General features: G+C 67.2%; 41 protein-coding genes, 1 tRNA gene and 1 pseudogene. 20 read left to right on the top strand and 23 right to left on the bottom strand.

All coding sequences use genetic code 11. The annotated features are described in order from the left end of the window. Positions 1-601 precede the first annotated feature (601 nt). The 6 genes from FXO19_RS18085 to FXO19_RS18060 form a co-directional block, all read right to left on the bottom strand. Complete coding sequence (locus FXO19_RS18085) at positions 602-3,298, bottom strand: DEAD/DEAH box helicase (RefSeq protein WP_149196515.1); 2,697 nt, start codon at positions 3,296-3,298, stop codon at positions 602-604. Between the two features lie 1,245 nt (positions 3,299-4,543). Beyond that, positions 4,544-5,635, bottom strand: coding sequence for a hypothetical protein (locus FXO19_RS18080; RefSeq protein ID WP_149196514.1), 1,092 nt, complete (start codon positions 5,633-5,635; stop codon positions 4,544-4,546). A 1,075-nt stretch (positions 5,636-6,710) separates the two neighbouring features. Continuing rightward, positions 6,711-7,022, bottom strand: a complete 312-nt coding sequence (locus tag FXO19_RS18075) for a hypothetical protein (RefSeq protein ID WP_149196513.1) — start codon at positions 7,020-7,022, stop codon at positions 6,711-6,713. 102 nt (positions 7,023-7,124) lie between these two features. After that, positions 7,125-7,328 (bottom strand): hypothetical protein, encoded by a 204-nt coding sequence (locus FXO19_RS18070; protein ID WP_149196512.1) that lies wholly within the window; start codon positions 7,326-7,328, stop codon positions 7,125-7,127. Further along, positions 7,291-7,830, bottom strand: coding sequence for a nucleotidyltransferase family protein (locus tag FXO19_RS18065; RefSeq protein WP_149196511.1), 540 nt, complete (start codon positions 7,828-7,830; stop codon positions 7,291-7,293). The genes FXO19_RS18070 and FXO19_RS18065 overlap by 38 nt, the downstream gene beginning before the upstream one ends. A gap of 104 nt (positions 7,831-7,934) precedes the next feature. After that, positions 7,935-11,870 carry a methylmalonyl-CoA mutase family protein gene (locus FXO19_RS18060; protein WP_149196510.1) on the bottom strand — a complete coding sequence of 1,312 codons (3,936 nt, stop codon included), beginning with the start codon at positions 11,868-11,870 and terminating at the stop codon, positions 7,935-7,937. A gap of 585 nt (positions 11,871-12,455) precedes the next feature. Here FXO19_RS18060 and FXO19_RS18055 point away from each other — a divergent pair. The 11 genes from FXO19_RS18055 to pcp all read left to right on the top strand — a co-directional run bounded on the left by FXO19_RS18055 (position 12,456) and on the right by pcp (position 23,663). Next, positions 12,456-14,015, top strand: coding sequence for a phospholipase D family protein (locus tag FXO19_RS18055; RefSeq protein WP_149196509.1), 1,560 nt, complete (start codon positions 12,456-12,458; stop codon positions 14,013-14,015). A gap of 405 nt (positions 14,016-14,420) precedes the next feature. Next, positions 14,421-15,521 (top strand): Glu/Leu/Phe/Val dehydrogenase dimerization domain-containing protein, encoded by a 1,101-nt coding sequence (locus tag FXO19_RS18050; protein ID WP_149196508.1) that lies wholly within the window; start codon positions 14,421-14,423, stop codon positions 15,519-15,521. A 132-nt stretch (positions 15,522-15,653) separates the two neighbouring features. Continuing rightward, positions 15,654-16,811 (top strand): isovaleryl-CoA dehydrogenase, encoded by a 1,158-nt coding sequence (locus FXO19_RS18045; RefSeq protein WP_149196507.1) that lies wholly within the window; start codon positions 15,654-15,656, stop codon positions 16,809-16,811. Positions 16,812-17,227: 416 nt separating this feature from the next. Continuing rightward, positions 17,228-17,902, top strand: a complete 675-nt coding sequence (locus FXO19_RS18040) for a dienelactone hydrolase family protein (protein ID WP_149196506.1) — start codon at positions 17,228-17,230, stop codon at positions 17,900-17,902. A 456-nt stretch (positions 17,903-18,358) separates the two neighbouring features. After that, positions 18,359-18,787 (top strand): HIT domain-containing protein, encoded by a 429-nt coding sequence (locus tag FXO19_RS18030; protein ID WP_149196505.1) that lies wholly within the window; start codon positions 18,359-18,361, stop codon positions 18,785-18,787. Further along, positions 18,784-19,470: a 5-oxoprolinase subunit PxpB gene (gene pxpB / locus FXO19_RS18025; RefSeq protein ID WP_149196504.1), complete on the top strand. Its 687-nt coding sequence runs from the start codon at positions 18,784-18,786 to the stop codon at positions 19,468-19,470. The genes FXO19_RS18030 and pxpB overlap by 4 nt, the downstream gene beginning before the upstream one ends. Then, positions 19,467-20,432, top strand: a complete 966-nt coding sequence (locus FXO19_RS18020) for a 5-oxoprolinase subunit C family protein (RefSeq protein WP_149196503.1) — start codon at positions 19,467-19,469, stop codon at positions 20,430-20,432. Before pxpB ends, FXO19_RS18020 begins: the two co-directional genes overlap by 4 nt. Further along, positions 20,425-21,210, top strand: a complete 786-nt coding sequence (locus FXO19_RS18015) for a LamB/YcsF family protein (RefSeq protein WP_149196502.1) — start codon at positions 20,425-20,427, stop codon at positions 21,208-21,210. The genes FXO19_RS18020 and FXO19_RS18015 overlap by 8 nt, the downstream gene beginning before the upstream one ends. 133 nt (positions 21,211-21,343) lie before the next feature. Then, on the top strand, positions 21,344-22,048 hold the full coding sequence (locus FXO19_RS18010; RefSeq protein ID WP_149196501.1) for a DUF969 domain-containing protein: 705 nt from the start codon (positions 21,344-21,346) through the stop codon (positions 22,046-22,048). After that, positions 22,045-22,998, top strand: a complete 954-nt coding sequence (locus FXO19_RS18005) for a DUF979 domain-containing protein (RefSeq protein ID WP_255516494.1) — start codon at positions 22,045-22,047, stop codon at positions 22,996-22,998. Before FXO19_RS18010 ends, FXO19_RS18005 begins: the two co-directional genes overlap by 4 nt. Continuing rightward, positions 22,995-23,663, top strand: coding sequence for a pyroglutamyl-peptidase I (pcp, locus tag FXO19_RS18000; RefSeq protein ID WP_149196500.1), 669 nt, complete (start codon positions 22,995-22,997; stop codon positions 23,661-23,663). Before FXO19_RS18005 ends, pcp begins: the two co-directional genes overlap by 4 nt. A 278-nt stretch (positions 23,664-23,941) precedes the next feature. Here pcp and dcd read toward each other — a convergent pair whose 3' ends face one another. Next, positions 23,942-24,517 carry a dCTP deaminase gene (dcd, locus tag FXO19_RS17995; protein ID WP_149196499.1) on the bottom strand — a complete coding sequence of 192 codons (576 nt, stop codon included), beginning with the start codon at positions 24,515-24,517 and terminating at the stop codon, positions 23,942-23,944. Between the two features lie 234 nt (positions 24,518-24,751). Continuing rightward, positions 24,752-25,621 carry an iron-sulfur cluster carrier protein ApbC gene (gene apbC, locus FXO19_RS17990; RefSeq protein WP_149196498.1) on the bottom strand — a complete coding sequence of 290 codons (870 nt, stop codon included), beginning with the start codon at positions 25,619-25,621 and terminating at the stop codon, positions 24,752-24,754. Positions 25,622-25,780: 159 nt separating this feature from the next. On the opposite strand from apbC, the gene FXO19_RS17985 reads away from it, so the two are divergent. The 3 genes from FXO19_RS17985 to rnfB all read left to right on the top strand — a co-directional run bounded on the left by FXO19_RS17985 (position 25,781) and on the right by rnfB (position 29,105). Further along, positions 25,781-26,209, top strand: coding sequence for a DUF2147 domain-containing protein (locus tag FXO19_RS17985; RefSeq protein WP_149196497.1), 429 nt, complete (start codon positions 25,781-25,783; stop codon positions 26,207-26,209). A gap of 150 nt (positions 26,210-26,359) precedes the next feature. Beyond that, on the top strand, positions 26,360-28,444 hold the full coding sequence (gene metG / locus FXO19_RS17980; RefSeq protein WP_149196496.1) for a methionine--tRNA ligase: 2,085 nt from the start codon (positions 26,360-26,362) through the stop codon (positions 28,442-28,444). A 205-nt stretch (positions 28,445-28,649) separates the two neighbouring features. Then, positions 28,650-29,105, top strand: coding sequence for an Rnf electron transport complex subunit RnfB (gene rnfB / locus FXO19_RS17975; protein ID WP_149196495.1), 456 nt, complete (start codon positions 28,650-28,652; stop codon positions 29,103-29,105). Between the two features lie 193 nt (positions 29,106-29,298). Here rnfB and FXO19_RS17970 read toward each other — a convergent pair whose 3' ends face one another. The 6 genes from FXO19_RS17970 to FXO19_RS17945 all read right to left on the bottom strand — a co-directional run bounded on the left by FXO19_RS17970 (position 29,299) and on the right by FXO19_RS17945 (position 37,432). Continuing rightward, positions 29,299-30,297 carry a TraB/GumN family protein gene (locus FXO19_RS17970; RefSeq protein ID WP_149196494.1) on the bottom strand — a complete coding sequence of 333 codons (999 nt, stop codon included), beginning with the start codon at positions 30,295-30,297 and terminating at the stop codon, positions 29,299-29,301. A 26-nt stretch (positions 30,298-30,323) separates the two neighbouring features. Then, entirely contained in the window at positions 30,324-31,286 is a 963-nt protein-coding gene (locus tag FXO19_RS17965) for a DUF1684 domain-containing protein (RefSeq protein ID WP_149196493.1), read from the bottom strand. A 1-nt stretch (position 31,287) separates the two neighbouring features. Next, positions 31,288-33,102, bottom strand: coding sequence for a DNA mismatch repair endonuclease MutL (mutL, locus tag FXO19_RS17960; RefSeq protein WP_149196492.1), 1,815 nt, complete (start codon positions 33,100-33,102; stop codon positions 31,288-31,290). Positions 33,103-33,875: 773 nt separating this feature from the next. Then, positions 33,876-35,360, bottom strand: a complete 1,485-nt coding sequence (locus FXO19_RS17955; RefSeq protein WP_149196491.1) for an N-acetylmuramoyl-L-alanine amidase — start codon at positions 35,358-35,360, stop codon at positions 33,876-33,878. An 81-nt stretch (positions 35,361-35,441) separates the two neighbouring features. Then, entirely contained in the window at positions 35,442-35,942 is a 501-nt protein-coding gene (gene tsaE, locus FXO19_RS17950) for a tRNA (adenosine(37)-N6)-threonylcarbamoyltransferase complex ATPase subunit type 1 TsaE (protein WP_149196490.1), read from the bottom strand. Then, positions 35,939-37,432: an NAD(P)H-hydrate dehydratase gene (locus FXO19_RS17945; protein ID WP_149196489.1), complete on the bottom strand. Its 1,494-nt coding sequence runs from the start codon at positions 37,430-37,432 to the stop codon at positions 35,939-35,941. Before FXO19_RS17945 ends, tsaE begins: the two co-directional genes overlap by 4 nt. A 281-nt stretch (positions 37,433-37,713) precedes the next feature. Between FXO19_RS17945 and queG the strand changes: the two genes are divergently transcribed. Then, positions 37,714-38,799 (top strand): tRNA epoxyqueuosine(34) reductase QueG, encoded by a 1,086-nt coding sequence (gene queG, locus FXO19_RS17940; protein ID WP_149196488.1) that lies wholly within the window; start codon positions 37,714-37,716, stop codon positions 38,797-38,799. A gap of 218 nt (positions 38,800-39,017) precedes the next feature. On the opposite strand, the gene FXO19_RS17935 is transcribed toward queG, so the two are convergent. The 7 genes and pseudogenes from FXO19_RS17935 to pcnB all read right to left on the bottom strand — a co-directional run. Next, the gene (locus tag FXO19_RS17935; protein WP_149196487.1) at positions 39,018-39,521 is read right to left on the bottom strand and encodes a GNAT family N-acetyltransferase; all 504 of its coding nucleotides are present in this window, start codon (positions 39,519-39,521) and stop codon (positions 39,018-39,020) included. After that, positions 39,518-41,047: a glucose-6-phosphate isomerase gene (gene pgi, locus FXO19_RS17930; RefSeq protein WP_149196486.1), complete on the bottom strand. Its 1,530-nt coding sequence runs from the start codon at positions 41,045-41,047 to the stop codon at positions 39,518-39,520. The genes FXO19_RS17935 and pgi overlap by 4 nt, the downstream gene beginning before the upstream one ends. 2 nt (positions 41,048-41,049) lie before the next feature. Beyond that, complete coding sequence (gene panD, locus FXO19_RS17925) at positions 41,050-41,430, bottom strand: aspartate 1-decarboxylase (protein ID WP_149196485.1); 381 nt, start codon at positions 41,428-41,430, stop codon at positions 41,050-41,052. Between the two features lie 139 nt (positions 41,431-41,569). After that, entirely contained in the window at positions 41,570-42,427 is an 858-nt protein-coding gene (panC, locus tag FXO19_RS17920; protein WP_149196484.1) for a pantoate--beta-alanine ligase, read from the bottom strand. 217 nt (positions 42,428-42,644) lie between these two features. After that, positions 42,645-43,454 (bottom strand): 3-methyl-2-oxobutanoate hydroxymethyltransferase, encoded by an 810-nt coding sequence (panB, locus tag FXO19_RS17915; protein WP_149196483.1) that lies wholly within the window; start codon positions 43,452-43,454, stop codon positions 42,645-42,647. 354 nt (positions 43,455-43,808) lie between these two features. Beyond that, positions 43,809-44,300: a 2-amino-4-hydroxy-6-hydroxymethyldihydropteridine diphosphokinase gene (gene folK / locus FXO19_RS17910; RefSeq protein ID WP_149196482.1), complete on the bottom strand. Its 492-nt coding sequence runs from the start codon at positions 44,298-44,300 to the stop codon at positions 43,809-43,811. Then, positions 44,297-45,598: pseudogene (gene pcnB / locus FXO19_RS17905) on the bottom strand (polynucleotide adenylyltransferase PcnB); the annotation flags it as partial. The pseudogene pcnB and the gene folK, both read right to left, overlap by 4 nt. 182 nt (positions 45,599-45,780) lie before the next feature. On the opposite strand from pcnB, the gene FXO19_RS17900 reads away from it, so the two are divergent. Both FXO19_RS17900 and fdxA read left to right on the top strand, forming a co-directional pair. Continuing rightward, positions 45,781-45,856: transfer RNA gene (locus FXO19_RS17900), tRNA-Glu, on the top strand. Between the two features lie 177 nt (positions 45,857-46,033). Next, positions 46,034-46,357, top strand: a complete 324-nt coding sequence (gene fdxA / locus FXO19_RS17895; protein WP_149196480.1) for a ferredoxin FdxA — start codon at positions 46,034-46,036, stop codon at positions 46,355-46,357. A gap of 239 nt (positions 46,358-46,596) precedes the next feature. Here fdxA and FXO19_RS17890 read toward each other — a convergent pair whose 3' ends face one another. After that, positions 46,597-47,118 (bottom strand): hypothetical protein, encoded by a 522-nt coding sequence (locus FXO19_RS17890; RefSeq protein WP_149196479.1) that lies wholly within the window; start codon positions 47,116-47,118, stop codon positions 46,597-46,599. A gap of 15 nt (positions 47,119-47,133) precedes the next feature. Beyond that, positions 47,134-48,039 carry a 4-hydroxy-tetrahydrodipicolinate synthase gene (dapA, locus tag FXO19_RS17885; RefSeq protein ID WP_149196478.1) on the bottom strand — a complete coding sequence of 302 codons (906 nt, stop codon included), beginning with the start codon at positions 48,037-48,039 and terminating at the stop codon, positions 47,134-47,136. A 193-nt stretch (positions 48,040-48,232) separates the two neighbouring features. Between dapA and FXO19_RS17880 the strand changes: the two genes are divergently transcribed. The 3 genes from FXO19_RS17880 (at position 48,233) to FXO19_RS17870 (ending at position 50,926) form a co-directional block, all read left to right on the top strand. Further along, on the top strand, positions 48,233-48,799 hold the full coding sequence (locus tag FXO19_RS17880) for a glycine cleavage system transcriptional repressor (RefSeq protein WP_149196477.1): 567 nt from the start codon (positions 48,233-48,235) through the stop codon (positions 48,797-48,799). Positions 48,800-48,909: 110 nt separating this feature from the next. Next, entirely contained in the window at positions 48,910-49,392 is a 483-nt protein-coding gene (locus FXO19_RS17875; protein WP_149196476.1) for a peroxiredoxin, read from the top strand. A 133-nt stretch (positions 49,393-49,525) separates the two neighbouring features. Then, on the top strand, positions 49,526-50,926 hold the full coding sequence (locus FXO19_RS17870; protein WP_149196475.1) for a PhoH family protein: 1,401 nt from the start codon (positions 49,526-49,528) through the stop codon (positions 50,924-50,926). Positions 50,927-50,988 lie beyond the last annotated feature (62 nt).

Here is a 50,988-nt window from a genome sequence, read left to right as displayed (position 1 = left end):
CGTTGGGGATTGGACTCCAAATCGCCGTGCTACTCAAAAGCGGGGGGACGTCGGAGTCCTGGCGTATCGAGTAAGGGCTCATAGGCTAAGAATGAAAACTTGTCGGGGAGATCGGAAGACAGCACCCCCTCGAGATCATCAACCGAAAACCTGGCCTGGAGTCCTTTGGACATTAGATTCGGGCGCCCGAATGTTTCAACGCTCAGTAGCGTGCCGTCTTCAAGCTCGCTGTCATGGGTGAACATGAGATAGGAGCGATCGCCAATCCTGATTGATGAATTATCGAGAAGCTCTACGGTACTCATTTCCTGCCTCGGTTTCTGACTAGGATCAAGCGCGTTACGGAGGCGTTGGGAGCGACCCAAGTCTTACAGATTCCTGAGAACTGGGGAGCCCCGGAAGATGGACGTGGAAAGGGTGTGGGATACACGACCACTGGCGAAAGCCCTGAATCGCAGAGCAACAGCGCGATAAGTGAATCTGGCACCGTTATCTCGTACAACAGGACGAAGACAACCAATCCAGCATCGGCCTCTTAATTGCCTCCGCCCCCTTTTTAGTCCAGCCCCACTTTAGTCCGTCGACCCATTTTTCGCCAGGCCTACAGTTCAAAAAAAGTAGCAACTCCAGGAGTGCACAACCACTCCTCGATTTTATGCTTCGGCACCTTCTTAGAAAAATACGCCAAATAGGCTTGAACAAGCGCCTTGTGCGAAACGAGCGTAATGGAACCAGCCGATGTAGCCTTCTTCTTCGCGTGTGAGTTGAAGTCAGGCTTTCCCACCGTAACGCAATGTGCCGCAGATAAATCATTTGCCTTAGCAAAAACGGCATATGCATCGTCCGTTGATATAGGACTGTTCTTTTTCTTTTCCCTAGACTTGCATTCGACATAAACGTCGCCGCAATCCAATCTTAGGCGAATATCCGGAACACCCTGCCGCTTTCCATCGTCATACTTATCGGGCGAAAAATCTAAGCGCCGGAAAAGCTCGAAAACAAGATCTTCATATGCGACTCCATCTTGCTCGTAAAGCGACTCAATCAACTCCACATCCGCTCTCATCTCATATGCAGCTGCTGTTTGCCTGTTCTTCCAGTACTCCATTGGTCTTGAGAAGTACTTAGCGACTGCTTCGACCAGTAACTCCGCTCTCGCGACGCTCTCCACGAGACGTGACAGCAAATCGGGCTTTGCAGTTAGCAGCTTTGAAGGCTCGGAAATATCAGCGTTAGCCAACGCCATCGCGCGATACCTACCAAAGCCAGGTACGTTTGCATCTTTTGCTGCATTAAGAACATCGACGGCACTTAGTGTCACGCCCAATCTAATTCGCTTGGCGAGCAATTCGAACTCAGTAACAAGGCGTCTATCAGAATCAACCGCTGGAGACGCAAGTAACGACGCCATTCCATCGAATATCCAGGCCACATCTTGAGCCAAGACCTGAAGCATGCCATATCTAATCGCAGGAACAGCTCGCAGCAGATCTGGCTCACTTGCTCCATTGCCCCACATCGAAATAGCCAGGGCCGCATTATCAACCTGAGGTTGATTAGGCAAAACATCGGGATCTACGAACAGAGACTGAGCACGAACGGTCTTATAAGCCATAGGGCTAGTTTGACGCGCATACGGGAGAAATCTCTGCCCAATCTCATTCGAGAACTCATCAGAAGCACAGGCAAGGTGAATCAACCCAAAAGCACGGTCATCGAAATCCTCAGGATCAATCAACATCGCATGCTTAAGAAAAGATATCGCGGTAGATGGAAGAAGACCGGTCATACTAACCGCACGACCAAATTCTGTAGCAACTAACAAATCACCTTCCTGCTTCGCCAAATCATTCTCAACTAACCAATCAACAGCCTCCTTCACCCTCACAGCCAACTGTTTGGCAAGCGTGTTATTAGAAACAACCGTCTGCTGATACCATAATGTCCTTTCAAAGAAATCAACTACGGCGCTATCCCCAGAACAAACTCCGCATGAAAGAAGCTGCAAAATCGGCTTCCGAATGCTGCTCCCCATGAGCACAGATCGAACCGGCTCTGGCTGGTCGACTACATATTGGTATGCTTTCGCGTACTCCGTGCGATTGGTAGGGAGCATCACCATACTTCCTCGATCGTGATATCCCAACCTGCCCGCCCGGCCAGACATGTTTGCAAATTCGCTTTGGGATAGCCAGGGCTCGTCCATCCATGGGCGCTGGAAAGAGTCAAAAACTACTGACCTAATCGGAAGGTTAACGCCTGCTGCAAGCGTTGGCGTTGCGAATACCACATCTATGTGACCATCGCGAAGAGCTTCTTCAACAACAGCTCGCTCAGAGAAACTTAGGTCTGCAGTGTGAAAAGCAGTCCGGCTAGCTGTAGCTGCCTTCAGTCGCTCTCCCAAGGCGGTTGGCTCAGTAAACAGATCGAGCTGGCGCGAAACTTCAAGAGCGCCTTGATTTCTCACACTTAAACCGGAGAACTCAGTAGCCAGCTGTTCTGCTCGAGGCTTCGTCATGCAGAAAACGAGCACCGGACCAAGGCCACTATCAACAAGAGCTCGAACCGCCTGAATTGAGCCACACGGATTCGGTACGTCACGATCTCTATCGAACACTTCTCCGTGCCCTGACTCACATCCAGAGACCTTTCCCGCGAACCATATCTCTTGGTCGAGTGGAACGTCACGGATATCGACCTTACAAGAAATGCACCCAAGCCATTCTGCCAGTTCATCCACATTGGGGGCCGTTGCTGTAAGACCGATGAACTGTGCCGGCTTTGCATGCAGCAAGATCGTGCAAAGTATCTCTATGTCTGCACCACGAGACGGTGCACTTATCGTTTGAATCTCATCAGCCACAACGACAAGCTTCGAGTAATTTTTGATCGCACCAGTGGCCACCAAAGAGAGAAACTTCTCATAGGTCGCAACAAGTATACCGTTCTGCCAATCCCCGTCACTTCGATCTCCTGTCGATATGGAAACATCAAACCAAGAATCCTGCCCGTTATCGTAAGTCGACTTGAAGTGACGATACTTTTCCTCGGCCAATGCCCGGTGCGTTACCAGATATACCGTACGCCGACCTTGTTGAGCGGCGACAATGGCGGCAAGTTCAGCAATAGTTGTTTTTCCAGAGGATGTAGGCGCTGAAATTACAAGACTCTGTCCAGAGGTTAGACCAGCCTCCACGCAGGCACTCTGAACTGAAGTAAGAACCCTGAATCCCTGATTCTTAAACTGTTCAATTATCTCAGATGGGATTCCATGATTCGCAAGCTGTTGAATTTCCATGCCGCCCCCTGTCGTCTGTAATCAGATATTCCTTCGAGACTCTCCACCCACGTCATACGACGCATAACTAATCGATGAAAGGGAGCATGCCTAGAAAATTGACCTGAACCCTTTACTTGCCTCTTTTTCCTGTTGGCCAGAGAACGGAGTTAGTTCACTTCCTTCCTAAGTCGTCAAACAAGGGAACCTAATCTCCTTTCCACGCCCTCCAAAAATTTCTTCCGCTACCCCCTAAACTCGTAGTTGCGCTGCAACTCGAACCAACGGCTCATACCCGTAATACACTAGCGGCAAAAGCGCGTATAGAAATGGTAGCCTCATTTCAAAGAACGGAGCTGACCTTATGACCAAGGAAATTATAATCTTAATTTTCAGCAAGAGGCCGCTTACAAAGCCGATCCCGACTTGCGCGGCGACCTCAATAGGCATCTTCCCACCCCCAATGACACTCCTATCTGTAACTGTCCATATCTCAATCCTCCATGCATCGCCTGATCCATATCGGCGACCGCGCGAACTCCAATAGTTTGGACCGTATCTTAATAGGTTAATGCGTTTACCCGATCTCGCCCCCGAACGAGGCAAACACCGCCTAAGCGCGCGAACAATGAATTGCCAATCCCGATAAAAGTCCTCCAGAATAAATTGAGGCCTGAACTTCAAATCGTAATTGTGAAATCGCTCTAAATCCTCAAAGAAAAACCTCTCTCGCTCTAGCGGGACCCCAGCTCCTGAGAGGTACGGATGCATCAATGGCACAACGGTTTTTTGCGTCGCCCTATTATATTCTTTTCTCAAATAATATAAGAAGTGCTGATGCGCTCTCAAGAAGAAATATACCCAGATAAACCAAATCGCCTGAATAATCGCATCCGGGTTCCCTACCTGAAATTTCAACACCGATATACTCGATGAATTTTGAACTTCAGCGTCAGCATATTTTAGAAATAAAAGTACAGAGGTGACCAGTAACAAGTTCCTTCTTTTCTTTGAAAAAGCATCGTCCGTCGTCATCAACGTATCTGGCATAACACATCCACCCCCGCGATTTCTCCGTATACGGGGCTCGAGATAGAAGGGCCAACTTCACTTGCCTGACGATGCATAGCTGGAAAGCCGGCCCTGCTCGAGAAGTGAACCTGACACCGTTCTTCCAAGGTCGAAAACTGTCTCTGATACATAGTTCGAATTTAAACGCCTCTGATGGAGATAAGCTGAAAAAGCTGGCGCGGCGCCGGCCTCATGTCAGCGTAACTCATGCGTCGGACGCGATGTATTAGGCGGCGCAGCATCGGGATCGACCTCTATAGACTCCAAAAGATCTTCGACTTCGATTTGCGGGGATTGCCCGCCTAATACAGCTGCGGCGCGAGATAGCGGATAATCCGGAGCCTCGCGAATCCCCACCGGGCGACGCTGCTCATCTGTTTGCCAGAATTGCACGATCTCAATATTCCTCCTGCGGGGCTCCATAAAAAGGGAAAAGTCGAGCGTATATGCTGCATAGCGGCCGGAACGACCAGATGCAGCCGATGTATTTGAATCTATTAAGTGGATAAGCTTGAAATCCATTAGCTGCTGCAAAAATTCATTCTCAATTTGATATTGTTGCGCATCATCCCTTCTCACGAGAAATGATGTTTTTTTCTTCTCGCGAAGACAAAAGTCGACCAGATCGACAAAAAGCCGCTCCAGAGAGGCAGAATCAAACCCAGCTTCTTCCTTAATGTTTGCCATCTTATTGCGATAAGATAGCATCGCACTCGCCTTATATATGTAGGTTGGAGTTAATCGGTCTCTCTTCCCTGCCTGAATTGATGCATCAATTGCATCAACGAAAATATTAAGGAAATCCCGAGGAACCCCTCCGGAGGCCAGCGTCAGCGCACGAGGGGCGTCCGGGTTGAGAATATTTGCCACCACCAGCCCGGGAGAGACACGGTCGGCCATGCTTTGAAGCATTGCGTGCAAATATGTGTCTGTGGCCTCAAAATCTTCAAATGTCTTATCTAGACTTATCTCTTCAACATCCTGAAATAATTCGACCCCAACTGTTTGCCCTTCGTGTTTCCGTAACGATGTTCGATGCCTGATTGTTGCAACTTTTAAATAATAATTGGTACCTCGAAGCAGCCTGTGGAGATAGTCGATGACATTCGGTTGCATCTCTCTATTAATCAGGTAAAAATCATCTACCAGAACGAAGGCTCGCCCTTCAGGCTGAAGCGCACGCCTTAAAACCGCCTTGTAGTCTTGCAGATGCCGCTCCAGTTGATCCAACTTCTTGCTGGTGTACGCACTTGTAACTTCGCGTCCTGCTCTGCTGCCAACCTTCACCTGTGCAGATCCTACGTACTCTGCTCCCGCTTGAATTGACCTACTTCGCTCGTCACTATCTCTTCTACTTGTCTCAGCGCTCTCGGGCTCATCCAATAAGGTTCGCAGTTCAACAATCAACTTATGAAGTGGGGATCGATGAAGCTGCCAAAAGCGTCGCTTCGCTCCGGGTAGAGACTCGAACACAGAGAGCAATAGTCTTACAAGGATGTCAGGAAATCCAAGCCTCTTGATTTCGTCAACTCCAACGTAGATGACCCTTACGCCACTCCGCTTCGAACTGGCTTGCATAAAATGTACCAGCAAGCATGACTTTCCTGAGCCTCGCCGCCCAAACAGAACTTGGTGTTGATCACTTTCGAACCTTCTTAGGTTTCCACCGATATCAACATAAACTGGATTTTGATTCTCTCTAACCCGAAAGCTATTTCTTATGGAGTTCTTTAGCCTTTCGATATCTTGAGTTTCTAGCGACATGACTCTCTCCCTGCTTTTCGCCCTTCTTCGGAACGACTTTCGCGTGCCACCATAACCTCAATAATGACTTTATCGCGACGCGCGCCTCTGCCCATGCTTGAACACTTTGTGCGCGCTATCTTGCAGCGACGACCGCTACATATTGCGCCGATACTCCCCACCCACGTCATACAGCGCGACTGATCTGGCCTAGACTATGCGTCTTCACTGCCTCCATCGGCGCCTCGAACACACTACGCCTTTCCGGCGCGCTGCGTTCTGCAATAGCCGGGCCCATGCCCGTCGCGCACGACCGACGGTTCTTCGTCGCCTCGGCAGGAAGGTCACGCCTACTAGCGGAGCTGCTGCCGGCGTCACGACCCGCTCTCCCACAGCACCCCCCCGCAGCCGAACAGTCCCGCACCACCGCAGGCTCCGGAAGCTTGCTGTCCAGCATCCAGCACTCGTCCAATACCGAGCAATAGCAAAGCCGTATACGGACGTCGCCCAGTGAATCGTCAAGCGCCTTATAGGTCGGGGACGGCGCATCCACCGGGCGGACGCGCATGATCTGGATTCATTCGTCGGCACTCACCCACGCGATGCTGGATGGCGCTTTTTATGACCAATAGTCCGGGATCGTCCTCCACCGCACCACAGCATGCCGCCAGCAACGAAGAAGGTCGGATACGGGCTGGCCCTTGTACGACACCTCGGCCCAACGCACGCGCGTCGGGCCGACACCGCGGTTCAGCAGATCGAGGGATACCTGCGGCAGTCCTTCCGGCGAGGCAGTGCTGGTGCCGAATACCAGGGACGGCCACACGCTGGCCACCAGTATCCGCCCCTGGGTGCGGTTGGCGTTGTAGGCCACGAACACGGAAACCGCCGAGATCAGCAGCACGCCGAAGGCGATCATGACCTCGAACAAGCGATGCCTGGGGGGGCGGGCGACGCAAGCGATGCGGGCACTCCGGCTGCTCCTGCGTTGTTTCCTCCGACATGCTCTGCGCCCCCTTGTCGCGCATCGGACTCACAGCCGATAGTCCCGCCCGATCGTCGGCGCGCGTCGCGGCCATTGCGGGCACAGGGCTTCGACCACTTCCATCAGTTCCAACCAGCGCTCAAACGGGTCGGCCGCGGGTCCCGGACGGTAAGGAACGCCGGCTTCACGCACCAGCACCGGTTCGGGCAGCGGGTCAGGCGCCGGGCTGGGTGGCTTGCGCGAGGAGCTCATCGAGCAGTTCCTGTCGGTCGAACAGGGCGAAGTATTCCCTGACTTCGGCCATGTTGAGGCTGGCGTGATGCTGGTGCAACAGGGAGCGGATGTCGTCGAGGTCCCGGACACGGGAAGCGTCGTTGACGTATCCCTGCAGCTTGAAGGCGATCAGGCCCTCGGCGCTGATGACGCGCAGCCGCCCCATCGCCGTGTCGCGAGGCTCGGCTTCTTGCAGCAGGCGCCGGGCGATGGGGCGATGGGCGTACAGCAGGTCGAGCCCTTCATCGCCCCTGACGTAGTTCGCGGCGTTCTCGCTCCGATGGATGCAGGTGTAGCCGAGGCCGATGAGTATGTCGTGCAGCCGGTCGGCCTCGTCGCCATCGACCAGGAAGTCCACGTCCTCGGTGGCCCGGATCACCTGATGCGCCGCCAGGGCCAGCCCGCCGATGAGTGCGGGCGGCTGCTCGATGCCGGCGAAGGCGGCCAGGGCTTCCTTGATCTGCTCGGCGAGTCGGGGCATGAGGGTGTTGGGTTTCCTTGATCTGGTTGAGCGTCGCGCGTCAGCTGCGCGGGCTGCCCTCACCCCAACCCCTCTCCCGCAAGCGGGAGAGGGGCTCGGCGGGGCTACATGTTGCGGCGGTATTCGCCGCCGACGTCGTAGAGGGCATGGCTGATCTGCCCCAGGCTGTGCGTCTTCACCGCCTCCATCAGCGCCTCGAACACGTTGCGCCTTTCCCGCGCCGCGTTCTGCAGATAGCCCAGCCCGTGGCCGTCGTGCGGTTCGGTGGCGGCGGCTTCGTCGTCCTCCACCACGTGGCCGTGGTCGGTCTCCCCTTCCGGCGCCAGGCGGTTGCGTGATTCCTGCCAGGCTTGCACGTTCTCGATCTGCTGGCCCTTCTCCGCCTTGGTGGAGCGGATCAGCTCGATCTCGGTGGCGATCTCGCCGGCGTGCTCCTTGGGCAGGAAGGTGTTCACGCCGACCAGCGGCAGGCTGCCGTCGTGCTTCTTGTGTTCGTAGAACATCGACTCTTCCTGGATCTTGCCGCGCTGGTACATGGTGTCCATGGCGCCGAGCACGCCGCCGCGCTCGCTGATGGCCTCGAATTCCTTGTACACGGCCTCTTCCACGATGTCGGTCAGCTTGTCGACGATGAAGCTGCCCTGCCAGGGGTTCTCGCAGAAGTTCAGGCCCAGCTCCTTGTTGATGATCATCTGGATGGCGACGGCGCGGCGCACGCTCTCTTCGGTGGGCGTGGTGATGGCCTCGTCGTAGGCGTTGGTGTGCAGGCTGTTGCAGTTGTCGAACAGGGCGTACAGGGCCTGCAGCGTGGTGCGGATGTCGTTGAACTGGATCTCCTGCGCGTGCAGGCTGCGGCCGCTGGTCTGGATGTGGTACTTCATCATCTGGCTGCGGGCGCTGGCGCCGTAGCGCTCGCGCATGGCGCGCGCCCAGATGCGGCGGGCGACGCGGCCGATCACGGTGTACTCCGGGTCCATGCCGTTGGAGAAGAAGAACGACAGGTTGGGCGCGAAGTCGTCGATGTCCATGCCGCGCGCGAGGTAGTACTCGACGATGGTGAAGCCGTTGCTGAGGGTGAAGGCCAGCTGGCTGATCGGGTTGGCCCCGGCCTCGGCGATGTGGTAGCCGGAGATGCTGACCGAGTAGAAGTTGCGCACCTTGTGGTCGACGAAGTACTGCTGGATGTCGCCCATCATGCGCAGGGCGAACTCGGTGCTGAAGATGCAGGTGTTCTGGGCCTGGTCCTCCTTGAGGATGTCGGCCTGCACGGTGCCGCGCACGGTGGCGAGGGTCTCGGCCTTGATCCTGTCGTAGGTGTCGCGGTCCACCATCTCCTGGCCGGTCACGCCCAGCAGGCCCAGGCCGAGACCGTCGTTGGTGGGCGGCAGGTCGCCGTGGTAGCGGGGGCGCGGGCGGCCTTCGAAGAATTTCTCGAGTTTTTGTTCCGTTTCGGCCCAGCGGGCGGATTCGGCCTTGAGGTATTTCTCCACCTGCTGGTCGATGGCGGTATTCATGAACAGCGCCAGGATCATCGGCGCCGGGCCGTTGATGGTCATCGACACGCTGGTGGTGGGGGCGCACAGGTCGAAGCCGGAGTAGAGCTTCTTCATGTCGTCCAGCGTGGGGATGTTGACGCCGGAGTTGCCGATCTTGCCGTAGATGTCGGGGCGCGGGGCCGGGTCCTCGCCGTAGAGGGTGACCGAGTCGAAGGCGGTGGACAGGCGCGCGGCGGGTTGCCCGACGGAGAGGTAGTGGAAGCGGCGGTTGGTGCGCTCGGGGGTACCCTCGCCGGCGAACATGCGGATCGGGTCCTCGCCGGTGCGGCGGTAGGGGTAGACGCCGCCGGTGTAGGGATAGCTGCCGGGCAGGTTCTCCTTGCCGAGGAAGGTGAGCAGCTCGCCCCAGGACTTGTAGGTGGGGGCGGCGATCTTGGGGACCTTCTGGTGGCTGAGGGACTCGCGGTAGTTCTGCACCTCGATGGCGCGGCCGCGGACTTCGTAGGCGGTGGTGTCGTCGGTGATGGATTTGAGGCGCTGGGGCCAGTCGCGGAGGAGCTTGAGGGACTCGGCGGTGAGGGACTGGATGGCGTCGTTGTAGCGTTGGCGGAGGGTGAGGAGGGTGCGGTCGGGGGCTTGGCCGCCATTTCGGCCGCCCTCGGGGCGGTCGGTGCCCTCGCCGTCATTCCGGCGTAGGCCGGAATCCATGGCATCGCCCGCAGACTGGACCCCGGCCTTCGCCGGGGTGACGGCGGAACCCTTCGTCGGGGTGACGTCGGCGGCCGGGGTGACGTCGGCGCTGTCGTAGAGGTCAAGGGCCTTGGGCAGCTTGGGGTCGGCGAGTTCCTGCAGGGACTGCCAGAAGGATTGGGCGCGGTCGGCGGCTTCGGCCTGTTTCTCGATGGAGGCGTTGATCGCCCTGCCCTGCTCGGCGATCTCGGCCAGGTAGCGGATGCGGTTGCCCGGGATCAGCACCGTGGCACGGGGTTCCTTGAGGGTGGTGTCGAGGTGGGGGCGGAAGTCGCAGTGCGCCGGCGCGCCGGCAGGCCTTGCGCCTTTTGCGGGAGCGTCGGGAGTCGCGGCGCTTGCGTCGGGGCTGGAGGTCGCGACTTCCGTCGCTCCTGCAGGGGAGCCGGGTGTCGCGGCTTTCGCGGTTCGGTCAGGGGCGTCGGTATCGCGGCCATGGGCCGCTCCTACGGGGGGGGCGCCGCGGTCGGGGTCACCCGCTTTTTCCATTCCCGATTCTCCATTCCCCATTCCCAATCTTTGCCGCAACAAGCGGCAAAGATTCACGAACATCCAGCTGACGCCGGGGTCGTTGAACTGGCTGGCGATGGTGGGATAGACGGGGACGTCCTCGTCCTTGACCTGGAAGGCGACGCGGTTGCGCTTCCACTGCTTGCGGATGTCGCGCAGGGCGTCCTCGGCGCCGCGCTTGTCGTACTTGTTGAGCACGATGAGCTCGGCGAAGTCGAGCATGTCGATCTTCTCCAGCTGGCTGGCGGCGCCGTAGTCGCTGGTCATGACGTACATGGGGAAGTCGACCAGGTCGACGATCTCCGAGTCGGACTGGCCGATGCCGGCGGTCTCCACGATCACCAGGTCGTAGCCCAGGCCCTTGAGGAAGGCGATGCCGTCCTTGAGCACGGCGCTGGTGGCGGCGTGCTGGCGGCGGGTGGCCATGGAGCGCATGTAGACGCGGTGGCTGCGCAGGGAGTTCATGCGGATGCGGTCGCCCAGCAGCGCGCCACCGGTGCGGCGGCGGGTGGGATCGACCGAGATCACGGCGATGCGCATCTCGGGGAAGCTGGCGAGGAAGCGGTTGAGCAGCTCGTCGGTGACGGAGGACTTGCCGGCGCCGCCGGTGCCTGTGATGCCGACCACTGGCGTGGTCGGCATCCGGGAATGGGAAATGGGGAATCGGGAATCGAGAGAGCGGGGATTGGCCCACGCCTTGCGCATCAGGGCGAGCTGGGCGTCGGAGAACTGGCCGTCCTCGATGGCGCTGAGCACGCGGCCGATGGCGATCTCATCGTCGATCGCCGGCATCTCGTGCTCTTCCGATTCCCGATTCCCGATTCCCGATTCCCGGGCCGCGCTGGCGCGGCCCACCACGTCCTCGATCATTTCCACCAGCCCCATCTTCATGCCGTCGTTGGGGTGGTAGATGCGCTCGACGCCGTAGTTCTCGAGTTCGCGGATCTCCTCCGGAGTGATGGTGCCGCCGCCGCCGGCGAACACGCGGATGTGCGGGGCGCAGCGCTCCTTCAGCATGTCGACCATGTACTTGAGGTACTCGACGTGGCCGCCCTGGTAGCTGGACAGGGCGATGGCGTCGGCGTCCTCCTGGAGGGCGGCGCGCACCACGTCCTCGACCGAGCGGTTGTGGCCGAGGTGGATGACCTCGGCGCCCTGGGCCTGGATCAGCCGGCGCATGATGTTGATGGCGGCGTCGTGGCCATCGAACAGGCTGGCGGCGGTAACGAAGCGCAGCGGGGTGGTGTCGGGCCGGGTCTCCGGCATCTGGCTGGCGGGCGTGCTCATGGCGCGCATTCCTGCGGAATCTGTGATCCGCCGATTGTAGCGCGGGGGTGTTGGCGGTCCTGTGGCTGAATGATGCACACGTCGGCCGGATGTGTCGCCTTCCGTAGGAGCGCGCCATGCGCGCGATACCGCGGGTGCCGGCAGGATCCGGTGGATGCCACTATTCCGGACCGGCAGGCGCGCCGGTTACCGGAGTTCGCGGGCGGCGTAATACCCGCGGTATCGCGCGCATGGCGCGCTCCTACGGTGCGTTGTGCGTCGGCGCGGCCGCGGGTGCCGGCAGGATTCGGTGGAGGCCGCGATTCCGGACCGGCAGGCGCGCCGGTCACCGGAATTCGCGGGCGGCGTAATGCCCGCGGCATCGCGCGCATGGCGCGCTCCTACGGTGCGTTGTGCGTCGGGGCGGCCGCGGGTGCCGGCAGATCCGGTGGATGCCGCGATGCCGGACCGGCAGGCGCGTCGGTCGCCGGAATTCGCGGGCGGCGCAATGCCCGCGGCATCGCGCGCATGGCGCGCTCCTACGGGGGGAGCGCCGCGGTCGGCTGCGGGCACATACAATGGCGGCGCCGGCATGCAGGGGCTCCCATGAGAAAACGATTGCGAAAAATCCTCGCCTGGGGGGCGTTCACCTTCGTGGCGCTGGTGGTCAGCGGGGTGTTGCTGGCCGATCACCTGACGCCACCGGCCACCGGGGCGCCGGGGCATGCGCTGGCGGTGCAGCGCGACCAGACGGCGCTCGACCGCGAGCTGATGCCGCTGCTCGACCGCAATCCGGGCAAGACCGGCGTGATCCTGATTCCCGACGGGCTGGACGCGTTCGCGGCGCGGGCGCTGTCGGCGCGCCAGGCCGGGCGCAGCCTGGACCTGCAGTACTACATCTGGCACGACGACCTCACCGGCCACCTGCTGCTCGACGAGGCCTGGCAGGCGGCCGAGCGCGGGGTGCGGGTGCGGATGCTGCTGGACGACATCAACACCTCCGGCAAGGACACCGCGCTGCTGGCGATGGACCAGCACCCGAACGTCGAGATCCGCGTCTACAACCCGTTCCGCAACCGCGACGGCCTGGGCCGCCTGCTGGAGATGGTGCAGCGCAGCTGGAGCATCACCCACCGCATGCACAACAAGGCGTGGATCGCCGACGGCCGGGTGGCGGTGGTGGGCGGGCGCAACATCGGCATGGAGTACTTCGACGCCGCCGTCGACACCAACTTCCGCGATCTCGACCTGATGCTGTTCGGCCCGGCGGTCAACCAGGCCAGCGAAATCTTCGATACGTTCTGGAACAGCGAGGCGGTGGTGCCGATCGCCGCGCTCAGCAAGCAGTCCGAGCGCAGGCTGGCCGACGTGCTCGCCGGCATCCACGAGGAGGCGCGCAGCGCCGAGGCGCGGCGCTTCCTCGATCGCGTGGACGCCTCGCCCAGCGTGCGCCGCTACGCCGCGCAGGAGCTCACTCCGTTCTGGAGCGACCGGCTCCGCATCGTGTCCGACCCGCCGGTCAAGCGCGACCAGGACGAACGCGCGAGCTGGCTGATCGAGCACGTGATGGACGACCTGCGCTCGGCCCGGAGCAAGGCGCTGCTGATCTCGCCCTACTTCGTGCCCGGCAGCGAGGGCGTGGCCGGGCTGGCGGAACTGGTGCGGCGCCACGGCGTGTACGTGGGCGTGCTGACCAACTCGCTGGCGGCCAACGATGTGCTCGCCGTGCACAGCGGCTACAGCAACTACCGCGAGCGCCTACTGCGCACGGGGATCAAGCTGCACGAGACGCGGGCGCGCGTGTCGGCCGGCACCAGCGTGTTCGGCAGCAGCGGCGCCAGCCTGCACACCAAGGCGTACGTGGTCGACGACCGCCGCGGCTTCATCGGCTCGTTCAACATGGACCCGCGCTCGATCGACCTGAACACCGAGATGGGGGTGCTGTTCGACGAGCCGACGATCGCACGCGCATTGCGCGACGAGTACCTGCTGCTGACCAGCCCGGAGCTGGCTTGGTGGGTCTACCTGAATGCGGACGGCGAGCTGCGCTGGCTGGATTCGGCCGCCAGCCCGCCGCAGGTGTTCGCCACCGAACCGGACTCGACCGTGCTGCAGCGCGCGATGGCGCGAGCCCTGCGCTGGGTACCGATCGAATCCCAGCTGTAACCGTTACCACCCCCGTAGGAGCGCGCCATGCGCGCGATGCCGCGGGCATGGCGCCGCCCGCGGATTTCGGTGACCGGCGCGCCTGCCGGTCCAGAATCGCGGCATTCACCGGATCCTGCCAACACCCGCGGCATCGCGCGCATGGCGCGCTCCTACGGGTGGGGGCGGCTACCACCCGCGCCGGAAGCCACGCGGCGGCGCGTCGTCGCCCGGCTGCGGCGCGTTCGCGCGGTTCGCGCGCGGCACCGCCGCGCCGGGCCATGCGGGCTTTTGTCCAGGGACAGGCGTAGAATGCGGCCCCCATCGGCGCCTGTTTGGCGCCGCTTCACGTCCAGCATCACCACCCACCCTAAAAACGGCCGGCGTCGTTCGCCACAGCGAATCCTCGCCGCAGCGGAGTTTGCGATGATTTTCGAACACCTCGACAAGTACGGCCATGAGCAGATCGTGTTCTGCCACAACAAGGACGCGGGCCTGAAGGCCATCATCGCGATCCACAACACGGTGCTGGGCCCGGCCCTGGGCGGCACCCGCATGTGGCCGTACAAGAGCGAGCAGGAAGCGCTGAACGACGTGCTGCGCCTGTCGCGTGGCATGACCTACAAGAACGCGGTGGCGGGCCTGAACATCGGCGGCGGCAAGGCGGTGATCATCGGCGATCCGGCCAGCGACAAGTCCGAGGCGCTGTTCCGCGCGTTCGGCCAGTTCGTCGAGTCGCTGGGCGGGCGCTACATCACCGCCGAGGACGTCGGCATCGACGTCAACGACATGGAGTTCGTGTACCGCGAGACCGAGTACGTGACCGGCGTGCACCAGGTGCACGGCGGTTCCGGCGATCCGTCGCCATTCACCGCCTACGGCACGCTGCAGGGCCTGATGGCCTCGCTGAACCGGAAGTTCGGCGACGAGGAAGTCGGCAAGTACAGCTACGCGGTGCAGGGCCTGGGCCATGTCGGCATCGAGTTCGTGAAGCTGCTCAAGGAGCGCGGCGCGAAGATCTTCGTCACCGACATCAACAAGGAGCGCGTGGACCGCGCGGTGAGCGAGTACGGCGCCGAGGCGGTGGGCCTGGACGACATCTACGACGTCGCCGCCGACGTGTACTCGCCGTGCGCGCTGGGCGGCACCGTCAACGAGGACACCCTGCCGCGCCTGAAGGCCAAGGTCATCTGCGGCGCCGCCAACAACCAGCTGGCGACCAACGAGATCGGCGACGAGGTGGAGAAGCGCGGGATCCTGTACGCGCCGGACTACGCGGTCAACGCCGGCGGCGTGATGAACGTGTCGCTGGAGATCGACGGCTACAACCGCGAACGCGCGATGCGCATGATGCGCACGATCTACCACAACCTGGCGCGCATCTACGAGATCTCCGAGCGCGACCGCATCCCGACCTACAAGGCCGCCGACCGCCTGGCCGAGGAGCGCATCGAGATCATCGGCAAGCTGAAGCTGCCGCTGGGCCGCGCGGCGCCGCGTTTCCAGGGGCGTGTTCGAGGACACTAGAGCAGGAGTGAGTGGAGAGGAGTGAGAAACGAGTAAGAGCAGCTATGCTCACTCCCTCCCCCCTGACCCTGCGCCGTTGCCACTGCTTTTTCTTTCTCTCATTTCTCACTTCTCTCCACTCGTTTCTAGCCTATGCGTACATTTCCACTCGGTGAGGAACTCGACGCCCTGCGCGACGCGGTGCGGCGCTTTGCCGAGGCGGAAATCGCGCCGCGGGCCGAGGCGATCGACCAGGAGAACGCGTTCCCGCAGGACCTGTGGCCGAAACTCGGCGAGATGGGGCTGCTGGGGATGACGGTGCCGGACGAGTTCGGCGGCAGCGGGATGGGGTTCCTCGCCCACCTGGTGGCGATGGAGGAAATCTCGCGCGCCTCCGGTTCGGTGGGGCTGAGCTACGGCGCGCATTCCAATCTGTGCGTGTCGAACCTGTACGTCAACGGCAACCAGGCGCAGCGCGAGAAGTACCTGCCGAAGCTGTGCAGCGGCGAATGGAAGGGTGCGCTGGCGATGAGCGAGCCGGGCGCCGGTTCCGACGTGGTGGGCTCGATGAGCTGCCGCGCGGAAAAGAAGGGCGATGTGTGGATCGCCAACGGCAGCAAGATGTGGATCACCAACGGCCCCGAGGCCGATGTGCTGGTGGTCTACATGCGCACCGCCGGCAAGGACGCGGGCAGCCAGTGCATGACCGCCTTCATCGTCGAGAAGGGGATGAAGGGCTACAAGACCGCGCAGAAGCTCGACAAGCTGGGCATGCGCGGCTCCAACACCTGCGAGCTGGTGTTCGAGGATTGCGAGATCCCGGACGAGAACGTGCTGGGCGGGGTGCACCAGGGCGTGCGCGTGCTGATGAGCGGCCTCAACACCGAGCGCCTGGTGCTGACCGGTGGGCCGCTGGGGCTGATGCAATCGGCCCTCGACATCACCCTGCCCTACGTGCGCGAGCGGCGGCAGTTCGATGCGCCGATCGGCACGTTCGGGATCATGCAGGCGAAGCTCGCCGACATGTACACCGCGCTGCAGTGCTCGCGCGCGTTCGCCTACCAGGTGGCGCGCGACTACGACGCCGGCCACAGGTCGCGCATCGACGCCGCCGCCTGCCTGCTGCAGGCCACCGAGGCCGCGGTGCAGGTGGCGCTGGAGGCGATCCAGTCGCTGGGTGGCAACGGTTACATCAACGAATACCCGACCGGCCGCATCCTGCGCGACGCCAAGCTGTACGCGATCGGCGCCGGCACCAATGAGATCCGCCGCATGCTGATCGGCCGCGAACTGTTCGAGGACCGCGGCTGACGCCGATCGCGGCGCGACCCTTGGCGCAATATCGCGACGGCGATCCACACCGTAGGAGCGCGCCATGCGCGCGATACCGCGGGTGCCGAAAGAATCCGATGTGATCGGCCGCGAATTGTCCGAAGACCGCGACTGACGCCGATCGCGGCGAAGCCTTGGCGCGATACCACGGCGGCGCTGCACGAATGCGAACGCGACCCACCCCGTAGGAGCGCGCCATGCGCGCGATGCCGCGGGTATCGGCCGGATCCGGTGGATGCCGCGATTTCGGACCGGCAGGCGCGCCGGTCGCCGAAATTCGCAGGCGGGGAAATGCCCGCGGTATCGCGCGCATGGCGCGCTCCTACGGGCACCTCCACATGGGCCTTCTCCATCCGGCGTTAGAATCGACCCGACGCAGCGGAAGGGAGTTGCCGATGGGCCGGGACATCGCGATTGCGACAGCGCACGGCACGATCGACGGCTGGCGCGCGGATCCGCCGCACGGCGCGCCGCGCGGCGGGATCGTGGTGATCCAGGAGATCTTCGGCGTCAACACGCATATGCGCAGCGTGGTCGAGCGCTACGCGGCCGAGGGCTACGTGGCGCTGGCGCCGGCGCTGTACGACCCGGTGGAACGCAACGTCGAGCTGGACTACGGCGAAGACGGGTTCGCGCGTGGGCGCGAGCTGGCGTCGGCGCTGGGGTTCGACCGCGCGGTGCAACTGGTCGCCGCCGCCGCGCTGCCGCTGCAGGCCGAAGGCCACAAGGTCGCGGCGATCGGCTTCTGCTGGGGCGGCAGCGTCGCCTTCCTCGCCAACACCCGGCTCGGCCTGCCCGCGGTCAGCTATTACGGCGCGCGCACGGTGCCGTTGCTGGAGGAAGAACAGCCGCTCGCGCCGCTGCTGCTGCATTTCGGCGGCGACGACGCCTCGATTCCGGCGGCGGACATCGAGGCGCATCGCAAACACCTGCCCGAAGCCGAAATCCACGTCTACGAGGACGCCGGGCACGGCTTCAACCGCGACGTCGACCCGCGCCACTACCACGCGCCGAGCGCCGCACTGGCGCACCGGCGCACGCTGGCCTTCTTGGAGAAGGCACTGTCGTGATGCATGTCCGTGACGCCCGCTCTGATGGCTTCCGGACGCATCCCGCGCCCTGCCCCGCCCTCGCCTGCGGGATCCCGCGCTCTGCTCCCTCTCCCGCCTGCGGGATCCCACGCTCTGCTCCCTCTCCCGCTTGCGGGAGAGGGCTGGGGTGAGGGCATGGCGGAGCCGATGCGGTCGGCTCTCCAACATCAGCCCGAGTGCGGTAAAAGCTGACACTCGAAGCACCACCTGTACCCAATTGCCGCCTGCTCCGGCGTTCCCCTCACCCCAACCCCGCTCCGCGCCCCGGCCCGCTCCAGCGGAGCGGGCGCTCGATCACACGCGCGCCATTGGCGCGCAAGCCGCGTGCTCTCGCCCCGTAAACGGGAGAGGGGGCGGTACGTCGCCATTTCCTTGATCTGCGGCTGCGGAAACCACGAAGCACCCGCCCCCGACGCTACGCCCGGCCCAAACACGATGAACCGATCCGCCACCACCGACGGCTTCACCCTGCACCCGCAATTGGCCACCGACACCCACCCGCTGGCCTCGCTGCCGCTGTGCGAACTGCGCCTGATGGACGACGCCAACTATCCCTGGCTGGTGCTGGTGCCGCGCATCGCCGACGCGCGCGAGCTGATCGACCTGGCGCCCGACCATCGCCATGCGCTGGCCGACGAGATCGACCGCACCTCGCGCCTGCTGCGCGAGGTGTTCCGGCCGTACAAGCTCAACGTCGCCGCGCTCGGCAACCTGGTGCCGCAGCTGCACGTCCACGCGATCGCGCGGTTCGAGCACGATCCCGCCTGGCCGGCGCCGGTCTGGGGCCGGGTGGCGGCGCGGCCGTACACGCCCGAGGCGCTGGTCGAGCGAGTGGCGCGCCTGCGCGACGCGCTGCCGGGGTGACCGGCTTCACGATCGAACGCCTGGGCGAGGAGGCGCTGCTGCTGCGCCTGGGCGAACGCATCGACGACGACACCAACCGCCGCGTGCACGCGCTGGCCGCGGTCATCGACGCCCGGCGGCCGCCGTGGCTGTGTGACATCGTACCGGCGTACGCATCGCTGGCGTTGTTCGTCGACGACGATCGTTCCGACCCGGACGACGACCCGCTGCAGCACGCCGAGCGCTGGCTGCAGGCACAAGACCTGGCCGCGGCCGGCGACCGCGACCCGGGCCACCAGCCGCCGCTCGAGATCCCGGTCCGCTACGGCGGCGAGCACGGACCCGACCTGGAGGCCGTGGCCGCGCATGCCGACATCACCGCCGAGGAAGTGATCGCGCTGCACACGGCCGGCGACTACCGGGTGGCGATGCTGGGATTCGCACCGGGCTTCCCGTACCTGCTCGGGCTCGATCCACGCCTGGCGATGCCGCGCATGGATACCCCGCGCGCACGCATTCCTGCCGGCAGCGTGGCGATCGGCGGCGCGCAGACCGGGATCTACCCGCGCGAGAGCCCAGGTGGCTGGCGCATTCTCGGCCGCACCCCGCTGGTCCTGTTCGACCCGGCGCGGCCGGCGCCGGCGCTGCTCGAACCCGGGCGGCGCGTGCGCTTCGTGGCGGCCACCGACGACGAGGCAGCATGAGCATCGAGGTGCTCGCGCCGGGCCTGGCGACGACAGTGCAGGACGACGGCCGCGTCGGCCTGCGCCATCTCGGCATCGGCAGCGCCGGCGCGCTGGACCTGTATTCGCACGCCGTGGCGAACCTGCTGGCCGGCAACGCCGCCGACGCCGCGACGCTGGAAGTCGCGCTGTCCGGGCCACGGCTGCGGTTCCGAAAGCCAGCGCGGATCGCGCTGTGCGGCGCGGAGATCGACGCCGAAGTCGACGGCACCGCGATTCCGGGCTGGCGGCCGGTGCAACTGCCCGCCGGCAGCACCCTCGTCCTCGGCCGCTGCCGCAAGGGTGCACGCGCCTACCTGGCGGTCGCCGGCGGGCTGGCGCTGCCGGACACGCTCGGCAGCGCCAGCACCGACCTGCGCGGCGGCTTCGGCGGCGTGCATGGGCGCGCGCTGGCGGCAGGCGATGTGCTGGAACTCGGCGCCGAAGGCGTTCCCGCCGTCGAACGGTTGTCGATCGCGCCATGGTGGATCGACGGAACGCCCGACCTCGACCTGTCGGTCCCATCGCGCATCCGCGTACTGGCCGGGGGTGACGCCACCGCGCCGGTGGACGCGCTGTTCACCGGCCGCTGGCGCGTGGCCGCCGCGAGCAACCGCCAGGGCTTGCGCCTGGAAGGCGATGCATTGGCGCTGGCGGACATGCACGAGCGGATCTCCGAGCCGGTCGCGCCCGGCACCGTGCAGTTGCCGCCGGACGGCTGCCCGATCGTGCTGCTGGCCGATGCCCAGACCCACGGCGGCTATCCGCGCATCGGCCACGCGATCCGCGCCGACCGCCCGCGGCTGGCGCAACTGCGGCCCGGGGATGTGCTCCGGTTCGCGCCCTGCACGCCCGCCGAAGCGCACGCGGCCGCTTGCGCGCAACGCCAGCGCCTGACCAGAATCGCGTTGGCGATCGATTCCAGGCGAGGCGCGGATGCATAGGCGCATCGACTTCAACTGCGATCTCGGGGAAGGTTGCGGCGACGATGCCGCGATCGCGCCCTGCATCAGCTCGGCCAGCATCGCTTGCGGCGGCCACGCCGGCGACGACGCCAGCATGCGCGCCACGGTGGCGCTGTGCCTGCGCCACGGCGTCGCCATCGGCGCGCACCCGTCGTTCGAGGACCGCGCGTACTTCGGCCGCCGCGAACTGCCGCTCTCGCCCCTGGAAGCGCATGCGCTGGTGCTGCGCCAGTGCCGCTCGCTGATGGCAATCTGCGACGCCGCCGGCACGCGCCTGCACCACGTCAAGCCGCACGGCGCGCTGTACAACCTGGCCGCGCGCGACCCGGCCGTGGCCGAGGGCGTTGCCGCCGCCGTACACGCGCTCGGCGCGGACCTGTGGCTGTACGCCCTCGCCGGCTCGGAACTGGTGCACGCGGGCCATGCGCTCGGCCTGCAGGTGGCCGAGGAGGTCTTCGCCGAGCGCGGCTACGAGGCCGACGGCCGGCTGACTCCGCGCGGCCAGCCCGGCGCGGTGATCGAGGATCTCGACGGCGCGCTCGCGCAGGTGCGCACGATGCTGCGCGAGGGCGAGGTGCAGGCCCGCGACGGCAGCCGCGTGCCGATCCGCGCCGACACCTTGTGCCTGCACGGCGACCGCCCCGACGCCGCCGCGTTCGCACGCGCGCTGCGCGACGCGCTGGAGGCGGACGGCGTATCCGTGGTCGCGCCCGGTATTCCCTCTCCCCCGTCGCGCAGCGATGGGGGAGAGGGTTAGGGTGAGGGGGGCTCTTGCCGTTGCGGCGACTGAAAGCACTCGCGCCTGCGGCGCTCGCCCCCTCACCCCAGCCCTCTCCCCCGACGCCGTCGGGGGAGAGGGAGCATTTTGTTGAGCGCTCCGAGGACCCCGCATGAGCTACTGGCCCCTGATCGGCGTCGCCCTGGTGGTGCTGGGGTTCGCCCTGCGCATGAATCCCGCGCTGGTGGTGGTCACCGCCGGCGTGGTCACCGGGCTGGTGGCCGGCTATACACCGGTGGAGGTACTGCAACTGCTGGGCGAGGCCTTCACCAAGCAGCGCTACCTCGCGATCTTCCTGCTCACCCTGCCGGTAATCGGACTGCTCGAACGCCACGGGCTGAAGGAGCGCGCGCAGGCGTGGATCGCGACCCTGCGCGCCGCCACCGCCGGGCGCCTGCTGATCGTCTACCTGGCCGCGCGGCAGATCACCGCCGCGCTCGGCCTCAACAGCCTCGGCGGCCATCCGCAGACGGTGCGGCCGCTGCTGGTGCCGATGGCCGAAGGCGCGGCCGAGGCCCGTCACGGCGCGCTACCGGAGGCCGAACGCGAGCGGCTGAAGGCACTGTCGGCCGCGACCGACAACGTCGGACTGTTCTTCGGCGAGGACATCTTCATCGCCTTCGCTGCGGTGCTGCTGATGCAGGGCTTCTACGCCGAGAACGGCATCGTGCTGGAACCGCTGCACATCGCGCTCTGGGGCATCCCGACCGCGCTCTGCGCCTTCACCATCCACGCCCTGCGGCTGTCGCGGCTGGACGCACGGCTGGCGCGCGAAGCGGCCCGACTGGCCGCCGCCGCCGAAGAGCGCGCATCGTGATCACCCTGCAGTGGGTCTACTGGCTCACCGGGCTGTACCTGGCGGCGGTCGCCGTGCTCGGCTGGCGCGACCGCGGCAACCCGCGGCGCCATACCACGGCGCTGTTCTGGGGCCTGCTGGGCGCGATGCTGCTGGTCGCCGACCGCCTGCCGGCGGCCGTGGTCGGCGCGGTGGTGGTGACGCTGGCGTGCCTGGCCGGCTTCGGCGGACTGGGGCGCGGCCGCTATCGCGAGAGCGGCCCGGAAGAGAAGCGAAGCGAGGCGCTGCGCCTCGGGAATCGACTGTTCTGGCCGGCGCTGCTGATCCCGGTGGTGACCGTCCTGGTGGCGGTAGTGCTGGCCGATGTCGAGATCGCCGGCGTGCGCCTGTTCGGTGCCGAGCTGACCACGCTGGTGGGGCTGGGCCTGGCCTGCGTGCTGGCGGTCGCGGCGGCGTGCCGGCTGACCCGGCAGTCGCCGGCCTCGGCCGTCGAGCAGTCGCGGCGGCTGATCGACGCGATCGGCTGGGCGGCGCTGCTGCCGCTGCTGCTGGCCACGCTCGGCAGCGTGTTCGCCGCGGCCGGCGTCGGCGATGCGGTAGCCGGCCTGGTGCGCGCGGTGATCCCGATCGAGAACCGCTTCGTCGTGGTGGTCGCCTATGCCGTGGGCATGGCGCTGTTCACCATGATCATGGGCAATGCGTTCGCCGCGTTCCCGGTGATGACCGCCGGCATCGGCCTGCCGCTGCTGGTGGGCGTGCACGGTGCCGATCCCGCGCCGCTCGCGGCGATCGGCATGCTGTCCGGCTACTGCGGCACCCTGCTGACGCCGATGGCGGCCAACTTCAACCTGGTGCCGGCGGCGCTGCTGGAACTGAAGGACCCGAACGCGGTGATCCGGCAACAGGTGGCCACTGCGCTGCCGCTGCTGGCTTGCAACGTGCTGTTGATGTACTTCATCGTGTTTCGATGACTTCGAAACCCACCAGGCGCGCGACGCCGACGGTGCTGCTGACCGGCTTCGCGCCGTTCGGCGGCGAGTCGGACAATCCCAGTTGGCAGGCAGTGTCCGCGCTGCACGGCGCACGCATCGCCGGCCATCGCGTGGTCGCGCGCGAGCTGCCGGTAGAGTTCGGCGCGTCGCTGCGCGTGCTGCGCGCCGCGATCCGCGAGACCGCACCGGCGTTGGTGCTGTGCGTCGGCCAGGCCGGCGGCCGCACGAGGCTGTCGCTGGAACGGGTGGCGATCAACGTCGACGACGCGCGCATCGCCGACAACGCGGGGGCGCGACCGATCGACGCACCGGTGGTCGCTGGCGGCCCCGCGGCCTACTTCGGCACGCTGCCGATCAAGGCGATGCTGGCGGCGCTGCTGCAGGCCGGGATTCCCGCCGAGATCTCGCAGACCGCCGGCACCTACGTCTGCAACCACGTGTTCTACGGGCTGATGCATGCGCTGCGCCGGCGCCGGGTGCGCGGCGGGTTCGTGCATATCCCCTACTCGCCGCGGCAGGCCGCCGCCCATCCGGGCGCCGCCAGCCTGGGTGTGGACACCGTGGCCGAGGGCCTGCGGATCGCGCTGCGCACCGCGCTGGTCACGCAAGTCGACGACAGGCTCGCCGCCGGCGCCGAACACTAGGCCTGTCAACCCTTATGGCGCATGCTGCGCCGCGCCTGCGGGACGACACCGCCCGTAGGAGCGCGCCATGCGCGCGATGCCGCGGGTGCCTGCAGGATCCGGTGGATGCCGCGATTCCGGATCGGCAGGCGCGCCGATCATCGGAATTTGCGGCGACGAAATGCCCGCGGCATCGCGCGCATGGCGCACTCCTACGAAGGAGCCGGCTCGATCCGTCTCCGCAGGAACGGCCCCCACGCATCGATACGATCGGAGAGATGCCGCGCCTCGAGGACTGATCAGGTCCGCGGCAGGGTGACCCCGCGCTGCCCCTGGTACTTGCCGCCGCGATCCTTGTACGAGGTCTCGCAGACGTCGTCCGCGTCGGACTGGAAGAACAGCATCTGCGCCACGCCCTCGTTGGCATAGATGCGTGCCGGCAGCGGCGTGGTATTGCTGAACTCCAGGGTCACGTGGCCCTCCCACTCCGGCTCCAGCGGGGTCACGTTGACGATGATCCCGCAGCGCGCATAGGTGCTCTTGCCCAGGCACACCACCAGCACGTCGCGCGGGATGCGGAAGTACTCGACCGTGCGCGCCAGCGCGAACGAGTTGGGCGGGATGATGCACTGGTCCGCCTCAACATCGACGAAGCTGCCCGGATCGAAGTGCTTCGGGTCGACGATCGTCGAATTGATATTGGTGAACACCTTGAACTCACGCGAGCAGCGCACGTCGTAGCCGTAGCTGGAGGTGCCGTAGCTGACGATGCGCTCGCCGTCGGCCGCATGCTTGACCTGGCCAGGCTCGAACGGCTCGATCATGCCGCCGTTCTCGGCCATGCGTCGGATCCAGCGGTCGCTCTTGATGCTCATGCGGTGTTCGTCCTCACTGCGGCTGTGGGCTGGGCATTGTAGGGCGGCGCCCCCTCACGTGTATCGCCCACCCCCGTAGGAGCGCGCCATGCGCGCGATGCCGCGGGTGCCTGCAGGATCCGGTGATGCCGCGATGCCGGACCGGCAGGCGCGCCGGTCACCGGGACTTGCGGGCGGCGAAATGCCCGCGGCATCGCGCGCATGGCGCGCTCCTACGGAGGGAGAGGCCGGTCTTCAGAGCAAGGAGGCCGAAATCGGCATCGACGCACGCGGCCGCTTCGCCAGTTCTTCCACCAGCCGGCGCGCGGTCTCGCGATAGGCCTGCGCCGCGGCCGAGTCCGGCTGCGCGGCGACCACCGGCGTGCCGGCATCGCCCTGCTCGCGGATGCCCGCCTCCAGCGGCAGCGACCCCAGCAGCGGCACGCCGTACTGCTCCGCCATGCGCTCGCCGCCGCCCTGGCCGAACAGGTGCTCGACGTGGCCACAGTTGGAGCAGACATGTTGGGCCATGTTCTCGATCAACCCGAGCACCGCCACGTCGACCTTCTGGAACATCTTCAGCGCCTTGCGCGCGTCCAGCGTGGCTACGTCCTGCGGCGTGGTGACGATGATCGCGCCGGCGACCGGGATCTTCTGCGCCAGCGTCAGCTGGATGTCGCCGGTGCCGGGCGGCAGGTCGACGATCAGGTAGTCGAGGCCGTCGTCCCCGCCCCAGAGGGTTTCGTTGAGCAGCTGCGTCAATGCGGAGGTTGCCATCGGACCGCGCCAGATCATCGGCGTGTCCTGCTCGACCAGCAGCCCGATCGACATCGCCTCGATGCCGTGCGCGCGCATCGGGACGATCGACTTGCCGTCGGGGCTGTCCGGCCGCCCCGACAGGCCCAGCATCATCGGCACGCTGGGGCCGTAGACGTCGGCATCGAGCACGCCGACGCGCGCGCCATCGGCCGCCAGCGCAAGTGCCAGGTTCACCGCCGTGGTCGATTTGCCGACCCCGCCCTTGCCGGAACCGATCGCGATGATGTTGCGGACGCGGGGGAGTGGCTTCAGGCTGCCCTGAACCGCATGGGCCGCCGCGGGAGATGCTCCGATGTCTGATCGCATGGCGGCAATTCTACTCCTTGCGCCGCCACCGATCCGTCTTCCCCGTCGCCTGAACGGGTGCGACGCCATGCCGTGCGAAGGGCATGCAATCGGTTATAAAGGCCTGAATCACGCGCCGGAGCGGCATGACGCCGGACCGGCCATCTTCCGGAGGGAATCATGCGTATGCGTTCATTCGTTCTTGCACTGGCGTTGCTACCGCTGACCGCCATGGCCCAGGACTCGGCCACCGGCCGCTGGAAGACCATCGACGACGAGACCGGCAAGCCCAAGTCGATCGTCGAAATCACCGAGGCCGCCGACGGCACCCTGTATGGCAAGGTGGCCGAGATCCTGCAGTCCGACCGCGGGCCCGACCCGACCTGCGACAAGTGCAGCGGCGCCAACAAGGGCAAACCGATCGAGGGCATGACGATCCTTTGGGACCTGAAGCCCGACGGCGAGGATGCGTGGTCCGGCGGCACGATCCTCGATCCGGCCAAGGGCAAGACCTACAAGTCCAAGGCCAAGCTGATCGATGCCAACCGGCTCGGCGTGTCGGGGTGCGTCGCCTTCATCTGCCGCGAGCAGGTCTGGCAGCGGGAGTGACGGGCCGGCGGCCCTGAGAAATCTTCGAACGGCCCGGCATCCGCCGGGCCGTTTCCGTTCGTGGCGACGGGGACGCGAACCGCGCCACCGGCGCGGCCGGCGTCCGCGGCAGGCATGCGATAATCGCCGGCCGTTTCCGCATCGTCCGCCATGTCCCGCACCGCGATCGTCTCCACCGCCCTGCCCTATGCCAACGGCCCGCTGCACCTGGGCCACCTGGTGGGCTACATCCAGGCCGACATCTGGGTGCGTGCGCGGCGCATGGCCGGCAACACCACCTACTTCGTCTGCGCTGACGACACCCACGGCACGCCGATCATGCTGGCGGCGGAAAAGGCCGGCACCACGCCGGAGGCCTTCATCGCCGGCGTCCAGGCCGGGCACGAGCGCGACTTCGCTGATTTCGGGGTCGCCTTCGACCACTACGATTCGACCCACTCGCCGGGCAACCGCGCGCTGACCGAGGCGATCTACAGCAAGCTCGACAACAACGGCCACATCAGCCGGCGCTCGGTGGCGCAGTTCTACGATCCTGCCAAGGGCATGTTCCTGCCCGACCGCTACATCAAGGGCATCTGCCCGAACTGCGGCACGCCCGACCAGTACGGCGACAACTGCGAGAACTGCGGCGCCACCTATGCGCCGACCGATCTGAAGGAACCGCGCTCGGTGCTGTCGGGCGCGGCGCCGGAATTGCGCGAGTCCGAGCACTTCTTCTTCGAGGTCGGGCAGTTCGAAGGCTTCCTGCGCGAATGGCTGCGCGGCGACGTGGCCGTGCCCGGCGTCAAGGCCAAGCTGCAGGAATGGCTGGACGGCGAAGGCGGCCTGCGCGCCTGGGACATCTCCCGCGACGCGCCCTACTTCGGCTTCGAGATCCCGGGCCATCCGGGCAAGTTCCTGTACGTGTGGCTGGACGCGCCGATCGGCTACCTCAGCAGCTTCCAGGCACTGTGCGAGCGCGAGGGCCTGAACTTCTTCGAGTTCCTGGCGCCGGACAGCGACTCCGAGCTGCACCATTTCATCGGCAAGGACATCGTCAACTTCCACGGCCTGTTCTGGCCGGCGGTGCTGCACGGCGCCGGCTTCCGCGCGCCGACGCGGCTGCACGTCAACGGCTACCTGACCGTCGACGGCGCCAAGATGTCGAAGTCGCGCGGCACCTTCGTCATGGCCCGTACCTATCTCGAGTGCGGGCTGCATCCCGAGGCGCTGCGCTACTACTACGCTGCCAAGTCCTCGGGCGGGGTGGATGACCTCGACCTCAACCTGTCCGACTTCGTCGCCCGCGTGAACGCCGACCTGGTCGGCAAGTTCGTCAACCTCGCCAGCCGCTGCGCGGGCTTCATTGGCAAGCGCTTCGACGGCCGCCTGGCCGCGGCGCTGCCGGAGCCGGACATGTACGCGCGCTTCGTCGCCGGCCTGGCGCCGATCCGCGAGGCCTACGAGCGCAACGAGCCGGCGGCGGTGCTGCGCATGACCATGGCGCTGGCCGACGAAGCCAATCGCTACATCGACGAGAAGAAGCCCTGGGTGATCGCGAAACGATCCGCTGAAAGCGGGGACGCCGCCGATGCCGAACTGCAGGCGGTCTGCACGCAGGGGCTGAACCTGTTCCGGGTGCTGGCGGCAGCGTTGCGGCCGGTGTTGCCGACGGTGACGGCGCAGGCGGAGGCGTTCCTCGCCGCGCCGCTCGAACGCTGGCGGGACCTCGACGCGCCGCTGCTCGACCACGCGATCGAAACCTACGCGCCACTGTTCACCCGACTCGACCCGAAGCAGATCGCCGCCATGACCGAAGCCAGCAAGGAAGACCTCAAGCCCGCCGCGCAAGCCCCAGTGGAGGCGAAGGCGGCTGCGACCGGCGATGCCGCGGCGAAGAACGCCGCAACGACCGCCGCTCCCGCGACCGTCGGCATCGACGATTTCGCGAAACTCGACCTGCGTATCGGTCGGGTGGTCGCCTGCGAGTTCGTCGAGGGCTCCGACAAGCTGCTGCGCTTCGAGCTTGACGCCGGCGACCTCGGCCGCCGCCAGATCTTCTCCGGCATCCGCACCAGCTACGGCGAGCCGGAAAAGCTGGTCGGGCGCAACGTGGTCTTCATCGCCAACCTGGCCCCGCGCAAGATGCGCTTCGGCCTCAGCGAGGGCATGATCCTGTCGGCTGGCTTCGATGGCGGTACGCTGGCGCTGCTGGACGCGGACGCCGGCGCCGCGCCGGGCATGCCGGTGCGATAGCGGGGCCGGTCCGCCGCTCCGGCCGGTGTCGCGATTCCCCGGCGGCGGCATGCCGCCGCCACTCCCACAGCGTCTCGCTTCAATGGCATGCCCCGTGGCACGCTGTCATGTGGGAGCGACGGGAGTCGCGACGTCCCGGCTGCGGCATGCCGCAGCCACCCGCCCGAACCGGGGTTTTGCGGGAGCAATCCCGAGAGTCAATTCCATGGCAACGCCCGACCTGATCGAACGCATCGACCGCCTGCTGCCGCAGACGCAGTGCCGGCAGTGCGGTTTCGACGGCTGCCGCCCCTACGCCGAAGCGTTGGCGGCCGGCGAAGTCGACGTCGATCGGTGCCCGCCCGGCGGCGATGCCGGCGCGCGGGCCTTGGCGCGGCTGCTCGGACGCGACCCCTTGCCCTACGACCGCACGCGCGGCACCCATCGTCCGCCGGAAGTCGCTCTGATCGTCGAGGCGGATTGCATCGGCTGCACCAAGTGCATCCAGGCCTGCCCGGTCGACGCGATCATAGGCGGCGCCAAGCGCATGCATTCCGTCATCGAACCGCTGTGTACCGGTTGCGAACTCTGCGTGCCGGCCTGTCCGGTGGATTGCATCGACATGATCGGACCGGCGCCGGCCGACCGCTCGGAAGCGGTGCCCTCACCGGGCGGTGATTGACCGCTTTCCTTGTCCCCTTCGGGGTGAAGGTGTGCTGCTTGCGAGCCATTGGCTCGCGCACATCTGAACGTTCTTGCGCCATGCACAAGGCCGGGGCGAGTGGCGCGGAGGATGGGCGGCGCGTCATCGCGGACGATAACGGTGGGCCAAGGCCCACCTCAAGGGTACGGCGAAGCGGCAGCGATTCGAAGAATCAGTTGGCCGCCGTCGCCGCGCACGCCGAACAGATCCGCTCGACCTCGAATCCCTTCGCCTGCAGCTTCTCGACCACGCCGTCGTCGCCGAGCAGGTGCAGCGCGCCGACCACGACCAGGGTGTTGCCGCCGGCGGCGTCGCCCAGCATCGCCTCGATCTTCGGCACCCAGGCGTCGTTGCGTTCGACGTTGATGCGGCGGTAGAGCGCCGGGAACTGCTCGCGCATTTCCGCCGCCATCCCTTCCCACATCGCCCGCGCATCGCCGTCGCGCCAGGCGGCGTGAAGCTTCTCGATCTCCTTGCGGCCCTCGACGCCGGTCGAGTCGAGCGACTCCTGCAGGAACTGCAGCTGCTCCTTGCGATCCATACCGTCGAGGAAGGCGATCTGCTGATCGCCGGTCTCCAGGCCGGAGGTGGGCTTGCCGGCCTTCTGCGCGCGCGTGGCGAAATGCGCATCCAGGCCGAGCGCCGGATCGAGGCCGTAGTTGGTCATCTCGGTGATGGTGACCATCAACGCGACGAACCAGGGCTCGAACATCTGCATGGTCTGCGGGGTCAACTGCATCTTCTGCAGGGTCGCGGCATTGGCGTCCAGCCAGCGCTCGAGGCCCGCGGCGGTTTCCTCGGGCAGCTCGCTGTCGAGCAGGGTGCCGTCGGTGCGCATGGCCGCCTGCCCCATCTTGATGCCGAGGGCGGGCGAGCTCATCTCGTCCGGCGGGATCTCGAAGATCAGCTTGTCGACGTCGTCGAACGCGGCGTCCACGTCCGCCGACAGCGGATAGTCCGCGGGCTTGAGCAGATGGAACGAGCCGAGCAGGTACACGGCGCCGGACTCGCCCGACACCTTCCACAACAGCGGCACCGGTGGCGCGACGCCAGCGGACGGCGGCGCCGCGACCTGCGGCTTCTCGGCAAAAGCGAAACCGGCCACTGCGACAGCGGCGACGGCGAGCGACAGCAGCAGCGACTTGAGCGAACGGCGGTTCAACAGGCGCATGAAGACATCCTTGCTTTGCGTGGGAATCAGATGGCGGGCTTGGCGTAGGCCTTCTCGCCGGCGGTGATCGCCAGGTCGAGCCGGTTCTCCTGCGGCGGCAGCGGGCAGGTCGCATGCGCGGTGAACGCGCACGGCGGGTTGTAGGCGCGATTGAAATCGAGCACGACGTTCCCGGCTTCGTCGGCGGCCGGCGCATCCAGGTAGCGCCCGGCGCCGTAGCTGCCTTGGCCGTTGGTGCGATCGGCGAGGATCAGGAACAGGCCGCCCGTGCCGTCGTCCACCGCTTCCAGGCGATGGGTCCGGCCGTCGCGCTCGAACTCGACCGCACCGGGATTGGGCATCGGCTCGAGCATGCCGATGATGTTGGCGATCTCTATGGTCTTGCCCGGCGGGTGCGCGACGAAACGCCCCTGCACGCGCCAGCCCTGATCGGCGGGCCAGTAATCGAGACCGGCGAAACCGGTCCGTGCCTCGGCCTCGGCATGGCGCACGCGCAGCGCGCGCCTGTTGCCGCGCTCGATCACGCTGATCTCGCCCTTGCCGCCGTCGAAGCCGATCACGCTCGGCGTCTCGCTGCGGTCGCCGTGCAGTTCGGCACGGGCGGTGAAAGGCTCGCCGTCGAGGGTGAGGTCGACGCCGCGCTCGGGCGTGAAGTACAGGCGCCCGTCCTGTTGCTGCAGCAGGCCGATCCGCGGCGGCCCCTTGGCCAGGCGCAGGCCGCTGTCGCTGCCGACGTAGTGCGCCTTGAGCTCGATCCAGTGCAGGCCGACCAGGCCGGTCCAGCCGTCCGGCGCCAGCAGGCTTTCCTCCCGCTGCTCGCGCCAGGCTTCCAGCTCGCGCACGAAGGCGGCATCGGCGGCCGGTGCCGCGGCCGGCGCGTCGCCGTCGTCCGATGCTGAGGCCACATCCTGCGCCGTGTCCTGTCCGCATCCGGCCAGGCCCGCCGCCAGAACCGCAGCGATCCAGGCAACTCGTGTCGTCTTCCCCATTTCAACGCCCCCGCATGAACCAGCGATCGATCTCCGCCAGGCTGAACCGCGCCCAGGTCGGGCGCCCATGATTGCATTGTCCGGAACGCTCCGTCGCCTCCATCTGCCGCAGCAGTGCGTTCATCTCCGGCACCGTCAGGCGGCGGTTGGCGCGTACCGCGCCGTGGCAGGCCATGGTCGACAGCAGCTCGTCGCGCGCGCTGGCGACGCGGCGGCTTTCGCCATGCTCGCGCAGGTCCGCCAGCACGTCGCGCAACAGCGCCTCGGTGTCGCCCTCGGCCAGCAGCGCCGGCACGCCGCGCAGCAGCAGCGACTGCGGCCCGCCGCGCGAGACCTCGAAACCGAGTTCGGACAGCGTGGCGGCCTCGCGCTCGGCGACATCGGCCTCGCGTTCGGACACCGCGACCGCCTGCGGCACCAGCAGCGGCTGCACGCGCAGGCCTTCGCTGTCGTGTGCGGTCTTCAGCTTCTCGTAGCCGATGCGCTCGTGCGCGGCGTGCATGTCCACCACCACCAGGCCGTCGGCGCACTGGCTGAGGATGAAGATGCCATGCAGCTGCGCCAGCGCATAGCCCAGCGGCGGGATGCCGGCCTCGTCGTGCTCCGGCATCGCCGCGGGCGCGGTGGACATCGGCTGCGCGGCCTGTGGCGGCGCGCCATAGAGCGCGGCGTAGCCGGCGCGGGCCTCGTCGATGCGCAGCGCCAGGCCGGACTGGTCGCGCGCCGACGGTTGCCAATGCGGCGACGCCGGTGCGCCGACCTGCAAGGCGACCGCGCCGCCGCCGGCGCCCGCCGTCATTGCCGGTGCCGGCTGTAGGCCGGCGCGGGTCCCGGCCAACGCGTCATGCAGCGTGCGATAGACGAAATCATGCACCAGGCGCGCATCGCGGAAGCGCACCTCGTGCTTGGCCGGGTGCACGTTGACGTCGACGCGGGCCGGCTCGAGTTCCAGGAACAGCACGTACGCCGGCTGGCGGCCGTGGTAGAGCACGTCGGCATAGGCCTGCCTGACCGCATGCGCGACACTGCGGTCGCGCACCGCGCGGCCGTTGGCGTAGAGGTACTGCTGGTCGGCGCTGGCGCGCGAATACGCCGGCTGCGCGATCCAGCCGTGCAGGCGCAGCCCCGCGCCCTCGTGCTCGACGCGCAGCGCGTGTTTCGCGAACTCGCCGCCCAGGGTCTCGTTGAGGCGCTCGTCGGAGAACAGCGCGCCGCCGCCCTTGTAGCGCCGCGACGGTTTGCCGTTGTGCGTGATGCGCAGCTCCACGTCGGGACGCGACAGCGCCAGCGAGCGCAGCCATTCCTCGATGTGGCCGAGCTCGGTGCGCTCGGCGCGCAGGAACTTGCGCCGCGCCGGCACGTTGTAGAACAGGTCGCGTACCTCGACCGTGGTGCCCGGCGGGTGCGGCCTCGGCGCCACCGCGGCGACGCGGCCGCCGTCCACCGCCAGCATGGCGCCATGGGCATCGTCGGGACGGCGCGAGGCGATCGAAAAGCGGCTGACGGACGCGATCGACGGCAACGCCTCGCCGCGAAAGCCGAGCGTGGCCACCGCCTCCAGGTCGTCGAGCGAGGCGATCTTGCTGGTGGCGTGGCGCGATACCGCCAGCGGCAGATCGTCCGCGGCCATGCCGCCGCCGTCGTCGCGGACACGGACCAGGCGCACCCCGCCCTCCTCCAGGTCGATGTCCACGCGCATCGCGCCGGCATCGAGCGCATTCTCGACCAGTTCCTTGACCACGGACGCCGGGCGCTCCACGACCTCGCCGGCGGCGATCTGGTTGACGAGGGTGTCGGGGAGTTGGCGGATGCTCAAAGGACGGACATCGCCCACGGGCGGCGGCGGAATGGGTCAACCGTGATGATAACGGGAGCGTCCCGTGCGTGCCCGACTGTCAGCGCATTCACCATCATCCCGGCGCACACCGTCATCCCGGCGTAGGCCGTCATCCCGGCGTAGGCCGGGATCCAGAGCCCGCGCCCCTGCAGCCAGGGCCATGCACGAAAACCGCTGATTGCCGTGCGGCCGCGAGTCGGCACCTCGCAACATGGGCCGAAAGGCACTGGATCCCGGCCTGCGCCGGGATGACGGCGCGGGAGGCTTCATAGGGCACTGGATCCCGGCCTGCGCCGGGATGACGGCGCGGGAGGCTTCATCACGCGGGAGACGGGCTTCGATCCGTCCGACAGCTGGTGCCTGTACGGACACTTCCGATTGTCGTGCGACCGCAAGTCTGCATCTCGCGCCGCGAGCCGTGCTGATAGCGGAGCACGCATGTGTTCCCGACCGTCAGTGCATTCACCGTCATCCCGGCGTAGGCCGGGATCCAGAGCCCGCGCCCCTGCAGCCAGGGCCATGCACGAAAACCGCTGATTGCCGTGCGGCCGCGAGTCGGCACCTCGCAACATGGGCCAAGAGTCGCTGGATCCCGGCCTGCGCCGGGATGACGTTGCGGGGGACTTCAAGCACGCGGGAGACGGGGCCGGGGCGTGGGAGGCTTCACCGCAAGGGAGACGCGCCCGGGGCGCGGGAGGCTTCATCACGCGGGAGACGGGGCCGGTCCGGCAGCCCAGGGGAAGCATGTGTCGCTACGGGCTGCCGCCGCCCGCGACGCCGCCGCTGCCGTTCGCCGCGGCGGCGCGTGCGGCATACAGCGTGCCCGGCGGCGGTTGCGCGGAGAAATAGGTGTTGACGCCGTCGAGTACCGCGCGCGCCACCGTGCGCTGGAACTTCGGATCGATCAGCCGCTTTTCCTCGTCCGGGTTGGACAGGAAGGCGGTCTCCACCAGCATCGCCGGCATGTCCGAGGTGCGCAGCACGGCGAAGTTGGCGCGCTCGATGTGCGGCTTGTGGTTGTTGCCGATGCGCTTGAGGCCGTCGAGGATGTGGCTGCCGGCATCCTCGGACGCCTTCATCTGCCCGCTCTGGGTGAGATCCAGCAGCACCGAGGCCAGGGTGTCGTCGGCTTCCTGCAGGCGCACGCCGCCGATCAGGTCGGCCGCGTTCTCCTTGTCGGCGAGCCAGCGCGCACGCTGCGAGGACGCGCCGCGCAGCGACAGCACGTACACCGAGGAGCCCTTGGCGTTGCGGTTGTGCGCGGCATCGGCATGGATCGAGATGAACATGTCGGCGCCGGCCTCGCGCGCCAGCTGGGCGCGGCGGTTGAGCGGGATGAACACGTCACCATCGCGGGTGAGATACGACTTGAGCCCGGGCGTGGCATCGATCTGCCGGCCCAGCTCGCGCGCGATCGCCAGGGTGATGTCCTTCTCGCGCTTGCCGGTCGGCCCGACCGCCCCCGGATCCTGTCCGCCATGTCCGGGATCGATGGCGATGACCAGTGGACGCATCCCCGCGGTGGACGGCGGCGGGCGCGGCGGCGGAACCGCCTGCGCCTGGCGAGGCGCGGGTTCGTTCGTGGACGCGGCCGGGGCCGGTGATTGCGGCGTCGGATTGCCCGAGGGTGGCGGTGGCGCCGTCGATGCCGAGGCCGAGGCCGGCGCCGGTGCCGGATTCGAGGGCGTCACGGCGGCGGCAATGCCGGAGATCAGGCGCGTCGTGGCCGCGCTCGAGGCCGCGGCGGGATCGACGCGTGCGGCGGGCGCGGCGGTTTCGGGCGGCGTCTCGGATACCTGCGCGATCACGCGTGCGATCGGATCGCTGCCGCCGCTGTCGCCCGGCCACTCCACCACCAGGCGCACGCCGTCGGCGCCGGGCTCGAACCTCGGGCCGAGCGCGGCCACCGGCTCGGCCAGGTCGAACACGATGCGGGTCACGCCCGGCTCCGGTTGGCCGCTGCGCACGGCGCGCACCAGCCCCGCGGGGGCCGGCAGCTTGACGCCGCTGCCCAGTGCGGTACCTGGCAGGTCGATCACCAGCCGATCGGGGTTTGCGAGGGTGATGACCTTGAATTCGGTTTCTTTCGCCAGCGCCAGCTCGGCGCGGGTGCCGGTAGCGCCGGTATCCAGGCGCAAGTGCTTGATTTCAGACGCTTCGGCCACGCTCCAGAGCAGCCCGGCCAGCAGTGCCAGACCGAGCAGGATTTCCTGAAGACGGGCTCCCCGTACGCGCATGGCCGCTAGTCAAGCACCAAGGCGCATTCTTTGCAAGCACTTTTTCCTTTGAAATCCGTGGCCTGGCAGCCCTTCCTACGGTCACGGTTCAGGAAGCGGCCGCAACTCGCGTACCAGGTCGGCGAGCACCGGCGCCGACAGCCAGGCGGCTCCCCGCGGTCCATGGCCCAACAGCCGCGCGCTACGGCCGGGGCCGGCGATCTCCAGCGCCACCTCCAGATCCGGTGGCGGCAGCGCCCCGGCGCCGCGCTCGGGCCATTCCACCAGCCACAATGCCGCCGGCACCTCGTCCAGCCCCAGGAACTCCAGTTCGCCGGCCTCGCCGATCCGGTAGAGATCCAGGTGCAGGGCCTCGCCCGCCGCGCCCAGCGGGTAGCGCTCGACCAGGGTATAGGTGGGGCTGCGGACCGTGCCGATCACGCCCAGCGCCCGCAGCCAGGCACGCGCCAGGGTCGACTTGCCGGCGCCGAGGTCGCCGCGCAGATACACCACCGCGGGCGCGGGCTGCGTGGCCGCCAACGCGCGGGCGAGCGCCTGCGTCGCCGCTTCGTCGGGCAGGTACAGGCGTTCGGCGCCGCTCATGGGTTGACCAGCCGCCGCAGCGGTTCGAACAGGTCCGAGGGCAACAGGCCGCGCTCGCCGCCGGCCTGCGCCGCCAGGTCGCCGGCGGCGGCATGCAGCAGCGCGCCGGTGGCGGCGGCATCGAAGGCGGAAAAGCCCTGGGCACGCAGCGCGGCGATGCAGCCGGTGAGCACGTCGCCGGTGCCGCCGACCGCCAGGCCGGGATTGCCGGCGGCGATCACCTGCGGCAGTTCGCCCGGCGCCGCGACCACGCTGCCGGCCCCCTTGAGCACCACCGCGCAGCCGAAACACGCGCACAGCAGATGCGCGGCGGCGAAGCGGTTGGCCTGCACCTCGCTGCCGGAGATGCCGAGCAGCCGCGCCGCTTCGCCCGGGTGCGGCGTCAGCACCGTGCCGGCGGGCGGCGACTGCGCGTTGCGCGCCAGCAGGTTGAGCGCATCGGCATCGAGGACCAGCGGCTTGCCGCAGGCCAGGGCCGCGGCGTGCAGTGCAGCGCCCCACTCGCCTTCGCCCAGCCCGGGACCGACGGCCAGCACGTCGGCACGTTGGAACAACGGCGGCGGCACCGTGGCGGATTCGACCGCCTGCACCATCGCCTCGGGCCGCCGCGCCAGCAACGCCGCGACGTGCTCGGCACGCGTGGCCACGCTGACCAGCCCGGCGCCGCAGCGCAGCGCCGCCTCGGCCGCCAGCATGACCGCACCGCCCTTGCCGGCGTCGCCGCCGATGCACAGCACGTGGCCGGAGCGGCCCTTGTGGCTGTTGCGCGGGCGCGGCCGGAACCGCGCCGGAAGATCCTCCGCGCGCAGGCAGCCGGCGACAGGTTTGACCTGCACCAGCACGTCCCCGGGCACGTCGAGGCCCGCCAGCGACAGCGCGCCGCCATGGTCCAGTGCATCGCCGGTATAAAGTCCCGCATGCGCGGCGATGAACTGCAGCGTCGCCTCGGCGCGGATCGCCTTGCCCGGCGCGCTGCCGCTGTCGGCGTCGATGCCGCTGGGCGCGTCCAGCGCCAGCACCGGCGCCGGTGCGGCGTTGATCGCGTCGATCAATGCACCGCAGGGTTCGTCCGGCGCACGCGACAGGCCGATGCCGAACAGCGCATCGACCAGCACGTCGGCCGCCGGAAGCGCGCCGTCGTAGCGCTCGATGCGACCGCCGCCGTCGCGGTAGGCCGCGCAGGCATGCTGCGCCAACCCGCCCCGCGGCGCATGCGCCTCGAGCCGCACCACGCACACCTCGCGCCCGGAATCGAACGCATGCCGTGCCAGCACGTAACCGTCGCCGCCGTTGTTGCCGGGTCCGCAGACCACTACGATCCGCTGCGCCTGCGGCCAGCGCCGCAGCAGTTCGCGCCAGGCCGCCTGCCCGGCGCGCCGCATCAGCTCGAAGGCGTCGCCGCCCAGGTGCGCGGTCGCGGCGGCCTCGATCGCGCGCAATGCCGCGCTGTCGTACAGGGGCTCGGGGTCGCGCGGGCGGGCCGTGTTCATCGGCCGGATTCTACCTGCGCGCGTCGTCCCTGCCGCTTTCCGGGCTCGGTGCCGGGCGGCCACCCGCGGCGCGGCCCATTGACTGGTTCAGTCACGGATCAACGCGGATGAACACGGACAGGTCGACCGCCGACCAATGCATTTCCGCACCGATCCACGTTGACCGTGGGCAAAACTTCATGCTCAACCGCGGCATCGCCAGAGCGGCCGTCCTGAATCGCAGTCAGGCGGCAACTCCTCTGGCGGGGGGCGATGAATGGCGACCGCTCTACACTTGTCGGATGCCTTCTCACGCGCCCACGCAGGCCCCCCGAGCCGATCCCGCCGCCCTCGCGGCGCGGATCCGCACGCTCGCGCGCGAGGCCGGTTTCCAGCGCTGCGGCATCGCCGGCATCGAGCTGGGCGAGGACGAGGCCCACCTGCGCGACTGGCTGGCACGGGGACTGTACGGCTCGATGGACTGGATGGCCCGGCACGGCGACAAGCGCTCGCGGCCGCAGGAACTGGTGCCCGGGACGGTACGGGTGATTTCGGTCGGCCTCGACTACGGCCGCGACGACGATGACGAGAGCTGGCGCACGCTGGCCGACGGCGAGCGCGCCTACGTCGCCCGCTATGCGCTCGGCCGCGACTACCACAAGCTGATGCGCCAGCGGCTGCAGAAGCTGGCCGACCGCGTCGCGGAAGAGATCGGCCCGTTCGGCCATCGCGTGTTCGTCGACTCGGCGCCGGTGCTCGAGCGCGCGCTGGCGCGCAACGCCGGGCTCGGCTGGATCGGCAAGCACACCTGCCTGATCGACCGCGACGGCGGCTCCTGGTTCTTCCTCGGCGAACTCTATGTCGACCTGCCGCTGCCGGTCGATGCGCCGGCCAGCGCCCACTGCGGCAGCTGCACGCGCTGCATCGACGTCTGCCCGACCGGGGCGATCACCGCACCGCATCGGCTCGATGCGCGCCGCTGCATCAGCTATCTCACCATCGAGCACGACGGCGCCATTCCCGAAGACCTGCGCCCGGCGATCGGCAACCGCATCTTCGGCTGCGACGACTGCCAGCTGGTCTGTCCGTGGAACAAGTTCGCCAGGCGCAACGACGAGCCGGACTTCCGCGCCCGCAACGATCTCGACACGGCCACGCTGGCCGACCTGTTCGCCTGGGACGAGGACGAGTTCCTGCGCCGCACCGAAGGCTCGGCGATCCGCCGCAGCGGCCACCGGCGCTGGCTGCGCAATATCGCCGTGGCGCTGGGCAACGCACCGACCACGCCGGCAGTCGTGGCGGCGCTGCAATCGCGCGCCGATGAGCCGGACGCCGTGGTGCGCGAACATGTGCAATGGGCGTTGGCGCGCCACGGCGAACGCCCGTAGCTCCGACGGCGCCCACGACGCCGGGGGGTCGAATGCGGGTGTGCGAGCTGCACGGCGGTCGCGAGCACCCGCGGCATCGCGCGCGTGGCGCGCTCCTACGTCGGCAGGCCGCGTCGTCCCGCATTTCGTAGGAGCGGGCCACGCCCGCGATGCCGCGGGTGTCGAACGCGGGTGTGCAGGCTGCACGGAGGCCGCAAGCACGCGCGCACGGCGCGCTCCTACGGTGCGATGCGCGCCATCAGGTAGACGTCGGCGTAGGCGCCATCACGCAGCGCGTATCCGCGCGCATGGCCTTCACGGACGAAGCCGTGCTTCTCGTACAGCGCGATCCCGGCCGGGTTGTCGGTATAGACCTCGAGCTCCAGGCGCTGCACGCCGTGCCAGCGCTCGGCGGTGTCGATCGCCGCACGCAGCAGCTGCGTGCCGATCCCGCGGCGCTGCCGCGCCGCGGCGACCGCCATGCCGAGGTTGGCGACGTGACGGCGGCGCGGATTCCGGAAGACCTCGAACCCGGCGGCACCGGCCAGCTCCCCGTCGACGCCGTCGACCGCGACCAGCTGCACCACGTGCTTCGGCGGATCGGCCAGCGCCTGCTCCCAGGCAGCCTGCGACGGGAACGGTGGCTGCAGCGTCGCGGCGTAGGCATCGCGCGCGGAGAACAGCACATGCAGCCCGGCGGCATCGCCCGGCTCGGCATGGCGGATGCGGACGTCGTCGCTCATCCGCCGGAACGGCGGCGGGAGATCTCGGTCAGCAGTTCACGGGTGACGGGGTCGGAGACTTCCGTGGTGTCGCCGCGCACGGCCGGCAACAGCTCGCCGGCGATGCGCTTGCCCAGTTCCACGCCCCACTGGTCGAAGGCGTTGACGCCCCACAGCACCGACTGCGCGTAGACGCTGTGCTCGTACAGCGCGATCAGCGCGCCCAGCGAGGCCGGCGTGAGCGCGTCGAGCAGCAGCAGCGTCGAGGGCCGGTTGCCGGGATAGGTCTTCTGCGGATCGCCATCCGAGTGGCCGTTGGCCAGCGCTTCGGTCTGCGCCAGCAGGTTGGACAGCAGCGCGGCGTGATTCTCGGCGTAGGCGTGATCGGGATTGACCACGCCGATGAAGTCCGCGGGCACCGTCTGCGTGCCCTGGTGCAGGGCCTGGAAGAAGCTGTGCTGCGAGTTGGTGCCCGCCCCGCCCCAGAGCACCGGCACCGTGTCCACGCCGGCGGCCTGCCCGGCCGGCGTGACCGACTTGCCCAGGCTTTCCATCACCAGCTGCTGCAGGTAGGCCGGCAGCAGCGCCAGGCGCTCGTCGTAGGGCAGCACCGCATGGGTCGACAGGCCGAGCGCGTTGCGGTTCCACACCACCGAGAGCGCATGCAGGATCGGCAGGTTGCGTTCGGGCGCCGCCTGCAGCGCGTGCGCGTCCATCTCCGCCGCGCCGGCCAGCAGCTCTTCGAAGCGCGGCATGCCGATGGCGAGCGCGATCGCGAAACCAACCGCCGACCACAGCGAGTAACGTCCGCCCACCCAGTCCCACATCGGCAGCACGCGTTCGGCCGCGACACCGAACGCTTCCGCCTTCGGCACGTTGGCACTGACCGCGTACAGGCGCTCGCCGCCGCCGAGCCAGTCCTTGAGGATCCGGCCGTTGAGCAGCGTTTCCTGGGTGCCGAAACTCTTCGACACCAGGATCGCCGCGGTGCGCGCGGGATCCAGCCCGCGCAGCGTGTGCTGCGCATCGCTGCCGTCGACGTTGGTGAGGAAATGCACGCGGAAACGTCCGCTGTGCGCGTCCTTCAGCGCGTCGGCGACCAGGCGCGGGCCGAGATCGGAGCCGCCGATGCCGACGTTGACGATGTCGGTCACGTCGGAGGCGACCAGCTCGTCGACCAGCTTTGCCATCCGCGCGCGCGCCTGCGCAGCCTGCGCCTGCGCGTCGCGTGCGACCTCGCCGGCGCCCAGTGCCGAGCGCAGCGCGACGTGCAGGGCCGGACGGTCTTCCGACACATTGACCCGCTCGCCGTCGAACAGCGCGCGGAACGCCTGCGGCAATGCGCAGGTGTCGGCCAGCTGCAGCAGCGCATCGAGTGCGTCGCGGTCGATGCGCTGGCGCGAGAAGTTGGCGTAAATGGGACCGACGCGCAGTGACAGATCGCCGGCGCGTGCCGGATCGGCGGCGATCAGCTCGGCGATCCGGACAGAGGACAGGCGCTGCGCGTGCGGCGCCAGCGAACCGGTGAGCCGCTGCGCTGCCGTCATGCTCAGGCCGCCTGCGCCGGGATCGAATCGTTGGTGTGGGTCAGCCGGTTCTGGCGGTCGACGTAGACCAGGGTCGGCTTGAACTGCGCGGCCTCGGCCTCGTCGCAGGCGCCGTAGGCGCAGATGATCACCAGGTCGCCGGGCTGCGCCTTGTGCGCGGCGGCGCCGTTGACCGAGATGGTGCCGCTGCCGGGCTCGGCCCGGATCGCATAGGTCGCGAAGCGCTCGCCGTTGTTGATGTTGTAGATCTCCACCCGTTCGTACTCGCGGATGCCGGAGATCTCGAGCAGGCGCGCGTCGATCGCGCACGAGCCCTCGTAGTGCAGCTCGGCGTGGGTCACCGTGGCGCGGTGGATCTTGGCTTTGAGCAGGGTCAGGTGCATGGCATCGCTCGCCGGATCGCGGCAGTCAGGGCGCGGAAATCCGCTGATTCCGGAAGTATAGGGGCGATTTTCTGCATCGCAACATAGGCTGGGCGCAAGTTCAGGTAACCGCCGAAGAACCCCGTCGCTCCCGTGCGCCTCAGCCGGGCGGCAGTTCGAACTCGAGGTTGTCGATCAGCCGCGTCGCACCCAGCCGCGCCGCCACCAGCGCGACGCGCGGGCCGTCGGTGCCGGCCTCCGGTTCGGCCAGTGCCGGCGTGCGGATCACCGCATAGTCGACCTGGAAGCCGGCCGCCTGCAGACGCGCGTGCGCCGCGGCTTCCGCCGACGTCAGCGGTTCGCCCGCCCACGCGGCATCGCGCATCGCCAGCAGGGCGCGATGCAGTTCCGGTGCAACGCTGCGTTCCGCCTCCGACAGGTACTGGTTGCGCGAACTCATCGCCAGACCGTCCGCTTCGCGCACGGTGTCGCCGGCAAGCAGCTGCAACGGGAACGCGAGGTCGCGGACCATGTGGCGGATCACCGCCAGCTGCTGGTAGTCCTTGCGGCCGAACGCGGCCACATCGGGCTGCACCTGGTTGAACAGCCGCGACACCACCGTACACACGCCATCGAAATGACCGGGGCGATGGGCGCCGTCGAGCACCTCGGTGACGCCGGGCACGCGCATGCGCACCGCGTACTCGGCACCGAACGGATACATGGTCTCCACCGACGGCTGCCAGACGAGATCGCAGCCGGCCGCCTCGAGCCCGGCGGCATCCTGCTCCGGGGTGCGGGGGTAGCGCTCGAAATCCTCGCCGGGGCCGAACTGGGTGGGGTTGACGAACACGCTGGCGACCACGCGATCGGCATGATCGCTTGCCAGCCGCACCAACGAGTAGTGGCCGGCATGCAGGTTGCCCATGGTCGGCACGAAGCCGATGCGCAGGCCTTCTCGCTTCCAGGCGGCGATGCGTGCGCGCAGGCTATCGAGTTCGGTGACGGATTCGATCATGTTGTCGGGGGACTTTTGTCACGGGTCGAAACGGATGGACGCGGATAAAAACGATGGCGCATGCGTCGCTGCTCGCCTGCGGGAGGGATTTCAGCTCAGGGCCTCGATTCGACATTGTGGTCGGGGCTGAAGCCCCTCCTACATGGGGTGAGCGGCCATGGGGTGAGCGGCATCGGCCGCTCCGCTTGATCCGCGTCGATCCGTGGCAAAGGCACACTCACGTGTAGGAGTGCTCCTCACCGGGAAACGACCCGTCGCGCACCGCGGCCACGTAGGCCTGCACCGCGCCGGCTACCGAGCCGCCGTCGGCCAGGAAATCCTTGACGAACTTCGGCCGCCGGTGGCCGCTCTCGAGACCGAGGAAATCGTGCAGCACCAGCACCTGGCCGTCGCAGCCGGGACCGGCACCGATGCCGATGGTCGGCACGGGGCTGGCGGCGGTGATCGCCGACGCCAGCGCCGACGGCACGCATTCGAGCACCAGCAGCGCGGCGCCGGCCGCGGCGACGGCCAGTGCGTCCTCGCGCAGCTTGGCGGCGGTCGCGTCCTCGCGCCCCTGCACCCGGAAGCCGCCGAAGCGCAGCACCGACTGCGGCGTGAGGCCGAGATGGCCGCAGACCGGAATCTCCCGCTCGACCAGGAAACGGATCACCTCGAGCTTGTGGCCGGCACCCTCGAGCTTGACCATGCCGGCGCCGGCCTGCAGCAGGCGGGTGGCGGCATCGAGCGCGCGCTCGGGCGTGGCATCGGCCTGGAACGGCAGGTCGGCGACCAGCAGCGCGCGCGACAACCCGCGCGCGACGCAACGGGTGTGGTAGGCGATGTCGTCGACGGTGACCGGCAGGGTGGAACCCTGCCCCTGCACCACCATGCCGAGCGAATCGCCGACCAGCACCAGGTCGACGCCGCCCGCGTCGCAGGCGCGCGCGAAGCCGGCGTCGTAGGCGGTCAGCATCGCCAGCTTGCGGCCTTCGCGGCGGGCGGCGGCGAGGCCGGGAACGGTCAACGGTCTGACGGCGGTATTCATGCGCCCTAGCTTAACCGCTGCCGCGCCCGGCGGCCGCGCCAGGCAGCCCCTTGGGCGGCGGCGATGAAGAACGCGCCTCCGCGCGTCGCGAAGACGAACAACGGCAGAGACGATCTGTCGTCGGCATGCCCCCGTCGCGGTTGAACCCTGAGGTTCCCCCACGTTCCTGAGCGCTTGCCCTCCCCCTTTGAAAAAGGGGGATTGAGGGGGATTTGCTTTGGCTGTGGCCTTCTCGCGCGCGCCCTTTTTCAAGAGGAGGGGCATAGACAAGCCGTTGGATTGATGCAGGAACCAGAGGAACTCAGGCTGAAGCCACTCCTGCATTCTCGCGCGACGATTGCGGATCAGATCACGCTACAGCGGCTCGATACTGGCCGTATCCAGCGTGGCAAGCGCATCACGGGCGGAGCCGACGCCCGAGATCACCGCCTCCGGCAGCACGTCCAGCAACGGCAGCAGGGCGAATGCGCGCTCGTGCAGGTGCGGATGCGGTACCCGCAGGCCGGGCTCGTCGACGACCGCCTCGCCGTACAGCAACAGGTCCAGGTCGAGCGTGCGCGGCCCCCAGCGCTCGTCGGCATCGCGGATACGGCCGAAGTCGCGTTCGATCCGCAGCAGCGCATCGAGCAGCGCCCGCGCGGAAAGCCCGGTCTCGAGCGCCACCGCGGCATTGATGAAACCGGGCTGCGCCTCCACGCCCCAGGGCGGGGTGCGGTAGAAACGCGACGTCCGCAACAGACGCGTATCCGGCAGCGCCGCCAGCGCCGCGACCGCTTTGCGCAACGTGGCTGCGACATCACCCAGATTGCCGCCGAGGCCGACGCAGGCGACGGCCGGCCGGCTCATTCCGTCGCCGTGGAGCGGCGGCGGCGCCGGCGGCGCTTGCGCGGCGCGGCGCCTTCTCCCTCTCCTGCCTCCACCTCGGCTTCGGGCGGATGCGCGGCGATGGCATGGTCGGGATCCTGCTGCGCCTCGCGCCAGAAGGCGACATCCTCGGCGTGGTCGTCCGACGCGCTCTGCCGCAGTACCAGGAAATCGAACGCGGCGCGGAAGCGCGGATGCGACAACGTGCGCACCACCCGCTTGCGCTGGCGCAGCGGGAAGCGCGACTGCAGCAGCCAGATCTCCTGCATCGGCAGCGAGAACCGGCGCGGCAGCGCCACGGTGGTGAGCTGGTGCACGGTGACGCGATCGGCGGCGCGGCGCTGCGCCTCGGCTGCGTGCACGCCTTCGGCCTGCAGCGCCATCAGCGCGCGGCAATACGCCGGCCACAGCAGCAGTGCGAACAGGAAGGCCGGCGAGACCGGCTCCTCCGCGGCGACGCGCGCATCGGTGTTGCGCAGGCCTTCGAGCAGCATGCGGCGCAGCGCGCCGCTGCGGTTGGCAGCCATCGCCGCCGCCGATTCCGGCAGCAGCGCCGGCAGCAGGCCGTGCTGCTCCAGGCCGAGGAAGCTTGCCTCGGCGTTCCCGGACAGGAACAGCTTCAGGCACTCCTCGAACAGCCGCGCCGGCGCCGCCTCGCTCAGCAGCGAGGCCAGGTGCGGGAGCGGCGCGGCGCTCTCGGGATCGATGCTGAAACCGAGCTTGGCGGCCAGGCGCACCGCGCGCAGCATGCGCACCGGGTCCTCGCGATAGCGCAGCTCGGGATCGCCGATCAGCTTCATCACCCGGTTCTGCACGTCCTCGAACCCGCCGGTGTAGTCGCGCACCGAGAAATCCTCGATCGCGTAGTACAGCGCGTTGGCGGTGAAGTCGCGGCGCACCGCGTCGTCCTCGATCGTGCCGTAGACGTTGTCGCGCAGCAGCCGCCCGCCGGCGTGGGTCTCGCGGTCGCCGCTGCCGTCGTCGATGTTGGCGCGGAAGGTGGCCACCTCGATGATCTCGCGCCCGAACACCACGTGCGCCAGGCGGAAGCGGCGCCCGATCAGGCGGCAGTTGCGGAACAGCGCCTTGATCTGCTCGGGGGTGGCGTCGGTGGCGACGTCGAAGTCCTTCGGCTGCAGCCCCACCAGCAGGTCGCGTACGGCGCCGCCGACCAGGTAGGCCTCGTGCCCGCCTTCACGCAGGCGGTAGAGCACGCGCAGCGCATTGGGGCTGATGCCCTTGCGGGAGATGGAATGCTGGTCGCGCGGGATGCTGCGCAGCCGGGTCAATGCGGTGTCGTTCTGGGTCGGCATCTAGAATTCTGGTGAGGGTCGATCGGGCGCCGTTTCCGGCGGTCGGCCGGTGCTGCATTGCCCGTTGTCCTGCTATACTAGCAAGCTGCACGGCCGATCCGGTCGCTGCGAACCGGTCGTCCAGCCGGTGGCCCCAGGGCCGATCCCCAGCTCCCTTCGTCTAGAGGCCTAGGACGTGGCCCTCTCAAGGCTAAAACACGGGTTCGAATCCCGTAGGGAGCGCCATATGCCGCAGGCATCCGCCGCAAGACGCGGATGACGCAGAAGACCCGGCTCCGGCCGGGTTTTTCTTTGCCCGCACCGGCGCGGCCGGCGCGCTCGCACGCGTCCCTGGCAGCGTGTTTCGGCGCGCTGGATTACACTGCGCGCACACCACAGGAACGCCTTCGAGGATCGCTGTCCATGCCCTTCGTCGTCACCGAGAACTGCATCAAGTGCAAGTACACCGACTGCGTGGAGGTGTGCCCGGTCGACTGCTTCCACGAGGGCCCGAACTTCCTGGTGATCGATCCCGACGAGTGCATCGACTGCACCCTGTGCGAGCCGGAATGTCCGATCAACGCCATCTACCCGGAGGACGACGTGCCTGCCGGCCAGGAAGCGTTCGTCGCGCTCAACGCCGAGCTGTCGAAGGACTGGCCGGTAATCACCACCCGCAAGGACGGCCTGCCCGACGCCAAGGAGTGGGAAGGCAAGCCGGACAAGCTGCCGCTGCTGGAGCGCTGACGTCCGCGCCGGCCGCCCCGTAGGAGCGCGCCATGCGCGCGATACCGCGGGTGCCGGCCGGATCCGGTGGATGCCGCGATTCCGGACCGGCAGGCGCGCCGATCACCGGAATCTGCGGGCGGCGCAATGCCCGCGGCATCGCGCGCATGGCGCGCTCCTACGGTGGGTGAGCCGGCGTCGCGGAGATGAGAACGGGCGCCGTTGGCGCCCGTTCGGTGTCGTTCCGGTGGATCGGGAACTCAGCCGCCGAGCTCCGCGCGCAGCGCCGCGATCAGCTTGGTCGCGCCCTCGCCGGAAGCCGGCTGTCCGCGCGGATCCACTGCGGAGACATAGGCGTTTTCCCCGGTCTGGCTGATGCGCACCAGGAAATTGCTGCCTTCATAGGCGATGTCGTAGGTCCCCAGGATCTGCGCGCGGCTGGAGATCGTGAGCCCCGGCGTGGCCTCGAGCACCTCACCGACCTGGGCGAAGATCTGGTCGCGCTGGCCGGCCACGGTGAAGCCGGTGGCACTGGCGCCCTGCGGCTGCCGCGCCGGGGTCATCGACGACCGGGTCACCGATTGCGGCGCCTCGGGCAGCGCCATGGACGCGTCGCCGGCGGGGCGGTCGAGATCGGGCGGCACTTCGAGCGGCCGGCTTTCCGCACTCTGCGCGTAGAGCGCGTTCTCCTTGCGGAACCAGCGGCAGCCGGAGGCCGCCAGCACGGCGACGGCCAGCGCGAGGAGGACGGTGGTGCGGAACACGGGACGGGTCTGGAACATCGGTGTCTCCTGGGATCAGGCCGCGAGTGTATCGCGGCAGGTGCGTTCGAGTTCGTCGACCGCGGCGGCGATGCGTTCGGCGGTGCCGGCATGCGCGGACCCCAGCGGGGTCAGCGGCAGGCGCAGGCCGTGGCCCATGCCGGCCCGGGCGAGCAGCGCCTTGATCGGGATCGGGTTGGGTTCGACCGCGGCGAAGCGGTAGAGCGGCTGCAGCCGTGCATCCAGTGCCCGTGCTTCGGCTTCATCGCCCGCGAGCGCCAGGTCGGCCAGGCGGCGGAACGCGCACGGGGCGATGTTCGATACCACCGAGATCACGCCGTCGGCACCCGCGAGCATGGCCCGGGCGGCGGTCGGGTCGTCGCCGCTCAATACCGCGAACGCATCGGACTTCAACGCCAGCAGCGCCTGCATCCGCTCCGGCTCGTCGCACGCCTCCTTCACCGCGACAATGCCCGCGTGCGCCGCTAGGTCGGCGACGGTCTCCGGCAGCAGGTCGCAGCCGGTGCGGCCGGGCACGTTGTACAGCACCAGCGGCAGCGCGCCGTCGTCGGCCACGGCGCGATAGTGGGCCGCGAGGCCGGCCTGGGTCGGGCGCACGTAGGGGGGCGTCACCACCAGTGCGGCGTCGGCGCCCAATGCCGCGGCGCGACGTGTCTGTTCGATCGTCTTGGCAGTGTTCGACTGACCGGTTCCGGCCAGCACCGGAATGCGTCCGGCCATCGCTTCCACCGCGGTCCGCAGCAGGGTGTCGTATTCCGCCTCGTACAGCGCCGCGGCCTCGCCGGTCGACCCGGCGACCACGACGCCCTGGGTGCCGCCCTCGAGCTGCAGCTGCAACAGGCGGCGCCAGGCGTCGAGGTCGAGTTCCCCGGCGACGCTGAATGGCGTCGCCAGGGCGGTGATGCTGCCGGAAAGTCGCAAGATGCTGTTCTCTGGTCTGCGCCAGCCGGCGCAATTCTGTTTTCGTGTGTCCGGTGCGCGGACCGGCCCGGCGGGAACGCCCGCGACGGTACCGATCTTACTTGCGGCTCCGAAGCACGGGCAAGTATGCTGGACGCGGCAACCGGTCCATGGCCGGCTCGCCGTTCAGACCCGACTTTTCGCGGACGCCGCCTTGACCGATTCCGACACCGCTACCCGTCCCGCGCCGAACGAGAACCATCTGCTGATCAACGCCTATACGACGCATCCGCAATCGCCGTTGCTGACGGTGAGCCGGCGGATCGCCGACAGCGGCTGCAACCTCGTCGACGCGCGCCTGTCCACCGTCGGCCGCGACGTCTCCGTCACCGCGCTGGCCACCGGCTCCTGGGACGCGGTCGCCAAGCTCGAGGCGATGCTGACCCGGCTCGATCGCGAGGAAGGCCTGAAACTGATCTGGTACCGCACCGGCGCCAAGCCGGTGCAGTCGAACCTGCTGCCCTACGTGGTCGAGGTGGTCGCGGCCGACAAGCCGGGCATCCTGTTCCAGCTGGCGGATTTCTTCGACCGCCAGGGCATCACCATCGAAAGCCTGCACTCCTCCCGCTACCGCGCGATGCAGACTGGCGCCGACATGTTCTCGGCGCAGGTGACCATCGGCGTGCCCGCCGACATGCACATTGCCGCGCTGCGAGACGATTTCCTCGAATTCTGCGACCACCTCAACCTGGACGCGATCATGGATCCGATGAAGTTCTAAGGGCCGTGATTGGTGATTCGTGATTGGTGATTCGTAAGAGCAACACTCTCAAACCGTTCCGCTTCATTCTTTAGCCAATCACCAATCACTAGTCGCGAACCACCATCCACATGATCGAGACCGGCAAGTCGCTGCCAAAATCCATCCTCTCGCTGCCGCTGGCGTTGTCCGGCGGTGCCACCGCGAGCCTTGCCGACTATGCCGGTCAGTGGCTGGTGCTGTACTTCTACCCCAAGGACTCGACTCCCGGCTGCACCACCGAGGGGCTGGACTTCAATGCGCTGCTGCCGAAGTTCAAGCGTCGTGACGCGGCCGTCCTCGGTGTGTCGCGCGACTCGGTGAAGTCGCACGACAACTTCTGCGACAAGCAGGGATTCAAGTTTCCCCTGGTCAGCGACCCGGACGAGGCGCTGTGCCGCGCGTTCGACGTGATCAAGGAAAAGAACATGTACGGCCGCAAGGTGCTGGGGATCGAACGCAGCACCTTCCTGGTCGATCCCGACGGCCGGATCGCGCAGGCCTGGCGCAAGGTCAAGGTGCCCGGCCATGCCGAGGCCGTGCTCGACGCGCTGAAGGCGGCCCAGGGCAAGTGATTCCCGGGCGCGCCCCGAATTCCCCCGTCGAGCGGAGCTCGCTCCGCTGCACTCTTCCCCGGAGTCCGCACAGCGAAGCGGGCTCCGCCCTACCCGGCCGTTTCCACCTCAACAGGCGATCCCCAAGCCGATGATGACCAAAGGCAAGCGCATCTACGTGCTCGACACCAATGTCCTGATGCACGACCCCACCGCGCTGTTCAAGTTCGAGGAGCACGACGTCTACCTGCCGATGCAGGTCATCGAGGAACTCGACACCGGCAAGAAGGGCACCTCGGAGGCGAGCCGCAATGCGCGCCAGGTCAGCCGCTTCATCAACGAGCTGATCGAGGACCAGGGCACGGACAAGATCGCTTCCGGCCTGGTCCTGCAGCGCCCCAGGGGCCTGCAGCTGCGCGGCGCCGACAGCATCGGCCGGCTCAGCTTCCAGACCGGCGCGCTGGAGGCGCGGCGCCCGCCCGGCGACGGCAAGATTCCCGACAACGACATCATCCACGCCATCCAGGCGCTGCAGCAGCAGGATGTCGAACTGCCGGTGGTGTTCGTCTCAAAGGACATCAACCTGCGGATCAAGGCCGCGATCGCGGGCATCGCCTCGGAGGACTACGAGAACGACCGCGCGCTGGACGACTTCAGCCTGCTCTACACCGGCACCAACGCGCTGCCCGAGGACTTCTGGCAGCGCCATGGCAAGGATCTCAAGTCCTGGACCGACAAGGGCCGCACTTACTACGAGGTGCGCACGAGCGAGGAAGACGGCTGGCACCCGAACCAGTACCTCTATCTGCCCGGGGACGAGGAGGCGGAGTTCCGCGTCGCCCGCGTCGACGGTGACAAGGCCACGCTGCAGATCGTCGACGACTACCGCAGCAGCCAGCACGCGATCTGGGGCATCCTGGCCCGCAACCGCGAGCAGAACTTCGCGCTCAATGCGCTGATGGATCCGGAGATCGACTTCGTCACCCTGCTCGGCACCGCCGGCACCGGCAAGACCCTGCTGGCGCTCGCCGCCGGACTGGCGCAAACCATGGACCAGCAGCGTTACCGCGAGATCATCATGACCCGCGCCACGGTCAGCGTCGGTGACGACATCGGTTTCCTGCCCGGTACCGAGGAAGAGAAGATGACGCCGTGGATGGGCGCGCTGACTGACAACCTGGAAGTGCTCACCCACAACCAGGAAGGCGGCAGCTGGGGCCGCGCGGCAACCAACGACCTGCTCGCCAGCCGCATCAAGATCCGCTCGCTCAACTTCATGCGCGGCCGCACCTTCCTCAGCCGCTGGCTGATCCTGGACGAGGCGCAGAACCTGACGCCCAAGCAGATGAAGACCCTGATCACCCGCGCCGGCCCCGGCACCAAGATCGTCTGCCTGGGCAACGTGGAGCAGATCGACACGCCGTACCTGACCGAAACCACCTCTGGCCTGACCTACGCCGTCGACCGTTTCAAGGCCTGGGAACACAGCGCCCACATCACCCTGCGCCGGGGCGAGCGCTCGCGGCTGGCGGACTACGCGTCCGAGGTGCTTTGAGGGCCGGGATTCGTGATTCGTGATTCGTGATTCGTGATTCGTGATTCGTGATTCGTGATTCG

The organism is Luteimonas suaedae (genome assembly GCF_008312895.1).
GTDB lineage: Bacteria > Pseudomonadota > Gammaproteobacteria > Xanthomonadales > Xanthomonadaceae > Luteimonas > Luteimonas suaedae.
This window is presented reverse-complemented; position numbering and strand designations above follow the sequence as displayed.

Bases quoted from the DNA above. Each gene is read 5' to 3' on its own strand.
- FXO19_RS18085 (WP_149196515.1), bottom strand. From the start codon at position 3,298: ATGGAAATTCAACAGCTTGCGAATCATGGAATCCCATCTGAGATAATT.
- FXO19_RS18070 (WP_149196512.1), bottom strand. From the start codon at position 7,328: ATGAGCTCCTCGCGCAAGCCACCCAGCCCGGCGCCTGACCCGCTGCCC.
- FXO19_RS18065 (WP_149196511.1), bottom strand. From the start codon at position 7,830: ATGCCCCGACTCGCCGAGCAGATCAAGGAAGCCCTGGCCGCCTTCGCC.
- FXO19_RS18060 (WP_149196510.1), bottom strand. From the start codon at position 11,870: ATGAGCACGCCCGCCAGCCAGATGCCGGAGACCCGGCCCGACACCACC.
- FXO19_RS18055 (WP_149196509.1), top strand. From the start codon at position 12,456: ATGAGAAAACGATTGCGAAAAATCCTCGCCTGGGGGGCGTTCACCTTC.
- FXO19_RS18050 (WP_149196508.1), top strand. From the start codon at position 14,421: ATGATTTTCGAACACCTCGACAAGTACGGCCATGAGCAGATCGTGTTC.
- FXO19_RS18045 (WP_149196507.1), top strand. From the start codon at position 15,654: ATGCGTACATTTCCACTCGGTGAGGAACTCGACGCCCTGCGCGACGCG.
- FXO19_RS18040 (WP_149196506.1), top strand. From the start codon at position 17,228: ATGGGCCGGGACATCGCGATTGCGACAGCGCACGGCACGATCGACGGC.
- FXO19_RS18030 (WP_149196505.1), top strand. From the start codon at position 18,359: ATGAACCGATCCGCCACCACCGACGGCTTCACCCTGCACCCGCAATTG.
- FXO19_RS18020 (WP_149196503.1), top strand. From the start codon at position 19,467: ATGAGCATCGAGGTGCTCGCGCCGGGCCTGGCGACGACAGTGCAGGAC.
- FXO19_RS18015 (WP_149196502.1), top strand. From the start codon at position 20,425: ATGCATAGGCGCATCGACTTCAACTGCGATCTCGGGGAAGGTTGCGGC.
- FXO19_RS18010 (WP_149196501.1), top strand. From the start codon at position 21,344: ATGAGCTACTGGCCCCTGATCGGCGTCGCCCTGGTGGTGCTGGGGTTC.
- pcp (WP_149196500.1), top strand. From the start codon at position 22,995: ATGACTTCGAAACCCACCAGGCGCGCGACGCCGACGGTGCTGCTGACC.
- dcd (WP_149196499.1), bottom strand. From the start codon at position 24,517: ATGAGCATCAAGAGCGACCGCTGGATCCGACGCATGGCCGAGAACGGC.
- apbC (WP_149196498.1), bottom strand. From the start codon at position 25,621: ATGCGATCAGACATCGGAGCATCTCCCGCGGCGGCCCATGCGGTTCAG.
- FXO19_RS17985 (WP_149196497.1), top strand. From the start codon at position 25,781: ATGCGTATGCGTTCATTCGTTCTTGCACTGGCGTTGCTACCGCTGACC.
- metG (WP_149196496.1), top strand. From the start codon at position 26,360: ATGTCCCGCACCGCGATCGTCTCCACCGCCCTGCCCTATGCCAACGGC.
- rnfB (WP_149196495.1), top strand. From the start codon at position 28,650: ATGGCAACGCCCGACCTGATCGAACGCATCGACCGCCTGCTGCCGCAG.
- FXO19_RS17970 (WP_149196494.1), bottom strand. From the start codon at position 30,297: ATGCGCCTGTTGAACCGCCGTTCGCTCAAGTCGCTGCTGCTGTCGCTC.
- FXO19_RS17965 (WP_149196493.1), bottom strand. From the start codon at position 31,286: ATGGGGAAGACGACACGAGTTGCCTGGATCGCTGCGGTTCTGGCGGCG.
- FXO19_RS17955 (WP_149196491.1), bottom strand. From the start codon at position 35,360: ATGCGCGTACGGGGAGCCCGTCTTCAGGAAATCCTGCTCGGTCTGGCA.
- tsaE (WP_149196490.1), bottom strand. From the start codon at position 35,942: ATGAGCGGCGCCGAACGCCTGTACCTGCCCGACGAAGCGGCGACGCAG.
- FXO19_RS17945 (WP_149196489.1), bottom strand. From the start codon at position 37,432: ATGAACACGGCCCGCCCGCGCGACCCCGAGCCCCTGTACGACAGCGCG.
- queG (WP_149196488.1), top strand. From the start codon at position 37,714: ATGCCTTCTCACGCGCCCACGCAGGCCCCCCGAGCCGATCCCGCCGCC.
- FXO19_RS17935 (WP_149196487.1), bottom strand. From the start codon at position 39,521: ATGAGCGACGACGTCCGCATCCGCCATGCCGAGCCGGGCGATGCCGCC.
- pgi (WP_149196486.1), bottom strand. From the start codon at position 41,047: ATGACGGCAGCGCAGCGGCTCACCGGTTCGCTGGCGCCGCACGCGCAG.
- panD (WP_149196485.1), bottom strand. From the start codon at position 41,430: ATGCACCTGACCCTGCTCAAAGCCAAGATCCACCGCGCCACGGTGACC.
- panC (WP_149196484.1), bottom strand. From the start codon at position 42,427: ATGATCGAATCCGTCACCGAACTCGATAGCCTGCGCGCACGCATCGCC.
- panB (WP_149196483.1), bottom strand. From the start codon at position 43,454: ATGAATACCGCCGTCAGACCGTTGACCGTTCCCGGCCTCGCCGCCGCC.
- folK (WP_149196482.1), bottom strand. From the start codon at position 44,300: ATGAGCCGGCCGGCCGTCGCCTGCGTCGGCCTCGGCGGCAATCTGGGT.
- fdxA (WP_149196480.1), top strand. From the start codon at position 46,034: ATGCCCTTCGTCGTCACCGAGAACTGCATCAAGTGCAAGTACACCGAC.
- FXO19_RS17890 (WP_149196479.1), bottom strand. From the start codon at position 47,118: ATGTTCCAGACCCGTCCCGTGTTCCGCACCACCGTCCTCCTCGCGCTG.
- FXO19_RS17875 (WP_149196476.1), top strand. From the start codon at position 48,910: ATGATCGAGACCGGCAAGTCGCTGCCAAAATCCATCCTCTCGCTGCCG.
- FXO19_RS17870 (WP_149196475.1), top strand. From the start codon at position 49,526: ATGACCAAAGGCAAGCGCATCTACGTGCTCGACACCAATGTCCTGATG.